This window comes from Arenimonas soli (genome assembly GCF_014643775.1).
Lineage (GTDB): Bacteria > Pseudomonadota > Gammaproteobacteria > Xanthomonadales > Xanthomonadaceae > Arenimonas > Arenimonas soli.
This window is the reverse complement of the sequence record NZ_BMKC01000002.1, coordinates 112,833-168,367: the sequence shown is the minus strand read 5'-3', so window position 1 is coordinate 168,367 and position 55,535 is coordinate 112,833. Positions and strand designations below refer to the sequence as shown.

Annotated in this window: 52 protein-coding genes (2 of these 52 cut by a window edge); 22 read left to right on the top strand and 30 right to left on the bottom strand. The window is 69.2% G+C overall.

Annotated features, from left to right (window positions below):
* Nucleotides 1-193, top strand: the 3' portion of a protein-coding gene (locus IEX13_RS08910; RefSeq protein ID WP_188663344.1) for a DDE-type integrase/transposase/recombinase. It extends 680 nt beyond the left edge of the window; the window shows 193 of its 873 coding nt (coding positions 681-873); its start codon lies off the left edge, out of view; the stop codon is at nt 191-193.
* Nucleotides 194-402: 209 nt separating this feature from the next.
* On the opposite strand, the gene IEX13_RS08905 is transcribed toward IEX13_RS08910, so the two are convergent.
* The 7 genes from IEX13_RS08905 to IEX13_RS08875 form a co-directional block, all read right to left on the bottom strand.
* A complete protein-coding gene (locus IEX13_RS08905; protein ID WP_188663342.1) occupies nt 403-1,296 on the bottom strand; it encodes an SDH family Clp fold serine proteinase in 894 nt (297 codons plus the stop codon).
* Between the two features lie 237 nt (nt 1,297-1,533).
* Entirely contained in the window at nt 1,534-1,860 is a 327-nt protein-coding gene (locus IEX13_RS08900) for a lipid-A-disaccharide synthase N-terminal domain-containing protein (RefSeq protein WP_188663340.1), read from the bottom strand.
* Nucleotides 1,861-1,863: 3 nt separating this feature from the next.
* On the bottom strand, nt 1,864-2,589 hold the full coding sequence (locus IEX13_RS08895) for a glycosyltransferase family 2 protein (RefSeq protein ID WP_188663339.1): 726 nt from the start codon (nt 2,587-2,589) through the stop codon (nt 1,864-1,866).
* A gap of 71 nt (nt 2,590-2,660) precedes the next feature.
* Nucleotides 2,661-3,566 carry a ParB/RepB/Spo0J family partition protein gene (locus IEX13_RS08890; RefSeq protein WP_188663337.1) on the bottom strand — a complete coding sequence of 302 codons (906 nt, stop codon included), beginning with the start codon at nt 3,564-3,566 and terminating at the stop codon, nt 2,661-2,663.
* Nucleotides 3,563-4,345, bottom strand: coding sequence for a ParA family protein (locus IEX13_RS08885; RefSeq protein WP_188663334.1), 783 nt, complete (start codon nt 4,343-4,345; stop codon nt 3,563-3,565). The genes IEX13_RS08890 and IEX13_RS08885 overlap by 4 nt, the downstream gene beginning before the upstream one ends.
* 30 nt (nt 4,346-4,375) lie before the next feature.
* On the bottom strand, nt 4,376-5,023 hold the full coding sequence (rsmG, locus tag IEX13_RS08880) for a 16S rRNA (guanine(527)-N(7))-methyltransferase RsmG (protein WP_188663332.1): 648 nt from the start codon (nt 5,021-5,023) through the stop codon (nt 4,376-4,378).
* Nucleotides 5,024-5,050: 27 nt separating this feature from the next.
* Nucleotides 5,051-5,440: an SPFH domain-containing protein gene (locus IEX13_RS08875; protein ID WP_188663330.1), complete on the bottom strand. Its 390-nt coding sequence runs from the start codon at nt 5,438-5,440 to the stop codon at nt 5,051-5,053.
* Between the two features lie 169 nt (nt 5,441-5,609).
* Between IEX13_RS08875 and IEX13_RS08870 the strand changes: the two genes are divergently transcribed.
* Nucleotides 5,610-6,080, top strand: a complete 471-nt coding sequence (locus IEX13_RS08870; RefSeq protein WP_188663328.1) for a GNAT family N-acetyltransferase — start codon at nt 5,610-5,612, stop codon at nt 6,078-6,080.
* A gap of 28 nt (nt 6,081-6,108) precedes the next feature.
* Here the strand turns inward: IEX13_RS08870 and IEX13_RS08865 are convergent, their stop codons facing one another.
* The 6 genes from IEX13_RS08865 to IEX13_RS08840 all read right to left on the bottom strand — a co-directional run bounded on the left by IEX13_RS08865 (nt 6,109) and on the right by IEX13_RS08840 (nt 11,728).
* On the bottom strand, nt 6,109-6,825 hold the full coding sequence (locus IEX13_RS08865) for a CPBP family intramembrane glutamic endopeptidase (RefSeq protein ID WP_188663326.1): 717 nt from the start codon (nt 6,823-6,825) through the stop codon (nt 6,109-6,111).
* Nucleotides 6,826-7,027: 202 nt separating this feature from the next.
* Nucleotides 7,028-7,903, bottom strand: coding sequence for a hypothetical protein (locus IEX13_RS08860; protein WP_188663325.1), 876 nt, complete (start codon nt 7,901-7,903; stop codon nt 7,028-7,030).
* Between the two features lie 199 nt (nt 7,904-8,102).
* Nucleotides 8,103-8,414, bottom strand: coding sequence for a cupin domain-containing protein (locus IEX13_RS08855; RefSeq protein WP_188663323.1), 312 nt, complete (start codon nt 8,412-8,414; stop codon nt 8,103-8,105).
* Nucleotides 8,411-9,748 carry a pyridoxal phosphate-dependent decarboxylase family protein gene (locus IEX13_RS08850; protein WP_188663321.1) on the bottom strand — a complete coding sequence of 446 codons (1,338 nt, stop codon included), beginning with the start codon at nt 9,746-9,748 and terminating at the stop codon, nt 8,411-8,413. The genes IEX13_RS08855 and IEX13_RS08850 overlap by 4 nt, the downstream gene beginning before the upstream one ends.
* A gap of 16 nt (nt 9,749-9,764) precedes the next feature.
* Nucleotides 9,765-10,622 carry an ATP-grasp domain-containing protein gene (locus tag IEX13_RS08845; RefSeq protein ID WP_188663320.1) on the bottom strand — a complete coding sequence of 286 codons (858 nt, stop codon included), beginning with the start codon at nt 10,620-10,622 and terminating at the stop codon, nt 9,765-9,767.
* On the bottom strand, nt 10,619-11,728 hold the full coding sequence (locus IEX13_RS08840) for a zinc-dependent alcohol dehydrogenase family protein (RefSeq protein WP_188663318.1): 1,110 nt from the start codon (nt 11,726-11,728) through the stop codon (nt 10,619-10,621). The genes IEX13_RS08845 and IEX13_RS08840 overlap by 4 nt, the downstream gene beginning before the upstream one ends.
* Before the next feature lie 119 nt (nt 11,729-11,847).
* Here IEX13_RS08840 and IEX13_RS08835 point away from each other — a divergent pair, with 119 nt between their 5' ends.
* Nucleotides 11,848-12,744: a LysR family transcriptional regulator gene (locus IEX13_RS08835; protein ID WP_188663316.1), complete on the top strand. Its 897-nt coding sequence runs from the start codon at nt 11,848-11,850 to the stop codon at nt 12,742-12,744.
* A 156-nt stretch (nt 12,745-12,900) separates the two neighbouring features.
* Here the strand turns inward: IEX13_RS08835 and IEX13_RS08830 are convergent, their stop codons facing one another.
* Nucleotides 12,901-13,887, bottom strand: a complete 987-nt coding sequence (locus tag IEX13_RS08830) for a cyclase family protein (RefSeq protein ID WP_188663314.1) — start codon at nt 13,885-13,887, stop codon at nt 12,901-12,903.
* Between the two features lie 96 nt (nt 13,888-13,983).
* Between IEX13_RS08830 and IEX13_RS08825 the strand changes: the two genes are divergently transcribed.
* Nucleotides 13,984-14,925 carry a LysR family transcriptional regulator gene (locus IEX13_RS08825; RefSeq protein ID WP_188663312.1) on the top strand — a complete coding sequence of 314 codons (942 nt, stop codon included), beginning with the start codon at nt 13,984-13,986 and terminating at the stop codon, nt 14,923-14,925.
* Between the two features lie 18 nt (nt 14,926-14,943).
* On the opposite strand, the gene IEX13_RS08820 is transcribed toward IEX13_RS08825, so the two are convergent.
* Complete coding sequence (locus tag IEX13_RS08820) at nt 14,944-15,915, bottom strand: glutathione S-transferase family protein (protein ID WP_188663310.1); 972 nt, start codon at nt 15,913-15,915, stop codon at nt 14,944-14,946.
* A gap of 132 nt (nt 15,916-16,047) precedes the next feature.
* Between IEX13_RS08820 and IEX13_RS08815 the strand changes: the two genes are divergently transcribed.
* Nucleotides 16,048-17,040, top strand: coding sequence for an NAD-dependent epimerase/dehydratase family protein (locus tag IEX13_RS08815; protein ID WP_188663308.1), 993 nt, complete (start codon nt 16,048-16,050; stop codon nt 17,038-17,040).
* Here IEX13_RS08815 and IEX13_RS08810 read toward each other — a convergent pair.
* The 3 genes from IEX13_RS08810 to IEX13_RS08800 are packed head-to-tail and all read right to left on the bottom strand — an operon-like array spanning nt 17,019 to nt 22,031.
* Entirely contained in the window at nt 17,019-19,652 is a 2,634-nt protein-coding gene (locus tag IEX13_RS08810) for a bifunctional diguanylate cyclase/phosphodiesterase (protein WP_188663306.1), read from the bottom strand. The two genes, IEX13_RS08815 and IEX13_RS08810, sit on opposite strands and share 22 nt — an antisense overlap.
* A 37-nt stretch (nt 19,653-19,689) precedes the next feature.
* The gene (locus IEX13_RS08805) at nt 19,690-21,201 is read right to left on the bottom strand and encodes an ATP-binding cassette domain-containing protein (RefSeq protein WP_188663304.1); all 1,512 of its coding nucleotides are present in this window, start codon (nt 21,199-21,201) and stop codon (nt 19,690-19,692) included.
* A complete protein-coding gene (locus IEX13_RS08800; protein ID WP_188663302.1) occupies nt 21,198-22,031 on the bottom strand; it encodes an ABC transporter permease in 834 nt (277 codons plus the stop codon). Before IEX13_RS08800 ends, IEX13_RS08805 begins: the two co-directional genes overlap by 4 nt.
* 65 nt (nt 22,032-22,096) lie before the next feature.
* On the opposite strand from IEX13_RS08800, the gene hemB reads away from it, so the two are divergent.
* Nucleotides 22,097-23,086: a porphobilinogen synthase gene (hemB, locus tag IEX13_RS08795; RefSeq protein ID WP_188663301.1), complete on the top strand. Its 990-nt coding sequence runs from the start codon at nt 22,097-22,099 to the stop codon at nt 23,084-23,086.
* A gap of 1 nt (nt 23,087) precedes the next feature.
* Complete coding sequence (gene aroE / locus IEX13_RS08790; RefSeq protein WP_188663300.1) at nt 23,088-23,927, top strand: shikimate dehydrogenase; 840 nt, start codon at nt 23,088-23,090, stop codon at nt 23,925-23,927.
* Between the two features lie 16 nt (nt 23,928-23,943).
* On the opposite strand, the gene IEX13_RS08785 is transcribed toward aroE, so the two are convergent.
* Entirely contained in the window at nt 23,944-24,477 is a 534-nt protein-coding gene (locus tag IEX13_RS08785; RefSeq protein WP_188663299.1) for a gamma carbonic anhydrase family protein, read from the bottom strand.
* Nucleotides 24,478-24,515: 38 nt separating this feature from the next.
* On the opposite strand from IEX13_RS08785, the gene IEX13_RS08780 reads away from it, so the two are divergent.
* Both IEX13_RS08780 and IEX13_RS08775 read left to right on the top strand, forming a co-directional pair.
* Nucleotides 24,516-25,934 (top strand): coniferyl aldehyde dehydrogenase, encoded by a 1,419-nt coding sequence (locus IEX13_RS08780; protein WP_188663298.1) that lies wholly within the window; start codon nt 24,516-24,518, stop codon nt 25,932-25,934.
* A gap of 50 nt (nt 25,935-25,984) precedes the next feature.
* Nucleotides 25,985-28,030 carry a M3 family metallopeptidase gene (locus IEX13_RS08775; RefSeq protein WP_188663297.1) on the top strand — a complete coding sequence of 682 codons (2,046 nt, stop codon included), beginning with the start codon at nt 25,985-25,987 and terminating at the stop codon, nt 28,028-28,030.
* On the opposite strand, the gene IEX13_RS08770 is transcribed toward IEX13_RS08775, so the two are convergent.
* A complete protein-coding gene (locus tag IEX13_RS08770) occupies nt 28,031-28,984 on the bottom strand; it encodes a bifunctional helix-turn-helix transcriptional regulator/GNAT family N-acetyltransferase (RefSeq protein ID WP_188663296.1) in 954 nt (317 codons plus the stop codon).
* Between the two features lie 160 nt (nt 28,985-29,144).
* Here IEX13_RS08770 and IEX13_RS08765 point away from each other — a divergent pair, with 160 nt between their 5' ends.
* Complete coding sequence (locus tag IEX13_RS08765; protein WP_188663295.1) at nt 29,145-30,575, top strand: DHA2 family efflux MFS transporter permease subunit; 1,431 nt, start codon at nt 29,145-29,147, stop codon at nt 30,573-30,575.
* Here the strand turns inward: IEX13_RS08765 and ltaE are convergent.
* Both ltaE and IEX13_RS08755 read right to left on the bottom strand, forming a co-directional pair.
* Nucleotides 30,572-31,585 (bottom strand): low-specificity L-threonine aldolase, encoded by a 1,014-nt coding sequence (gene ltaE, locus IEX13_RS08760; RefSeq protein WP_188663293.1) that lies wholly within the window; start codon nt 31,583-31,585, stop codon nt 30,572-30,574. The genes IEX13_RS08765 and ltaE overlap by 4 nt on opposite strands.
* Before the next feature lie 16 nt (nt 31,586-31,601).
* Nucleotides 31,602-32,138: a cytochrome b gene (locus tag IEX13_RS08755; RefSeq protein ID WP_188663292.1), complete on the bottom strand. Its 537-nt coding sequence runs from the start codon at nt 32,136-32,138 to the stop codon at nt 31,602-31,604.
* Nucleotides 32,139-32,250: 112 nt separating this feature from the next.
* Here IEX13_RS08755 and xth point away from each other — a divergent pair, with 112 nt between their 5' ends.
* Nucleotides 32,251-33,033: an exodeoxyribonuclease III gene (gene xth / locus IEX13_RS08750; protein WP_188663290.1), complete on the top strand. Its 783-nt coding sequence runs from the start codon at nt 32,251-32,253 to the stop codon at nt 33,031-33,033.
* Here xth and IEX13_RS08745 read toward each other — a convergent pair.
* From IEX13_RS08745 to IEX13_RS08735, 3 genes are read right to left on the bottom strand one after another with little or no spacing between them, the layout of a single operon-like run.
* Nucleotides 33,030-35,282 (bottom strand): S9 family peptidase, encoded by a 2,253-nt coding sequence (locus IEX13_RS08745; RefSeq protein WP_188663289.1) that lies wholly within the window; start codon nt 35,280-35,282, stop codon nt 33,030-33,032. The genes xth and IEX13_RS08745 overlap by 4 nt on opposite strands.
* 4 nt (nt 35,283-35,286) lie before the next feature.
* Nucleotides 35,287-36,183 carry an MBL fold metallo-hydrolase gene (locus IEX13_RS08740; RefSeq protein WP_188663288.1) on the bottom strand — a complete coding sequence of 299 codons (897 nt, stop codon included), beginning with the start codon at nt 36,181-36,183 and terminating at the stop codon, nt 35,287-35,289.
* A gap of 17 nt (nt 36,184-36,200) precedes the next feature.
* The gene (locus IEX13_RS08735; protein ID WP_188663287.1) at nt 36,201-36,962 is read right to left on the bottom strand and encodes a glucose 1-dehydrogenase; all 762 of its coding nucleotides are present in this window, start codon (nt 36,960-36,962) and stop codon (nt 36,201-36,203) included.
* 95 nt (nt 36,963-37,057) lie between these two features.
* Between IEX13_RS08735 and IEX13_RS08730 the strand changes: the two genes are divergently transcribed.
* From IEX13_RS08730 to IEX13_RS08700, 7 genes are all read left to right on the top strand, one after another.
* The gene (locus IEX13_RS08730) at nt 37,058-37,852 is read left to right on the top strand and encodes an SDR family NAD(P)-dependent oxidoreductase (protein ID WP_188663286.1); all 795 of its coding nucleotides are present in this window, start codon (nt 37,058-37,060) and stop codon (nt 37,850-37,852) included.
* Nucleotides 37,853-37,856: 4 nt separating this feature from the next.
* The gene (locus tag IEX13_RS08725; protein WP_188663285.1) at nt 37,857-38,900 is read left to right on the top strand and encodes a saccharopine dehydrogenase family protein; all 1,044 of its coding nucleotides are present in this window, start codon (nt 37,857-37,859) and stop codon (nt 38,898-38,900) included.
* Nucleotides 38,901-38,976: 76 nt separating this feature from the next.
* The gene (locus tag IEX13_RS08720; protein WP_188663283.1) at nt 38,977-39,192 is read left to right on the top strand and encodes a hypothetical protein; all 216 of its coding nucleotides are present in this window, start codon (nt 38,977-38,979) and stop codon (nt 39,190-39,192) included.
* A gap of 13 nt (nt 39,193-39,205) precedes the next feature.
* Nucleotides 39,206-39,841 carry a TIGR00645 family protein gene (locus IEX13_RS08715; protein WP_188663281.1) on the top strand — a complete coding sequence of 212 codons (636 nt, stop codon included), beginning with the start codon at nt 39,206-39,208 and terminating at the stop codon, nt 39,839-39,841.
* Between the two features lie 51 nt (nt 39,842-39,892).
* Nucleotides 39,893-42,073 carry a DNA helicase II gene (gene uvrD, locus IEX13_RS08710; protein ID WP_188663279.1) on the top strand — a complete coding sequence of 727 codons (2,181 nt, stop codon included), beginning with the start codon at nt 39,893-39,895 and terminating at the stop codon, nt 42,071-42,073.
* Between the two features lie 392 nt (nt 42,074-42,465).
* Nucleotides 42,466-43,569: a TRAP transporter substrate-binding protein gene (locus tag IEX13_RS08705; RefSeq protein ID WP_188663277.1), complete on the top strand. Its 1,104-nt coding sequence runs from the start codon at nt 42,466-42,468 to the stop codon at nt 43,567-43,569.
* A gap of 137 nt (nt 43,570-43,706) precedes the next feature.
* On the top strand, nt 43,707-44,615 hold the full coding sequence (locus IEX13_RS08700; protein WP_188663275.1) for a c-type cytochrome: 909 nt from the start codon (nt 43,707-43,709) through the stop codon (nt 44,613-44,615).
* Nucleotides 44,616-44,627: 12 nt separating this feature from the next.
* Here IEX13_RS08700 and IEX13_RS08695 read toward each other — a convergent pair whose 3' ends face one another.
* From IEX13_RS08695 to IEX13_RS08685, 3 genes are read right to left on the bottom strand one after another with little or no spacing between them, the layout of a single operon-like run.
* Complete coding sequence (locus tag IEX13_RS08695) at nt 44,628-46,004, bottom strand: TRAP transporter large permease (RefSeq protein ID WP_229668506.1); 1,377 nt, start codon at nt 46,002-46,004, stop codon at nt 44,628-44,630.
* 2 nt (nt 46,005-46,006) lie between these two features.
* On the bottom strand, nt 46,007-46,522 hold the full coding sequence (locus IEX13_RS08690; RefSeq protein ID WP_229668505.1) for a TRAP transporter small permease subunit: 516 nt from the start codon (nt 46,520-46,522) through the stop codon (nt 46,007-46,009).
* Nucleotides 46,513-46,860 carry a DUF2782 domain-containing protein gene (locus tag IEX13_RS08685; protein WP_188663273.1) on the bottom strand — a complete coding sequence of 116 codons (348 nt, stop codon included), beginning with the start codon at nt 46,858-46,860 and terminating at the stop codon, nt 46,513-46,515. Before IEX13_RS08685 ends, IEX13_RS08690 begins: the two co-directional genes overlap by 10 nt.
* 108 nt (nt 46,861-46,968) lie before the next feature.
* Between IEX13_RS08685 and polA the strand changes: the two genes are divergently transcribed.
* Nucleotides 46,969-49,716: a DNA polymerase I gene (gene polA / locus IEX13_RS08680; protein WP_188663271.1), complete on the top strand. Its 2,748-nt coding sequence runs from the start codon at nt 46,969-46,971 to the stop codon at nt 49,714-49,716.
* Nucleotides 49,717-49,961: 245 nt separating this feature from the next.
* Here the strand turns inward: polA and hemF are convergent, their stop codons facing one another.
* Complete coding sequence (gene hemF / locus IEX13_RS08675) at nt 49,962-50,906, bottom strand: oxygen-dependent coproporphyrinogen oxidase (protein WP_188663269.1); 945 nt, start codon at nt 50,904-50,906, stop codon at nt 49,962-49,964.
* Between the two features lie 68 nt (nt 50,907-50,974).
* Here hemF and IEX13_RS08670 point away from each other — a divergent pair, with 68 nt between their 5' ends.
* A complete protein-coding gene (locus tag IEX13_RS08670; RefSeq protein ID WP_188663267.1) occupies nt 50,975-51,874 on the top strand; it encodes a chorismate transformation FkbO/Hyg5 family protein in 900 nt (299 codons plus the stop codon).
* 7 nt (nt 51,875-51,881) lie between these two features.
* Here the strand turns inward: IEX13_RS08670 and IEX13_RS08665 are convergent, their stop codons facing one another.
* The gene (locus IEX13_RS08665) at nt 51,882-54,227 is read right to left on the bottom strand and encodes a S9 family peptidase (RefSeq protein WP_229668504.1); all 2,346 of its coding nucleotides are present in this window, start codon (nt 54,225-54,227) and stop codon (nt 51,882-51,884) included.
* A gap of 120 nt (nt 54,228-54,347) precedes the next feature.
* On the opposite strand from IEX13_RS08665, the gene IEX13_RS08660 reads away from it, so the two are divergent.
* Nucleotides 54,348-54,602 carry a YcgL domain-containing protein gene (locus IEX13_RS08660; RefSeq protein WP_188663265.1) on the top strand — a complete coding sequence of 85 codons (255 nt, stop codon included), beginning with the start codon at nt 54,348-54,350 and terminating at the stop codon, nt 54,600-54,602.
* Nucleotides 54,595-55,535 carry the start of an ankyrin repeat domain-containing protein gene (locus IEX13_RS08655; RefSeq protein ID WP_188663264.1) on the top strand. It continues 2,362 nt past the right edge of the window, so only the first 941 of its 3,303 coding nucleotides appear in the window; it begins with the start codon at nt 54,595-54,597; its stop codon lies off the right edge, out of view. The genes IEX13_RS08660 and IEX13_RS08655 overlap by 8 nt, the downstream gene beginning before the upstream one ends.

The following is a 55,535-nucleotide window of genomic DNA, read 5'->3' as shown; positions in this document are numbered from 1 at the left end:
AGAGAACCACGCTCACGCGGTGGCGTTGCACTTCATGTACTACAACTTCGGCCGCATCCATAAGACGCTGCGCGTCACGCCGGCCATGGAAGCGGGCGTAGCGTCACATGTCTGGAGACTGGAGGAAATCGCGGCGCTGGTGCCGGAGCCGGTCGCCAAGAAGCGCGGCCCGTACAAGAAAAAGCCCCGCTAGGCGGGGCTTTTTCTATTCAGTGGCCTAGCCCTTCCAAGGCTCGCCTAGAAATTCTGGCTTGCTTGAGTACGGAAGCTTACTCAACCAGTCCTGTTGAGAAGCGGACCGAACTTCTTCACGCGCTGGACGAGTGGACCGAATCTCTTTTAGGACTTCAAGGTCGCACTCGTTTCTTGTTTTCAGCCTTTCAATGTCGACTTGATATGCATTCATGACATTCCTCCAAAACCGAGGCGTGTATGTACTGCGCTCGTCCACGATCTCTTACCCATATAGTCACCCAACATGCCGTGATAGTTCCGTATGTCTCGCTTCAAATCGGTATTTGAGCCGTAATTGTTAATCTTCAGTTTAATGTTCTCACTGGTCAGGTCATCGCACGTGATTCCCCGGCCATGAGAATGCCACTTCTCCGCATTGCCCAAAGCCTCAGCAATATCGTTAGCTCGCTTCTGCTTGTCTGCGCCAGTAACGGCATCGCCAGAGGACTCGCGATGAGTCCAATTTTTGAATTTGTAGCGAGGCAGCCAGTCTTTCAAAAGCGTTTTCGAGTGCTCGATTGCCTGCTCTATGTTGAACAACTTTGCTGGGTCGAATTTCTCTACAAGAAAAGAGATTTCAGCACGAACTTTTGAAGCATCGTCCGCGCTGTTGATGACCTTCATCAGTTCCTTGTATTTAGCCAAGTAGCCCATGCCAGGAACAAAGTCCCCGCCAGGCATTGGGAACTGTGGGTCGATTGGGCCCAACACGGAGTGATAGTCCATCAGTATATCGTCGCCTGACAGAGCAAGAATCGTACCCGCGCTGTACGCATAGTTAGGAACTATGAAATCCACTTCCTCGTAATGCGTACGCATGACACGAACCATTCGCTCAACAGATTCGATGTAACCGCCAGATGTCTCTAGGACTACAATCAACTTCTTCTGAGCGCCACCGTTTGAAGCTATTTTTTCAATGGCAACGCGAAGGGCGTCATCCCAAGGCGGCATCATCGGGCAGCAAAGGAATATTGCCTCGCCGCCGAGGCGCTTAGCGAGCGCATCATTGAACTGACCGAGCACACTGTCGATTACTTCATCGACTCTAGGCGCTTGCACTGAATGCTCCTACTTTTGGCAGCAACGCGGGCATCATTCAGGATTCCTTATCTATTCGCATAGAGAGATATGTTCCGCTGGCTGGCTGCGGAAGGGTAGCAAGAACAGGGGGGCGGCGCATGTGCCCTGCTGCCTGCTTGACCAACTTCTAGGCGAACGTGGATGGGGCCTCCTGAGGGCCACCGCCAAGGGTCGCGTCTGTCTAATTTCAAACTGAGACACCACCCACAGGGGGGGCTAGTGCCCGGCGCGGTCGCGGTGCCAGCCGCGGTGCCGGATGTCCAGGTACAGACTGTAGGCGGCCGTGAAGGTGGGAAAGAGGTTCTGCAGCACGCCCACCGAGTCCTGCTTGGCCGAAAACAGGAAATAGCTCAGGGTCATCGCGGCCCCGACCAGGCTCATGTACCAGAAGACCCGCGGGATGACCGGCTTGCCGGCCCGGCGCGAGGCGAAGAACTGGACCACCCAGCGGCCGCCGAACATCAGCGCGCCCAGGTAGCCGATCAGCTTCCACGGGGTGACGTGCAGGCCGGACCAGTCCAGCCACATGATTTCCTGGTTCATCGATTACTCCAGTTCGCGCACCGCGGTGCGCCGGCTACGCGTGATCAGCCAGGCCACGCCCATCAGGTCGCGGATGCCGACCAGGGCGCGGCCCAGGTTGGTGTACTTGGAAACCCCGGCGCCGCGCGGGCGGTGGTTCACCGGCACGCTGAGCGTCTTCCAGCCGGCCCGCTGCATCAGCGCCGGCAGGTAGCGGTGCATGTGGTCGAAATAGGGCAGGTCGAGGAAGGCGGCCCGTTCGAACAGCTTGGTGCCGCAGCCGGTGTCGGGCGTGGCGTCGCGCAGCAGGCGCGAGCGGATGCCGTTGGCCCACTTCGAGGCCCACTTCTTGCTGCCGCTGTCCTGGCGGTTGACCCGCCAGCCGGCGTAGAGCTTCACGTCGGCCGGGCCGGCATCGCGGGCGGCCACGAGCCCTGGCAGGTCGGCCGGGTCGTTCTGGCCGTCGCCGTCGAGCGTGGCGACCCAGGGGGCGCGGGCGGCCTTCACCCCGTTGCGGATGGCGGTGCTCTGGCCCGACTGCACCTCGTGCGCCAGCACGCGGAGCTCCGGCGTCGTCGCCAGCGCACCCTGCAGCAGCGCCAGGGTGCCGTCGCGGCTGTGGTCGTCGACGAAGACCACTTCGAAGTCCAGCACGCCGCGCAGGGCGGCCACGGTTTCGGCCAGCAGCGCCAGCACGTTGCCTTCTTCGTTGAAGGCGGGGATGACCACAGAAAGCTGCGGCGCGGGCATGAAGCGGGGCGACCTGTGCGGGAGAGGTGGCGGATTCTCGCAGGCGGCCCGTTAAAACTTGGCTACGCGGATTAGCCGCGCAGGCGCTCGAGAATGCCTTCCAGGCTGTCCAGGCCGTGGTAGCTGATCACCAGCTTGCCGCGGCCACCGCGACCGTGCTGCACGGCGACCTTGGCCCCCAGCTTTTCCGACAGCTCGCGCTCGAGGGCGGCGATGTCGGCGTCGGACTTCTTTTCCGGCCCCTTGGTGGGCTTCTTGCCGGGGATCTGGCCCTTGGCCATCAGCTGGGCGCGGCGCTCGACCTCGCGCACCGACCAGCCTTCGGCCACGGCTTCGCGGGCCAGGGCCAGCGCCGCCTGCGGCGCCAGGGTGAGCAGGGCGCGGGCGTGGCCCATTTCCAGCTGCCGGTCTTCGAGCAGCTTGCGGATGCCTTCGGGCAGTTCGAGCAGGCGCAGCAGGTTCGACACCGAGGCGCGCGAGCGGCCCACGGCTTCGGCGGCCTGCTGGTGGGTGAGCGAAAACTCGTCGATCAGCCGGCTCAGGGCCAGGGCTTCTTCGAGCGGGTTGAGGTCTTCGCGCTGGATGTTCTCGATCAGCGCCATCGCGATCGAGGCGCGGTCGTCGACCTCGCGCAGCACCACCGGTACGTCGGACAGGCCGGCCTGGGTGGCGGCGCGCCAGCGGCGTTCGCCGGCGATGATTTCGTAACGCACCACGCCGGCCTTGTCCTTGCCGATGCTGCGCACGACGATCGGCTGGATCAGGCCCTGGGCCTTGATCGACTCGGCCAGCTCGGTGAGCTTGTCCGGGTCCATGCCGCTGCGCGGCTGGTACTTGCCGGGCTGGAGCTGGTCGATGGGCAGCGTGTGCAGGCCCTCGCCGCCGGACGCGTCGTCGCCCGCAGGCGCAGCGCCCTTGTTGCCGGTGCCCAGCAGGGCGTCGAGGCCGCGGCCAAGGCCGCGCTTCTTGCTGCTCATGCCATCTCCTTGTGCATCTTCTTCTCGCGCCGAACGATCTCGCCGGCCAGGCCCAGGTAGGCGATGCCGCCCCGGCTGCCGCGGTCGTAGCCGACGATGGACTGGCCGTGGCTGGGCGCTTCGGCCAGGCGCACGTTGCGCGGGATGATCGAGCGGAACACCTTGTCGCCGAAGTGCCGGGTGAGTTCGCCCGACACGGCGTTGGCCAGGTTGTTGCGCACGTCGAACATGGTGCGCACGATGCCTTCGATCTCCAGCTTCGGGTTCAACTTGCCCTTGAGCGCGTTGATGGTGTCCACCAGCGAGCTCAGGCCCTCGAGCGCGAAGTATTCGCACTGCATCGGCACGATCACGCCGTCGGCCGCGGCCAGGGCGTTGAGCGTCAGCAGCGACAGCGAGGGCGGGCAGTCGATGATCAGGTAGTCGTAGCGGTCGCGCAGCGGGGCCAGCGCGGTCTTGAGGCGCTGTTCGCGGGCCGCTTCGTCCATCAGGCGGATTTCGGCGGCGGTCAGGTCGATGTTGCCGGGCAGCAGGTCGAAACCTTCCGGCGACTTCACCACCACCGATTCGGCCGTGCATTCGCCCAGCAGCACTTCGCAGGCGGAGTTGGCGAGCTCGCGCTTGTCCACGCCCGAAGCCATGGTGGCGTTGCCCTGCGGGTCCATGTCCACCAGCAGCACACGCCGGGGCGTCTGCGCCAGCGCGGCGGCCAGGTTCACGGCGGTGGTGGTCTTGCCGACCCCGCCCTTCTGGTTGGCGATGGCGATGATGCGACCCATGCGATCTCCTTGCGCGGCCTGGACCGGGGATTATGCCGGCTTGGCCGGGTCACGGGTGATCGTGACCAGGTGGCGGTCGCCTTCCAGGCCCGGAACCACCAGGGTTTCAAGGGCTTCCACCCGCCAGCCGGGCGGCAGGGCGGCGATTTCGGCGTCGGGGCGCTGGCCCTTCATGGCCAGCAGGCGGCCTTCCGGCGCCAGCAGGTGGCCGCCGACGGCGAGGATGCCGGCCAGGGTGTCCATGGCGCGGGCGGTGACCTGGTCGAAGGCGCCGGGCTCGGCCACGGCTTCGGCCCGGGCTTCAAGCACGCGCACGTTGTCCAGGCCGAGCTGGCGCACGACTTCGCGCAGGAAACGGGTCTTCTTGGCGATGCTTTCGACCAGGGTGACCTGCAGGCCGGGCACGGCCAGGGCCAGCGGGATGCCGGGCAGGCCCGGGCCGGTGCCCAGGTCGGCCAGCGTGCCGGGCCTGAGGTGGCGCCACATCGACAGCGAGTCGAGCAGGTGCTTGCCCACCATCTCGCGTGGGTCGCGCACGGCGGTGAGGTTGTAGGTGCGGTTCCAGCGGTCGAGCAGGGCCAGGTAGTCCAGCAGACGGCCGGCCAGCGGCTGCGGCGCCAGGCCGAGCGCGACCAGCCCGGCTTCAAGCTCGGGCCCGAGGTGGGAAAGCGGGTTCATGCCGCCATTATGGCGACAACCCGGATTTCAGGCGACGCGGCAGCGTATGACGCGCAGGCCCTTGGGCCCCAGCTGCTGGTTCATGCCGACCTTCAGCGCCTCCGCGCCGATGGGCCCTTCCAGCAGGGGCAAGGCCTCGCGGATGACCAGCGCATCGATGTCGTCCAGATCCTCCCCGGCCAGGGCCGGGTCGAGGATCTGGTAATAAAGCTCGGCCTGGATGCCCTGGCCGCCGACCACCGACAGGTGGTGCCCGATCAGGCAGACCGGCTGGCCCAGCTGGTCCAGCCCCGGCAGGGTCCAGCGCCAGCCCGGCCCCAGGGCCCGGATGAAGCGGCCGAAGCGGTGCACCGTCACCACGCTGTTGTCCGGTACCCGGCGGAAACCCGTGAGCCAGGCCAGGGGCGCAAGGGGCATCGGCAGGGGCAAAAGTGGGGACATGAATGTCATGGGTGCCAGTAACTTAGCCGGGGTTCCTGAAGCATAGTCTAGTTAACGTGACTGTTACCGGAATTCGGCCAAAGTCCGGCTGGCGCCCCAGGCGGGCCGCGACGGGTCTACGCTGCCGGCAAGGAGGGAAACACCCATGAGTACGATCGAGATCCGGCCCGTGCGCCGGCAGGAGCTGGTGGCCGTCGTGAACCTGCTTGCCGACGACGCCCTGGGCCAGGGCCGCGAGCGGGCCGACGGCGACCTGCATCCGGACTACCTCGCCGCCTTCGAGGCCATTGAAAACGACCCGGCGCACGAGGTGCTGGTGGCGGTCGCGAACGACGAGGTGCTGGGCTGCCTGCAGCTGAGTTTCCTGCCCGGCCTGTCGCGGCGCGGCATGTGGCGCGGACAGATCGAAGGCGTGCGCGTCGCGCGTTCCGCACGCGGGCAAGGCCTCGGCCGGCAACTCGTGCAATGGGCGATCGACGCGTGCCGCCAACGCGGCTGCGGGCTGGTGCAGCTGACCAGCGACACCCGCCGAACCGAGGCGGCCCGCTTCTACGAATCGATGGGCTTCACTGCCTCGCACGTGGGATTCAAACTCGACCTGCCGCAGGCCCGGTGACTCCGGCGTTGCGCCGGACCACGGGGCGTCAGTAAAGAAGGACCAGGCAGCCCACCGCGATGGCGTTCCAGCCTGCATGCGCCGCGATGGCTGCGGTGATGCGTCCGCCGCGCCACAGGCACAGCAGCGACAGCGTCAACCCCCCGTACAGGGCGGTGTCCACGACCCCCGCCCAGCCCTGGTAGCCGTGCACGGCGCCGAACAATACCGTCACCAGCACGACCGCCACGGTCCATGCGGTCCGCGTGCGGCCCAGCAGGGCGGCGATGCCGTGCAGCAGCAGGCCGCGGAACAGCAGCTCTTCCGCGATCGCGCCGAGCACGCTAAGCGTCGCCAGCCCGAACACGGCCCCCGCGCCGCCGTGCAACTGCTCCAGGTTGGCCACGACGTCGCTGCGCTGCGCGCCGCCGGTCAAGGGGATGATCAGCCCGAACTGCAGCAGTGCGAAGCCCGCGGCCACCGCCAATCCGACAAGAACGTCCGTCCGCCAGGACGCCCGGGTGGCGCCGATGTCCGGCCAGCGCAGGCCGGCGGCCCGGCAGGCAAGGTAGATCGCGCCTGCGCCCAGCAGCAGCTGAAATACGCCGGAAACGGCATGGGTGGCACCGCCGAATCGCAACCCCAGCAGCGTTTGCGGAAGCACGAAGGACGCACCCAGCGCCAGCGCCCAAAGCACGGTTCCCAGCAGAACGGCCAGCAGCCAGCGCATGCGCGAAGGCGATTGCGCGACAGGGATATCGGTCATGCGCATCCTTTGTTCGTTGCAGTCCCGCGAAACCTGCCATTGTTTCCAAGGGCGCGCATGCGTCATCCGTCACTGTGGGCAGGCCCGGCGACTGCGGCAGGGCGGCGAGGAACCCGAGTTCAAGCGCGTCGCCGGGTAATCCGCCTGAAACAGGAAGCCCCGCGCAAGGCGGGGCTTCCTGGTTGACGCAAGGTGCCAGCAATCAGTTGCGAACCCGCCGCAGGTTCACCACGGTGCTCGCGTCGTCCGTGGCGTACGCGCCATAGGTCGGATCGTAGGCCTCGGCCGTGGCATCAACCTGCGCCTGGCCCTGGTTGAAGGGTGTGCCCGACCCCGATGCGAACGACGCCGTCCAGGGGGTGGGGGTGGGCGAGCAGCTCACCGTGGCGTAGAAGCTGCCCTGCGCCAGCTTGAAACGGTTGGCGCGCTGGGAAACCGTGCCGCCGATCTGGGCCACGGTGTCATCGGAGCAGATCACGCTTCCCGATACGGTGACCCGGCCATCGTGGTGCCGCACCGTGGCCTGGGTGTGGATGGTGATGTCCACGCTCAGCGCCGGCGGAGGCGGCGGATTGGAGATGCTCACCTCGCCCCACAGGGCCGGCGCACCACCCTCGCAATGCTGCTCGTAGTTGGCAGCGAAGCGGATGATCGAGCCGAACGGACCGTACTCGGCCTCGGTGACTTCGAATCGGCCGGTCAGGGTGTTGCAGCCGCGACCGTCTCCCGAGTGACTCAGCCCGGGCTGGGCATCGTCCTGGAACGGATAGCGCACCGCCCCTTCGTACACGCCCGGAACCAGCTGCTGGCCCGCCGGCGCGGCGAAATAAACGTTCCACCAGGTGTCCGTGTAGACGGACACGGAAACGACGCGGCCGTCGGCGCTTGCGGACGCCTCGACGCCTTCGGTGTAGCTCCAGGCCTGGCCCTGGCTGATGTAGTCGCCCTGGTCGCCAGTGAACTCCAGGATGCCCATCGGCTCCTGCGCGAACACGGTGGAGGGGAGTGTCATGGCAGCGGCAAGGATCAGGGCGCCGAACAGGGTGTTGCGGGAGTTGCGCAGTTGCGGAAACGGCATGGTGCTTTCCTTCTTTGGTGGGCAGTCCGTTGGGGGAAAACGATGATAAGACCCGGATGTCTCACCGGATCAGACTGCACCACGGACTTTCCCGTCCCTTCCGGACAACGGGCCTACCCCGCACGCGGGCTTCAAGCTTGGGCGGGCGCGCGGCCAACAGGGCGCCGGCTGCAATGGCGGGCTTGGCCCGTTTCCGTCGCTATTGGCTGCTTTGGGCTTCCACGACAAGGACCCGGGCATTGCCGATGGGGTGGGCAACATGCGCGGTACCGGGCGAAGCATAAAAGACATCGCCCGTTTCAAGGACGACGGACTTGTCCTCGCCGGCATCGCGATAGCGCATCTCGACGCGCCCATCGAGCACGGCGAATACTTCCTGGCCGTCGTTGACGTGCCAGCGATAGGGTTGGTCGGTCCAGTGCAGGCGCGTGGTAATGCCGCCCATGTTGGCGATTTCCAAGGCGCCCCAGGCCCGGGACGCCGTGAATTCCCGGCTGCGGATTATTTTCATGGTGCCTGCCCCGGTCCGGCCATGCTTCCCGCAACGGCCGCGACGATCCGATCAAGGTCCCGATCGTCCGTCGCCCAGTTCGAGAAGGCAGCCCGGACCGTGGGACGCCCGAACAGCTGCCCCGGCGTCATGAAGGTCTCGCCGCTGGCATTGAGCCGCTGCACGAACGAGTCACGTTCGGCCGCACCGCCGTCGGTGAGCGCGAAGCTGACAATGTTGAGCGGGACGCCTCCCAAAACCTCGAACCGCCCGGTCGCCCCGATCGACTGCGCGAATTCACGGGCAAGCCGACAATTCGTCCTGACCCATTCGCCGATGCCCCTGCGGCCACGCGTTGCAAGCACCATCCAGGCGGGAAAGGCCCGGAAGCGCCGCGAGTTTTCCGGGGTGAAATGCAAAGGGTCCGGGTCATCGCCCAGATAGGCGGAACTGGCCGAGAACACCTCGCGCTGCAGATCGGGGCGCGAGGTATACGCGATTGCGCTGTCGTAAGGCACGTTGAGCCACTTGTGCAGGTCTACGGTGACCGAATCGGCATGCCCGATGCCGGCGATCCGCCCGTGCAGATCGGCATCAAAAGCCGCAAACAGCCCGAATGCACCGTCGACGTGCAGCCAGGCCCCGAATCGCCTGCAAAGCTCGGCGACCCGCACGAGGTCGTCGAAATCGCCGGTATTGACCTCGCCGGCGCTGGCCACCACCACGGCGGGTCCTGTCGTGTGTGCCGAAAGCGCCTGCTCGAGCGCGACAGGGTCCACCGCCGTGCGTCCCGGCAGCGTGGCCACGGCCTGCAGACGGGAGCGGCCGATGCCGGTGATCGACATTGCCTTGAGGACGCTCGAATGCGCCGACCCGGCAAACACGGTAGGCGGCAACGGCGACTGCCTGGCCGCCCACTCCCTGGCGGTCGCGATGCAAACCAGGTTCGCGGCCGTGGCGCCGCTGACGAACTGGCCGTGCATCGAATCCGCCAAGCCAAACACATCGCGAAACGCGTCGACCGTCTGCTTTTCGACGTCGGCAGCGATCGACCCCGCCGCGTTGGACACGTTCTGATCCCAGGCCGACACCAACCAATCGGCGGCGACAGCCTCAGGGGTCGCCCCACCCGTGACGTAGCCCAGGTAGCGGGGCCCCGGGGACGCGGAAAGCCAGGGGACGATGCGTTCAGCCACCAGGGCCATCGCCGCATCGAAGCCGATGCCGTCCGGCGGCCGGGGTGCCTGAGGCAGCCGCAGGTGGGCAACAGGCTGGGCACGGAGGCCGTCAAGATGGCCGGCCGCCAGCCGGTGCGCCACGGCCAGGGCGGTCTGGTGGTCAACGTGTTCGTTCATGCGTACTCCGGAAACCTCAGGCGCAGAGCGCATCGCAGAACCGGGAAACCGCGCCGGAATCAGTGGACAAGAACAGTACCGGGTCGATCACCTCGAGTTCCATCAGTACGAGGCCGCCGTCGACGGGCACCGCATCGACCCGCGCATACGTGGTGTCGTCGGCGAATCCGTCCAGCAGCCGCGCCGCCTGGTCGATCAGGCACTTGTCCGGCAGGTGAGCGACGTGCGAGCCGCCAAAGTCTGCCTGGACGCGGAAGTCGCCGGCCCGGGGAGTCTTGCGCACGGCGTGCGAATACAGCCCTCCGAGGAAGACGAAGGAGATTTCGCCTTCTTCTTCGATCTGCGGGAGGTATCGCTGGACCAGCAGGTCCTGTTGCCGCACCTGCCCGGCGAAACGCGCCCGTGCCTGCGGCCGGCCGAGCGACGCCACGCGCCAGGTGCCATGCGCCGACAGCGAAACGGCTGGCTTGACGACCAGGTCCGCCGAGCCCAGTTGTTCGATCAGTTCATCCAGGTCCGCTGCGTCGTCCTGTCCCACCAGCCGGGTGGGGGCAATGCGCGCAAGGCTCTCGGCCTCGAGTTCCAGCAGGTAGCGCTTGTGCAGGGTCCGCCGGAGCCTTTCGTGCCCGTTGGCGATCCGCACACCGCGTCCCGTCAGCTGGTCAAGCCATGCCAGGAAGGCCTCCGTGTGCAGGTGGTAGTCCCAGCAGGACCGGACGACGACGAGGTCACCGGCCCGCACTCGCCGATTGTCCTCTTCGCTGCGCCAGCGAAGTACTTGCGTCGGCACGCCGCGCTGGGCCAGTTGCTCGGGAACCCGGCGGTCGTCGGCCGTCAGCCCGGGATGCTCGAAAGAGGTTGCGAAGTGGATCACGGCGCCCTGCCAGCTTCGCCGGGCCCGCGATCGCCGCCGACGTCGATGACGATCTTGCCAAGGTGCCGCGCGGTGGCCAAATGGCGATAGGCCTCCTGCACCTGGTGGAAACCGAAGACCTGGTCGACCACCGGATGCAGGTTGGCGCGTTCGACGAAGCGAGCCAGCGCCACGGCCATCTCACGGCTGCCGACCATCAGGCCAACCAGCCGCTTGCTGCCCAGGAACAGGTCGGCTGGGTTGAACCGGGCGGGCGAGGCACCGCTCATGCGGCCGATCACAGCGACGGTGCCACCCGTGCGAAGCGCGGCGATCGATTCGGTGATGGTTTCCGGTCCGCCGACGTCGAGTACGCGGTCGACGCCCTGGCCGTCGTTGAGTCGGCGCAGTTCGGTCCCCCACTGCGGCACGCTCCGGTAATTGAGCGTCACGTCGGCGCCCAGCTCGCGCGCCCGGAGCAGTTTGGCATCGTCCGACGAGGTGATCATCACGCGATATCCCGCGGCCTTGGCAAGTTGCAGCGCCCAGATCGAGACGCCGCCGGTGCCCAGCAAGGCCACGGTCGAATTCGGCGGCAAGGGCTCGATGCCAAACAGCGCATGCCAGGCGGTCACGCCGGCGCAGCTGAGCGTGGCGGCCTCGATGTCGTTCAAGTGCCCCGGCGCCGGTACCCAGGCCATTTCCGGCAACACGACCTGCTCGGCCAGAACGCCATCGACCGTGCCACCCAGCGCACGCGCGATGCCCGAATCGGTCGCCGGCCCGGAAAGCCAGTCCGGGAAAAAGCTGCTGACCACGCGGTCGCCGACCGCCAGGGAGGTGACGTCGGGGCCGACCGCAAGCACCGTGCCCGCGGCGTCGGAAGCCAGCACGGTCGGGGGGCCACCGGTGCCGGAGCGGCCGTCGGCGAACATCAGGTCCCGGTGGTTGAGCGCGACCGCGCCGATGCGCACCAGCACGTCCTTGCCCCGGGGGGGAGCGACCTCGCGCTCGATGCGCCCGATGCCGTCGATCCCGCCTCCGCGGCGAACGGCGTATGCCGCACCGCGCGTGGCGACGCGCGGGGACGAGGGTGGCGAGGTCGGGTCGGCGGCCGAAGGTGTCATCGAGGGCTCCTGGTGGGTCTGGGCGGGGTTCGGGGTGGCCAGACTATGGAATGCGCAAACGCATAAAAACTGGCAAATTGCGCATAACCGATATGCGCAGACGCATAGGATTCCCGCCCATGGAAAGCCGCGTGCAGTGGAACGACCTGCAGTTTTTCGTGGCCGTTTGCGAATACGGATCCATTGGCGCCGCCGCCCAGGCGCTGGGGGTGAATCATTCGACGGTGTTGCGACGACTGGGCAGCCTTGAACAAGCCCTCGACGTCCGTCTTTTCGACCGCCTGCCGGGCGGCTACGCCTTGACCGTACAGGGCCACGAGCTGGCTTCCGGCATTGCCGGGGTGTCCGAACAACTCGAAGCCGCCGGGCGGCGGGTCACCGGCAACGACCTCGCGCTCAGGGGAAGCATTCGACTTACCGCGCCCGACACCCTGATGCAGGCCTTGTTGATGTCGCGGCTTGCGGCATTCAGCGCCGAGCACCCGCAGCTGCAGCTCGACCTGGTGGTCAACGACAGCATGCTCAACCTCACGCGGCGGGAAGCGGACGTTGCCGTGCGTGGCTCGAATCGGCCGCCCGGGAACCTCGTCGGCCGCCGGGTCGGCACGATCGAAACCGCGCTGTATGCCTCCGCCGCATACATCGAAACGCTGGGCCCGGCGCCCGGGGAATCCGCCTACCGGTGGATCGGCCACGCGGAGCCACTTTCCCACCTGGCGTCGGCCAGGTGGCTGCGTGAAAACGTCGCGCCGGAAAAGGTGGTGCTGCGCGTGGACAGCCTGATCAGCCTGGCCGACGCCGTCGCCGCCGGGTTTGGCGTTGGCTGGCTTCTTTGCCCGCTTGCCGAGGTGCGGCCGGGCCTGGTCCAGCTAAGACCACCACCGCGCGAACTGGACACGCAGGTCTGGGTGCTCACCCACCCGGACCTGCGTCGCGTCGCCCGCGTCAGGGCATTGACCGAATTCCTCTACGAAACGCTGTCGGCGGACCCGCGGCTCCGGCACGACCGCGGCTGAGATCCGGGGCGCCGGTCAGGCGCTCACCCCGGGCCGGTTTCGCGCTGGCGGAACTCGTCGCTCAGCATGCCGGCGAATCCCCAGTTCTGCGGATCGACCTCGTCGAGGACGATATGGGTGTGCTCGGGCCTCGTGCTCCTGTGTGGGTCGGGCTGATCAGGGCGCCGGATCCAGCGGCAGGGCAATGGGCCGCATCGGCGCCCCGCTCGCACCGCGCAGCTTCAATCCGGCGCCGATGAATGCGAACTCATGCACGCGATCACGCGCAAGCGCTTCCAGGTCCACGACCTCCATGATCGCCACGCCCTGTTCCGCCTCAAGGTAGGTGTGCACGGGGACCCAGTTGTCCGGGGTTTCCACCGGGAAGCTCTCGAGGCTGAGGTTGTCGCTGCCGATCAGCATCGCGCCGTGGGTTTCCACCAGCCAGCGGGCGGCGTCCAGGCCGATGCCGGGCGGGTTGTCCATGTAGCGCTGCTTGTCGTCGATGACCCGCATCCGGCCGGTGCGGATGAACACCGCGTCGCCCGCCTGCAGGCGTACGCCCTGGCGGGAAAGCGCGCCCTCGAGGTCGGCGGGCATGATCCGGTAGCTGTCGGGAAGCATGTCCACGCCCTTGTAGGCGGGCACGTCGATAAGCACGCCGCGGGCGATGATCGGCGGCAGGTTTTCCGCGCCGCCCTTGTGCCAGCCCAGGTCGCCCTGGTGGCTGTCGTGGTGGAAGCCGTTCCAGATGCGGCCGTTGAGCCCGAAGTGCGACAGCGCGTCGATGTGGGTGCCGGTGTGGGTGTACATCAGCACCGCGTCACCGGAGTAGGAAACATGTTCGTGCATGGCGCGGCCGAGGCCCAGCACGTTGTCGACCGCGGTTCCCCGTGGCGTATGGGTCATCCATATCTGGTAGGTCGGGTCGCCCAGCAGCGACCAGCTGGGCATGCCCTTGTGGTATTCGACGCCGAGGTCGTAAACGGTGCCGCCACGGATGCGCGACAGCACCGCGGCGCGTGAGGCGTCCGTCATCAGGTTGAGGCGACCGATCTGGTCGTCGGGCCCCCACGGGCTGGTGGCGGCGCCCGGGCGGGCGCCCATGGCCAGGGGCGAGGCAAGCAGGGCGCAGAGGGCGAGCGAGAGCGGAATGGCTTTCATGGGGTGGCTCCGGGTCGGGGCGGGTGGTTGACGCCGGTATCGTGAATGGTGCGGAATCCGCTGATAATCCCGGCCAATGTGGAAACACTGTTCGCCATGTCGAACAAAAACCCTCCCCCGGCCCATTCCCTGGACGACCTGCTCGTCTTCGCGGCGGTCGCCGAATCCGAAGGTTTTTCCGCGGCGGCCCGGCGCCTGGGCGTCTCGAAATCGATGGTCAGCAGTGCGGTCTCGCGACTTGAGGCCCGGCTGGGTGTACGCCTGCTGCAGAGAACGACACGGCGGTTGTCCCTGACCGAAGCCGGGTACGCGGCATTGCCCCATGCCCGCCAGGCACGCAGTGCCGCCCATGACGCCGAAGAAGCGGCGGTGTCGCTGCTGGCCTCGCCGCGGGGCCTGCTTCGGGTCAACGCTCCGATGTCCTTCGGCGTGCTGCACCTGGCGCCGGCGCTGGGTGCCTTCGCAAACCAGTACCCCGAGGTGGAGGTCGAGCTGGTGCTCGACGATCGCGTGGTCGACCTGGTCGGCGGGGATTTCGACCTCGCCATCCGCATCGGAACGCTGGCGGATTCTTCCCTGGTGGCCAGCTTGCTCGGTCGCAGCTCCGACGTGTTGGTGGCGCACGCCGACTACCTGGCGCGCGCCGGCCTGCCCGGCGAGCCCGCCGACCTCGCCGGGCATGCGGCACTGGTCTATTCGCTGGCGGCGACCGGACCTGGATGGACGTTCACGCGCGACGGGCGCAGCGAAACCGTGAAGGTCCGCGGGCCGCTGAAGGCCAACAGCAGCATGGCCCTGCGGGAGGCGGCGCTGCAGGGCCTGGGCATCGCGCGCCTGCCCTTGTTCGTGGCCGGCCCCGACCTGGCGGTGAACCGGTTGCAGCGGGTCTTGCCCGGTTGGGCCCTGCCCGAACACGGCATCCACCTGGTCACGTCCGCACGCGGGCACCAGCCCCGCAAGGTCACCGCCTTCGCCGATTTCCTGCGCGGCCGGATCGGGTCGCCCCCCTACTGGGAGTCAGGGAAGGCAGCGCCCTGAGCGCGGCACCCGCCGGCTTCAGCCCCGCCCGTGCGGCGCCTCCAGGTCCAGCACCGGTCCCATGGGCACGATGCCGGTCGGATTGATCATGTCGTGGCTCTGGTAGTAGTGGCCCTTGATGTGCCGGAAATCCACCGTTCCGGCCACGCCGGGCACCTGGTACAGGTCGCGCAGGAAACCCGACAGGTTCGGGTAGTCGGCGATGCGGCGAAGGTTGCACTTGAAGTGCCCCACGTACACGGCGTCGAAGCGGATGAGCGTGGTGAACAGGCGCCAGTCGGCCTCGGTCAGCGTGTCGCCGCAGGTGTAGCGGGTTTTCGCCAGCCGGCCTTCCAGCCAGTCCAGCGATTCGAACAGCGGCGCCAGCGCTTCTTCGTAGGCTTCCTGCGTGGTGGCGAAGCCGGCCTTGTACACGCCGTTGTTGACCGTGTCGTAGACGCGCTGGTTGACCCTGTCGATCTCGGCGCGCCTCAGCGCAGGGTAGAAATCGCCCGGCGCCGCGCCGACGCCGTCGAAGGCGCTGTTGAACATGCGGATGATGTCGGCCGATTCGTTGCTGACCACGGTGGCGCGCTCGCGATCCCAGAGCACCGGCACGGTGACGCGGCCGGAATAGTCCGGGTCGGCCTTGAGGTAGACCTCGTACAGGCGACGGGCGCCGAAGACCGGGTCGGGCACCACCCCGGGGCCGGGTTCGAAGGTCCAGCCTTGCTTGCCCATCAGCCAGTTCACCACCGACACGTCGATCATCTTCTCCAGCCCCTTCAGGCGCCGGAATATCAGGGTGCGGTGGGCCCAGGGGCAGGCCAGGGAAACGTACAGGTGGTAGCGCCCCGGTTCGGCCTTGAATCCGCCTTCGCCGTCGGGTCCGGGCGCGCCGTCGGCGGTGACCCAGTTGCGGAACTTCGCCTTCGACCGCTCGAAGCGCCCACCGCTCTTGTCGGTGTCGTACCAGGTGTCCTGCCACTTGCCATTCACCAGCAGACCCATGCCTTGCTCCCGTTGCGTGAACATTCGCCACGACCATAACGCGGCCTGGTAGAACGCAACGTGATCGAGGTCATCACCTGCCATCGCGCCGGCGGCGTTAGCATCGGCAGGACCGAACACGCGAGTCCCGCCATGCCTACCGTCCTCGTCACCGGCGCCACCGGCTTCTTGGGCCAGCACCTGCTGCGCGAACTGCGCGCGGCCGGGGTCGAGGTGCGCGGGCTGTCGCGTTCGCCGGCCGGCGACGTCGCCGTGGCTGCCGCGGGCGCGCAGCCGGTGCGCGGCCACCTGGGCGACGCGGCGTCGCTGGCCGCCGCCGTGGCCGGCGTCGAGGCGGTTTTCCACACGGCGTCCGACACCAACAACTGGGGCCCCGGCGACGCCGCCCAGACCGCCACCAACGTGGGCGGTACGCGGCAGCTGCTCGATGCCGCGCGCGACGCCGGCGTGCGCTGCTTCGTCTACACCTCCAGCATTTCGGCCTATTCCCACCTGGCGCCGGGGCCGCTGCGCGAGGACACGCCGCAGCAGGGCGCGCGCTCGTGGATCAACTACGAGCGAAGCAAACACGCCGCCGAACGCCTGGTGCGCGAATCCGGCCTGCCGTTCCTGGTCCTGCAGCCCTCGCACATCCTGGGCCCGGGCGATCGCAACAACTGGTCGAACCTGATCCGCATGGCCGACGCCGGCCAGTTGCCCGGGGCACCTCCCGGCTCCGGCGCCTTCGCCGACGTGCGTGAGGTCGCGCGGGCGCACGTGCGCGCCTGGCAGGGCCCAGCCCGCGACGAGGCCTGGCTGCTGGGCGGTGAGCACGCCAGCTTCCTCGGCCTGGTGGCGGAAATCGGCCGCCAGCTGGGCAAGCCGGTGCCCACGCGCGCGCTGCCGGCACCCGTGCTGCGCGCTTATGCGCGCACGCTGGACCTGGTCTCGCGCATCACCCGCAAGCCGCCGAAGCTGACCCCCGCGGCGGTGTGTTTCACCTGCCACCACCTGCAGGTGGACAGCGGCAAGGCCGAACGCGAGCTGGGCTACCGCGCCACGCCGCTTCCCGTGCTGCTGGCCGACACCATCGCCTGGCTGCGGGCCGAAGGCCTGCTGGCGACTCAGTCCACCGACAGCCCGTAACGTTCCAGGATCTCGTCGGCCGAAGCGGGTTTCGAGAACAGGTAACCCTGGCCCAGGCTCAGGCCGAGCAGGCGCAGCTGGTAGCGCTGTTCTTCGGACTCGATGCCTTCGGCGATCACTTCCAGGCCCAGCGAATCGGCCAGCAGGCGGATCGCGCGCACGATGGCGGTGCTGCCGCCGCTTTCGCCGCTGCGCAGTTCGTGCACGAAGCTGCGGTCGATCTTCAGGCCGTGCAGCGGGAAGCGGTGCAGGTAGCTCAGCGACGAATAACCGGTGCCGAAGTCGTCGAGCAGGGTCAGCACGCCGGCGTCGCGCAGCCGGCCCAGGCAGGCCTGCACTTCCTCGGGCTGTTCGAGCAGCGCGCCTTCGGTGACTTCCAGCCGCAGGTTGGCCGGGCGCACGCCGTAGCGGGTCATCAGTTCGAGCAGGCGCTCGTCGAAATCGGGCGCGCGCAGGTGCCTGGGCGACACGTTGAGCGTGGTGTAGGCACGGCCGACCGACAGCCGGCGGATGTCCTTGCAGACCAGGTCGTAGAGCTGCCAGTCCATGTGTTCGAGGCTGCCGGTTTCTTCGGCCGTGCCCAGGAAGTCGCCGGGCACGCACAGGCCGCGCACCGGGTGGTGCCAGCGCATCAGCGCCTCGAAACCCACCAGGCGGCCGTCTGCCAGGCTCAGGATGGGCTGGTAGTGCGGCACGAACTCCTGGCGGTGCAGGGCGCGGCGCAGGTCGCCTTCGAGTTCAAGCAGCTTCAGCGCCGCTTCGTGCAGGTGTTCGTCGAAGATGGCGAAGCGCTGGCGGCCGGTGGCCTTGGCGCGGTACATGGCCACGTCGGCGTCGCGCAGCAGTTCTTCCGGGCTGCGGTAGCGCGGGTCCACCAGGGCGATGCCGATGCTGGCCGAGGTGTAGAGCTCCTTGCCGGCGATGCGCATCGGCTCGGCCAGCGAGGTGATGACCCGTTCGGCCACCGCCACCGCGTCTTCGACGGTGTGGATGAAATCGAGCACGATCGCGAATTCGTCGCCGCCCAGGCGCGCCACCATGTCCGGGTCGCGCACGCAGCTGCTGATGCGGCGGGCGGCTTCCTTCAGCAGTTCGTCGCCGACCAGGTGGCCGACCGAGTCGTTGACCACCTTGAACCGGTCCAGGTCGAGAAACAGCACCGCGAACAGCTGCTTGCGGTCGTAGCGGTAGCGCGACAGCGCCAGGCCCATGCGCCCGAGCAGGTGGCTGCGGTTGGGCAGGCCGGTCAGGGTGTCGTGCATGGCCTCGTGCTTGAGCTTGTGCTCCATGCGTTCGCGCACCGATATCTGGTCGAGCAGCTCGCGGTTGGCGTCGGCCAGTTCGCTGGTGCGCGCGGCCACGCGCTGTTCGAGTTCGGCGTAGGCCTCGCGCAGTGATTCATGCGCCTGGCGGCGTTCCAGCGCCTGGGCGATGTGGAAGGACACGAAGCTAAGCAGTTCCTGGTCGCGCTTGGTGTACAGGTAGTCGGGCGTGTAGCTCTGCACGGCGATGACGCCCGCGACGGCGCCCTCGATCTGCAGCGGCACGCCCAGCCAGCACACCGACGGCGTGCCGAAGGACTGCACCTTGCCCTCGGCGACCAGGCTGTGGATGCCGTTGCGGTCGGTGAGCAGCGGTTCGCCGGAGGCCAGCACGAACTCGGTGAGGCCGCGGGCCAGCTTGCGGCGCGGGCGCGCCTGGTCGCGTTCGTCCACCGAATAAGGGAAGTCCAGCTCCTGGCCGTCGGGCGTGAGCAGGGCGATGAAGAAGTTGCGGGCGTCGAGCAGGGCGCTGACGATGCCGTGCACCTCGGCGTAGAAGACCTCGATGCTTTCGCTGCGCCCGGCCTGTTCGGCGATGCGGAACAGTGCCGCCTGCAGGCGTTCGCTGCGTTCGCGTTCGGCGACCTGCTGGCGCAGTTCGCTGGTGCGTTCGTCGACGCGCCGTTCCAGTTCTTCCTGGGCGTCGCGGCGGGCCAGCGCGGTCAGGATGTGCTGGGCCACGTAGCCGAGCAGGGCGCGGTCGTCTTCGCTGTAGCGTGTGTTCGGGTCGTAGCTCTGCACGACCACGGCGCCGCGCACCACCCCTTCGTCCACCATCGGCACGCCCAGCCAGTCTTCGCTGTCCGGGCCCAGGGTTTCATCGCGGCCGACGCCCAGTTCGATGCGCACGTCCACCGAGGGGCCAAGCACCGGCTTGCCGTGGCGGATCAGCGCCAGGGTGAGGCTGTTGCCCATTTCCGAGGCCGGGATTTCTTCGTCCGGGTCCGGACAGATGGGATCCTGGCTGTCGGCGAAATAGATGAAGCGCATCGTGTCGGTTTCGGGCGCGTACCGGACGATGTAGAAATTCTCGGCGTACATCAGCCGGCCGACGATCTCGTGCAGGCCGCGCATCACCGTGGCGGTGTCCTCGCCGGAGCTGGCCAGGTCGGAAATCGCGAACAGGGCGCGCTGCAGCCGCTCGGCCCGGCCCAGGCGTTCGACGTCCACCCGCAGCCGCTGGACTTCGGCGGCCAGTTCGGCCGGGTCCTCGGCGCGCAGCCGCACCGGCCCGGCGGGCGGCGGCGTGGCGGTGGCGACGTTGGACGAGAGCGGGCTGCGAGGCTTCAAACGGTGAACCCTTCACCTCAAGGTCGGCCCGACTATATCAGCCCGCCGCGCGGCCGCCGGCCAGCACTTCGGCGGTCGGGCCCAGGGCCACCAGCCGGCCGTCGGCGAGCACCGCGCTGCGTTCCGCCAGCGCCCGGGCGGCCTGCCAGTCGTGGGTGATGAACAGCAGGGCCAGGCCGCGTTCGCGCTTGAGCCGGGCCAGCAGGGCCAGCACGCCGGCGCGGTGCTGGGCATCAAGCGCCGACACCGCTTCGTCGCAGACCAGCAGGTCCGGGTCGGTGGCCAGGGCCCGGGCGATGGCCACGCGCTGGCGCTGGCCGCCGGAAAGCTGGTGCGGGAAGCGCGCGGCGAGCTCCGGCGCCAGGCCCACCGATTCCAGCAGGCCGGCGACACGTGCCGCCCGTCCCTGCGCCGGCGTGATGCCGTGGATGCGCAGCGGTTCGGCGACCAGGTCACGCACCCGCATGCGCGGATCGAGCGAGGCGTAGGGGTCCTGGAAAACCACGCCGATACGCCGACGCAGCGCGCGCAGCCGGCCACGACCGGCGGCCAGCAGGTCTTCGCCGTCGAAGAGGATGTGGCCCCCAACCCCCTGGCGCAGCAGCCGCAGCAGCGCGCGACCAAGGCTGGACTTGCCGCTGCCGCTTTCGCCGACCAGGGCCAGGCATTCGCCGCGGTGCAGGGCCAGGCTGATGCCGGTCACGGCCGGGCGCGCCTGGCCCGGGTAGGCCACCTGCACGGCGTCCAGGCGCAGCAGCTCGGTGCCGGGAGCCGGGGCATCCGGGGCCGGCAGCCGGTCGGCGGCCAGCAGTTCGCGGGTGTAAGGATGACGCGGGGCGGCGAAGATCGCGGCGCTGGAACCCTGCTCCACCACTTCGCCCTGGCGCAGGATCGCCAGTTGGCCGGCATGGCGGGCGACCAGGGGCAGGTCGTGGCTGACCAACAGCACCGACACGCCCAGGTCGGTGCGCAGCGTGTCGAGCATCGCCAGGGCCTCGCGCGCCAGGCGCGGGTCCAGGGCCGAGGTGGGTTCGTCGGCCAGCAGCACGCGCGGATGGCCGGCCAGGGCCAGGGCCAACAGCACACGCTGGCGCTGGCCGCCGGACAGCTGGTGCGGGTAGCGGCGCAGCATCTGCGCGGGCGCCGGCAGCTGCAGGCGTTCGAACAGTGCCATTGCCTCCCGGCGGGCGCCGGCGCGGTCGAGCCCGCGCAGCAGGCGCAGCGATTCTTCCAGCTGCGCGCCGAGCGTGCGCAGCGGGTGCAGCGCCGCCTGCGGGTCCTGCGGCACCCAGGCCAGCACGCGGCCGGGCAGCATGGCGTGGCGGGCACCGTCCAAGGGGAAGCGTTCGCCATCAAGTTCGATGTCGCCGCGGGCCCGCAGGCCGGGCGGCAGCAGGCCCAGCAGGGCGGCGATGGTCAGGCTCTTGCCGCTGCCGCTTTCGCCGACCAGGCCCAGGCACTCCCCCGCGGGCAGGACCAGGCTGACCGGCCCCAGCAGCCGACGTTCGCCGGCATGCACCTGAAGGCCGTGCAGCGAGAGTTGGCTCATGAAGCTTCCCCGCGCACGTCCAGCCAGTCGCGCAGGCCGTCGCCCAGGAACTGGAAGGCGGCCAGCGTCGCCACCAGGAAACCGGCCGGGAACAGCAGCGACCACGGCGCGACGTCCAGCTCCTGGGTGCCTTCGCCCAGCAGGCCGCCCCAGCTGGCGGCGGGTTCGTCCACGCCCAGGCCCAGGAAGCCCAGGAAACTTTCCACCAGGATCGCCTGCGGCAGGATCAGGCCCAGGTACACCAGGCCCAGCGGCAGCAGGTTGGGCAGCAGGTGCCAGCGCAGCACCTGGTCGAAGCGGGCGCCGGCGGCGCGGGCGGCCAGCACGAAGGGCATGTCACGCAGGCGCGCGGCTTCGGCGCGCACGACGCGGGCCAGGTCGATCCAGACGTAGCCGCCGATCGCCGCCAGCAGCAGCCACAGCGAACGCCCGAACAGCGCCAGCAGCAGGATCACGATCAGCAGGAAGGGCAGCGCCGACAGCACGTCCAGCCCGCGCACCATCGCGCGTTCGGTGCGGCCACCGGCGTAGCCGGCAATGGCGCCGTAGGCCAGGCCGATGACCAGCGCGACCGCGGTGGCCAGGGCGCCGATGGTCAGCGAAAGGCGGCCGCCGGCCAGCGTGCGCGCCAGGATGTCGCGGCCGATCGCATCGGTGCCGAACCAGTGCCCGTTCGAAAGCGATGGCGGCGCCGAGAGCGCGCTCCAGTCCGGACGATGCGGGTCCGGCAGGCCAAGCAGCCACGGTCCGGCCCAGCAGGCAAGCACCAGCGCCGCGATCACCCACAGGCAGGCACGGGCGGATCGGGGCAGGGGGCGGGGGCCGGACATGCCGGGAATCTTAGCGGTCGCGCGGGCGGCGTATCATGGGCCGGTCAAATCCACGGATCCACGGCATGGCTTTTCCCTATACCCGTCCCCGCCGGCTTCGCCGCGACGACTTCTCGCGCCGGCTGGTGCGCGAAAGCCGCCTGAGCGCCGACGACCTGATCCTGCCCGTGTTCATCCACGAGCCCGACGGCCGCGCCCCGGTGGCCTCGATGCCGGGCGTTGAACGCCAGTCGGTGGACGAGCTGCTGCGCACGGCCGCCGACGCCGTGGCGCTGGGCATCCCGGCCATCGTGCTGTTCCCGGTGACCGCGCCCGAGGCCAAGTCGCTCGACGCCGCAGCGGCCTGGGCCGACGACGGCCTGGCCCAGCGCGCCATCCGCGCCCTGAAGCGCGAGTTCCCCCAGCTCGGGGTGATCACCGACGTCGCGCTCGACCCCTACACCTCGCACGGCCAGGACGGCCTGGTGGACGGCGACGGCTACGTGGCCAACGACGACACCGTCGAAGCCTTGGTAAAACAGGCCCTGTCGCACGCCGACGCCGGCGCCGACGTGGTGGCGCCCAGCGACATGATGGACGGCCGCATCGGTGCCATCCGCGAAGCGCTGGAAGAGTCCGGGCACGTCAACACCCGCATCCTGGCCTATTCGGCCAAGTACGCCTCGGCTTTCTACGGCCCCTTCCGTGATGCCGTCGGCAGCGCCGGCGCCCTGGGCAAGGGCGACAAGACCACCTACCAGATGGACCCGGGCAATTCCGACGAAGCCCTGCGCGAGGTCGGCCTGGACCTCGACGAAGGCGCCGACATGGTGATGGTCAAACCCGGCCTGCCCTACCTGGACATCGTGCGGCGGGTGAAGGACCACTTCGGCGTGCCCACGTTCGCCTACCAGGTGAGCGGCGAATACGCGATGCTCAAGGCGGCCGCCATGAACGGCTGGCTGGACGAACGCGCCTGCGTGCTCGAGGCGCTGCTGGGCTTCAAGCGTGCCGGCGCTGACGGCGTGCTCACCTATTTCGCGCTGGACGCGGCGCGCTGGCTCAAGGAGGACTGACATGACTGCCCGTTACGCCGTGTTCGGACACCCCGTGGTGCACTCGCTGTCGCCGCGCATCCACGCCGCCTTCGGCACCCAGCTGGGCATTGCGATGCAGTACGCCGCCATCGACGCCTCGCCGGAAGACTTCGCCAACGCCCTGGCCGCCTTCGCCGCGGGCGGCGGCCTGGGCGCCAACATCACGCTGCCGCACAAGGAACGCGCCCTGGCCCTGTGCACCGAAGCCAGCGACCGCGCGCGCCGCGCCGGCGCCGCCAACACCCTGAGCCGGCGCAACGGCCAGTGGCACGGCGACAACACCGACGGCATCGGCCTGGTGCACGACCTCACCGAACGCCGCCGCCTGGACCTGCGCGGCCGCCGGGTGCTGATGCTGGGCGCCGGTGGCGCTGCCCGCGGCGTGTCCCCGTCCCTGCTCGATGCCGGCATCGGCGAACTGTGGGTGGTCAACCGCACCGCCGAACGCGCCGACGCCCTGGCTGACGCGCTGGGCGAACCGGGCCGCGTGCATACCCGCTACTGGTCGGACCTGGGCAACCTGGGTGCCTTCGACATGGTCGTCAACGCCACGTCGGCCGGGCGCAGCGGCGGCATCGAACTGCCGTTTTCGCTGACCACCTCGCGCACGCTGGCCGTGGACCTGAGCTACGGCGAAGCCGCGGTGTCCTTCCTGGCCTGGGCCCGGGCCGCGGGCTGCGAACACGCCTTCGACGGCATCGGCATGCTGGTGGAACAGGCGGCCGAGAGTTTCGCGATCTGGCACGGCAAGCGCCCGGACACCGACCCGGTGTTCGCCTCGCTCACCGCGCGCGCGGACGCGCTGCAGACCGCGGACTGAGTCGCGGCGGCCGGGCTCAGGGCGCCAGGTAGGCGTCCTTGAGCTTCACGTAGTGTTTGGCGCTGTAATAGAGCTGCTCGATTTCCTTGTCGCTGAGCTTGCGCACCGGCTTGGCCGGGTTGCCCAGCCAGAGCTCGCCGCTGAGCACCTTCTTGCCCGGCGGCACCACGGCGCCGGCGCCGACGAAGCCGTGGTCCATCACCTCGGCGCCGTCGAGCACCGTCGCGCCCATGCCGATGAGCACCGCGTTGCCGATCGTGCAGGCATGCACGATGGCGCCGTGGCCGATGGTGACGTCGTCGCCGATGATCGTCGGGAAGCCGCCCGGCCGGGTGAACGGGCCTTCGTGGGTGACGTGGATGATGGTCCCGTCCTGGATGTTGGTGCGGGCGCCGATGCGGATGTGGTTGACGTCGCCGCGCACCACGCAGCCCGGCCAGACCGAGCTGTCTTCGCCCAGGTGCACGTCGCCGATGACGGTGGCGGCCGGGTCCACGTAGGCCCGGGCGCCGAGGGTGGGCACGATGCCCTTGAAGGGACGTATGTTCATGCCGCGATTCTAACGGGTGGCGGCGGTAGACTGCCCGCATGGACACTGCCCCGCACCCCGACCAGGACCTGCGCCCGCTGCTGGCCCACCTGCGCGCCGCCCACCAGCGCCAGGTGCCCGGCTACCGGCAGCGCATGGACGACCTCCAGCGGCTGGGCGAAGCCGTGCGCCGCCACCGCGACGAGCTGGTGAAGACGGTGTCGGCCGATTTCGGCCGCCGGTCGCGCCACGAGACCCTGGCGGCCGACGTCATGGTCACCCTGGATGAAATCAGCCACCTGCGCCGCCACCTGCGCCGCTGGATGCGGCCCGAGCGGCGCGGCGTCAACCTGGCCTTCCTGCCGGCGCGGGCCGAAATCCGCCGCCAGCCGCTGGGCGTGGTCGGCATCGTGGCGCCCTGGAACTACCCGATCCAGCTGGCCCTGATTCCGCTGGCCGACGCCATCGCCGCCGGCAACCACGTCATGCTCAAGCCGTCCGAGCACACGCCGCGCACCTCGCAGCTGCTGGCGCGGCTGCTGGCCGAAGTCTTCCCGGCCGAACGCGTGGCCGTGGTGCAGGGCGACGCCGCGATCGGCGCGGCCTTCAGCCGGCTGCCCTTCGACCACCTGCTGTTCACCGGCTCGACCACGGTCGGGCGGGCGGTGATGGCCGCCGCGGCGCCCAACCTGGTGCCGGTGACCCTGGAGCTGGGAGGCAAGTCGCCGGCCCTGGTGGCGCCGGACTACCCGATCGAACAGGCGGCCGACCGCATCGCCGCCGGCAAGTGTTTCAACAGCGGCCAGACCTGCGTGGCGCCGGACTACGTGCTGGTGCCGCGCGACCAGCGCGACGCCTTCGTGCGCGCCTACATGGCCTCGGTGCGCCGGCGTTACCCGAACCTGGCCAGCAATCCCGACTACACCGCCATCGTCAATCCGGGCCAGGCCGAACGCCTGCGCAGCTGGCTCGACGATGCCCGCGAACGCGGCGTCGGCGTCGTGCAGCACCGCCCCGACGGCGACCCGCCGCCGCCGGGCGTGGAAGTGATCCCGCCGACCGTGCTGCTCGACCCGCCGGACGAGGCGCGGGTGATGCAGGAGGAAATCTTCGGCCCGCTGCTGCCGGTGAAGTCCTACGACAGCCACGACAAGGCCATCGAATACATCCTGGGCCGCGACCGGCCGCTGGCGTTCTACCCTTTCGACAACCAGCGCCAGCGCCTGCGCCATACGCTTGACCGCGTGGTGGCCGGCAGCGTCTGCGTCAACGACACCCTGGTGCAGTTCGGCCAGCATTCGCTGCCGGTGGGCGGCGTCGGACCCAGCGGCATGGGCCAGTACCATGGCGAAGCCGGTTTCCTGACCTTCACCAAGCCGATGCCGGTGATGTACCAGTCGCGCCTGAACGGCATGAAGATATTCGACCCGCCGTTCGGCAAGCTGGCCGACTTCGTGGTCAAGCTGCTTACCCGCTGATCCCGGCCGCGCGGGTTGAATCGCGGCCGTCCCGACGCCATGTGACTGCCATGACCCAGAATCCGAACCCCCTGCTCGCCGACGCCGAACTGCCGGCGTTTTCCGCCATCACGCCCGCCCACGTGAATCCCGCCATCGACGAGGTCCTGGCCGGCTTCCGCGCCGAGGTCGAACGCCTGGCCGCCGACCCGGCGGCGCGCGACTTCAGCACGCTGATGGCGCCGCTCGAGCGCTGGGAGGAAACCCTGGGCCGCACCTTCTCGCCGGTGTCGCACCTGCACGGGGTGAAGGATTCGCCCGAACTGCGCGAGGCCTATTCGGCGGCGCTGGAAAAGCTGACCGAACATTCCACCGAACTCGGCCAGCACCGCGGCCTCTATGCCGCCGTGAAGGCGCTGCGCGAATCGCCGGCTTTCGACACGCTCGACCGGGCCCGCAAGACGCTCGTCGAAGACAGCCTGCGCGGCTTCAAACTCAGCGGCGTGGCCTTGGAAGAGCCGGCGCGTTCGCGCTTCAAGGCCATCCAGAATGAACTGAGCAAGCTCGAGACCGCCTTCGAGGAAGCCGTGCTCGACGCCACCGACGCCTGGACCCGCCCGGTCGGCGAAGCCGAACTCGCCGGCCTGCCCGCGTCCGCCCGCGACATGCTGCGCGCGATGGCGAAGGAGAAGGACGCCGAAGACTGGCTGGCCACGCTCAAGGGTCCGGTGGTGCAGGCCGTGCTGACCTTCGCCGACAGCCGCGCGCTGCGCGAGGAAATCTACACCGCCACCAGCACCCGCGCCTCCGACCAGGGGCCGCATGCCGGCCAGTACGACAACAGCGAACGCATCGGCCAGATCCTGGCCCTGCGCCATGAAGCCGCGCAGCTGCTGGGTTTCGCCTCGGCCGCGCACGAATCCCTGGACGACAAGATGGCCGGCACGCCCGAACGCGTGCTGGGCTTCCTGCGCGAACTCGCCGCCAAGGCGCGGCCGGTGGCGCAGCGCGAGTACCAGGAGCTGCGCGCCTTCGCCGCGGAGAAACTCGGCATCGCCGACCTGCAGCCCTGGGACGTTGCCTACGCCTCGGAAAAACTGCGCGAGTCGCGTTTTGCCTTCAGCGAAGAAGACCTCAAGCCTTACTTCCCGCTGCCGGCGGTGATGCAGGGCCTGTTCACCGTCGCCGAACGTGTGTTTGGCGTGCGCCTGGCCGAACGCCAGGGCGTGGACGCCTGGCACAAGGACGTGCACTTCTTCGACGTGGTGGACAAGGACGGCAGCGTGCGCGCCGGCGTTTACCTCGACCACTACGCCCGCGCCGGCAAGCGCGGCGGCGCCTGGATGGACGTGTGCCGCGCGCGCCTCAACGACGGCGTCAGCGCGCACAAGCCGGTGGCCTACCTCACGTGCAACTTCCCTCCCCCGAATGACGACACGCCGGCCCTGCTGACCCACGACGACGTGGTTACGCTGTTCCACGAGTTCGGCCATGGCCTGCACCACCTGCTGACCGAAGTGGACTGGCCCAGTGTCGGCGGCATCAGCGGCGTGGAGTGGGACGCGGTGGAGCTGCCCAGCCAGTTCATGGAGAACTTCGCCTGGCAGCGCGAGGCCCTGGACATGTTCGCGAAGCACTACCAGACCGGCGAACGCCTGCCCGACGCGCTGTACGCCAAGATGCTCGAGGCCAGGCACTTCCACGCCGGCCTGTTCCTGGTGCGGCAGCTGGAGTTCGCGCTGTTCGATTTCCGCATGCACCTGGAATTCGACCCGGCGCACGGCCCGCGCACGCTGGCGCTGCTGGACGAAGTGCGCGACGAAGTCGCGGTCATCCGGCCGCCGGCCTTCAACCGCTTCCCGCACGCATTCACCCACATCTTCGCCGGCGGCTATTCGGCCGGCTACTACAGCTACCTGTGGGCGGAAGTGCTGAGCGCCGACGCGTTTTCGGCTTTCGAACAGGCCGGCGTCTTCGACGCCGACACCGGCGCCCGCTACCGCCGCGAAATCCTCGCCGTCGGCGGCTCGCGCCCGGCCCTGGAGAGTTTCGTCGCCTTCCGCGGCCGCGAACCCGACCCGGACGCCTTGCTGCGCAGCTACGGCCTGGCGGCCTGATCAGCCGCCGCGCCAGATCATGTACACGTCGGCGCGCTGGTAGTGGCTGCCGGGTTTGATGGCGGGCTGGCGCTCGAAGCCGACGCTTTCGTAGAGCCTGAGCGCGGGCTGCAGGCGGGTCTGGGATTCCAGGAATAGTTCCTTGCCGCCAAGGCGCTGGAACTCGGCGATGGCGGCTTCCATCAGCTTGCGACCGATGCCCAGGCCCTGGTGGCCGGGGGTGACGGCCATCTTGGTCAGTTCGTACACGCCGGGCGTGTCGACCATGAGCGCGCAGGTGCCGACCACGTCCTCGCCGACCATCGCGAACAGGATGCTGCCGCCGGGCTCGAGGATGTGCTTTTCCGGTTCCGACATCACCGCGTGGTCTATCGGTTCGATCTGGAAGTACCGGGCCAGCCATTCGGCATTGAGCCGGTAGAAATGTTCACGCAGCCCGGGTGAAAAGGGTTCGATGCGCACCGTATCGGCCTGCAGCAGCTTCATCCGCCGCGCCACGTCGGCGGGCAGCGGCTGTTCGTCCAGGCTGGCTTCGTACTGCGTCAGCGCGCCCAGCAGGTCGACGCCGGTGTCCATGATCCGCCGCTCCACGCTGGCCCGCATCGCCTGCCACAGCGGCCGGGCGGCGCGCAGTTCCTGCTGGCAGCGGTCGCTCAGGGCCAGCACGCGCTGGCGGCGGTCGCCGTCGCCGGGCACGCGCTGCAGCCAGCCGCCCTTGATCAGCTTGGTGGCCAGCTGGCTGATGGCCGAATGGGTGAGGCCGATCTCGCGGGCGATTTCGCCGACGCTCAGCGGACCGCGCTGTTCAAGCAGCCGCAGCACCGGGAACCAGCGCGCCTGCAGGCCGATGCCATGTTCGCGGTAGACCTGGTCGACCAGGTCGTAGCTGCGTTCGCTGAGCACCTTCAGGCGGCTGGCCAGGGCCAGGGTGCCCTGCACGGACAGGAAGCTCATGCGAACTCCGACAGTAGTTGTGTAAGCGCTAACGTAATACCTGAGGAGGGGCCGCGCAAGTCCCCCGCGTCGTGGGCGCGGACGCCGGGTTGCGGCCCCCGGCCCGCATCGGCGAGGCTGCCCGGATGCCCCCGTCCCCCGCCACAGGCCCGGCCCGCGGATGAACCCCGGCCGCCGCCTCTCGCTGATCGTCGCGACCACCCTGTTCATCGAAACCATGGACTCGACGGCGATCGCGACTTCGCTGCCGGTCATCGCCGAAGACCTGGGCACCGAGCCGATCGCGCTGAAGCTGGCGCTGACCGCCTACCTGCTGGCGCTGGCGGTATTCATTCCGGTCAGCGGCTGGGTGGCCGACCGCTTCGGCGCCAAGCGCACCTTCATGCTGGCCATCGGCGTGTTCCTGCTGGGCTCGCTGGCCTGCGCGGCCAGCGCCAGCCTCGAGCAGCTGGTTGCCGCGCGCTTCCTGCAGGGCATGGGCGGCGCGCTGATGGTGCCGGTGGGTCGGCTGGTGCTGCTGCGCACCGTGCCCAAGAACGAACTGGTGCAGGCCCTGAGCTGGCTGACCATCCCGGCGCTGGTGGCGCCGATCCTGGGCCCGCCCATCGGCGGCTTCATCGCCACCTACAGCGACTGGCGCTGGATCTTCCTGATCAACATCCCGATGGGCCTGGTCGGCATGGTGCTGGCCTGGCGTTTCGTGCCCGACCTGCGCGAGCCGGTGAAGCCGTTGGACTGGACCGGCTTCGCGCTGTCGGGCCTGGGCCTGGCGCTGGCCTTGTTCGGTTTTTCGACGCTGGGCCGGCACCTGGTGTCGACGCCGGTGGCCGTGGCCACGCTGGTCGTGGGCGTGGCCGCCATGGTGGCCTACGTCTGGCATGCGCGCCGGCATCCGCACCCGCTGATCGACCTGGGCCTGCTGCGGCTGCCCACGTTCCGCGCCGGCGTGGTGGGCGGCATGCTGTTCCGCATCGGCATCGGCGCCACGCCATTCCTGCTGCCGCTGATGCTGCAGCTGGGTTTCGGCCTGACGCCACTGCAGTCGGGCCTGCTGACCTTCGTGTCCGCCGTGGGCGCGATCTTCATGAAGACGATGGCGGCGGCGGTGCTGCGGCGCTTCGGCTTCCGGCGGGTGCTGTGGGTCAACGCCCTGCTGGCTTCGGCCATGCTGGCGGGTTTCGGCCTGTTCCGGGCCGACACCGCGCACTGGGTAATCATGGCGGTGTTGCTGGTGTCGGGCTGCTTCCGCTCGCTGCAGTTCACCAGCCTCAATGCCATCAGCTACGCCGAAGTCGACCAGGCCCGCATGGGCCAGGCCAGCAGCCTGTCGGGCATGCTGCAGCAGTTTTCGCTGGCGCTGGGCGTGGCCATCGGCGGCTACGCGCTGCAGGTGGCCGGCAGCTTCACCGGCCAGGACTACGCCGACCCGGCCAACTTCGGCTGGGCCTTCCTGACGGTGGGCGTCATCTCGGCGCTGTCGGCCTGGATGATGTACCGCCTGCCGCACGACGCCGGCGCCGAGATGGCCGGCCGCGCGGAAGTGGGCAAGGAACTGTCGGAACAAAAAGCCGAACAGCGCTCCGCGACCTAGGCGAAGAACTCGCGGAAGCCGGCGATGGCACGTTCCAGCCCGGCGTCGTCGATATCCAGGTGCGTCACCAGCCGAACCCGCGCGCCGCGGCCGGCGGAGATGCGCACGCCGCGGGCTTCGAGCGCCTTGGCCAGTTCCGCCAGGCGGCCGTCGGGCACGGTGACGAACAGGATGTTGGTGAACGCACCGTCCACCGCCAGGCCGAGTGAGCGCAGTGCGTCGGCGAGTTCACTCGCGCGGCGGTGGTCATCGGCCAGCCGGGCCACGTGGTGGTCGAGCGCGTGGTGCGCCATCGCCGCCATGATGCCGGCCTGGCGCCAGCCGCCGCCCAGCACCTTGCGCCAGCGCCGGGCCTTGTCCACCAGTGCCCGCGAGCCGGCCAGCACCGAACCCACCGGCGCGCCCAGGCCCTTGGACAAACACACCGACACCGAATCGAAATGCCCGGCGATCTGCGCCGCCGGCACGCCGCAAGCCACGGCGGCGTTGTAAAGACGCGCGCCGTCGAGATGGAAGGCCAGCCCGCGTTCGCGCGCGAACGCGCCGGCCTGCGCCAGGTAATCAAGCGGCAGCGGCCGGCCGTGCCAGGTGTTTTCAAGCGCCAGCAGGCGGGTGCGGGCGAAATGCGGGTCGCCCAGTGGTTTCACCGCAGCATCCAGGGCCTCGATCGGCAGCGTGCCGTCGGCCGCATGCACGATGGGCTGCGGCTGGATCGAACCCAACACCGCCGCGCCACCGCCCTCGTACTTGTAGGTGTGCGCGTCCATGCCCACCAGGTATTCGTCGCCGCGTTCGCAGTGGCCCATGAGGGCCAGCAGGTTGGACTGGGTGCCGCTGGGCACGTACAGCGCGGCCTCGAAACCCAGCTCGCGCGCGACCCGGTCCTGCAGCGCGTTGACGCTGGGGTCGTCGCCCATCACGTCGTCGCCGACCGCGGCCGAAAGGCCGGCCTGGCGCATCGCCGGGGTGGGCTGGGTGACGGTGTCGCTGCGCAGGTCCGCCCACTTCATGCTTTCACGCCTCCGGTCAGGTCATGCGCCGCAGGGCATCGTCGCGGCGAACGAAGTGATGGTACAGCGCCGCCACCACGTGCAGGCCAACCACCCAGTAGAACGCGGTGCCGACCAGTTCGTGCAGGTCCTCGAACCGGTGGGCCAGGCCTTCGTCGGGCGACACCAGGGCCGGCACGACGATCTGGGTGAAGGGCAGCAGCAGTTCCTTGCCGTCGGTCCAGGCAGTCAGCAGGCCCAGCACCGGCTGCGCCACCAGCATGGCGTACAGCAGAACGTGGATGGCCCGGGCGGGCACGGCCTGCCACGCGGGCAAGGGCGGCTTCACGGCCGGCGCCGGGCGCGAGAACACCAGCAGCAGGCGCGGCAGCATCAGTGCCAGGATCGCGATGCCGATCCAGAAATGCGCCTGCAACATCGCCAGGCGGGCGTCGGAACCACGCTCGAAGTTTTCGCGGCCCAGGATGAACACATAGGCCAGCACCATCAGCAGGGCGATGCCCCAGTGCAGCGCGCGGCGCGACGGGGCATAGCGGGGCGTTCGGAAGGCCATGGGTGTTCTCCGGGCGCAAGGATCCGCTTCTAGGGTGCGCCGATTCGAACCGCCCGCCTTGATTCCGGTCAAGCCTTCGCCGCGGGGCGCGCGAACGGTTAGCATTCGCGCCATGGAAACCACCACCCTCGCCAGCTGGAACGTCAATTCCCTCAACGTGCGCCTGCCGCACCTCGAGGAGTGGCTGAAACTTCGCCAGCCCGACATCGTCGGCCTGCAGGAAACCAAGCTCGAGGATCCGCGCTTCCCGGATTCGGTGCTGGCGGGCCTGGGCTACCGCAGCGTGTTCTGCGGCCAGAAGACCTACAACGGCGTGGCCATCCTGTCGCGCCGGCCGATCGACGAAATCAGCTGCGTGATGGGCATCCCGGGCTTCGAGGACGAACAAAAGCGCGTCATCGCCGCCACCGTCGGCGACCTGCGCATCGTCAACCTGTACGTGGTCAACGGCCAGGACGTCGGCACGGAAAAGTATGACTACAAGCTGCGCTGGCTCGACGCCGTCCACGACTGGCTGGCCGAGGAGCTCAAGTCCCACCCAAAGATGGTGGTGATGGGCGATTTCAACATCGCCCCCGACGATCGCGACGTGCATGACCCGGCGGTGTGGAATGAAAACCACATCCTCACGTCCACCGCCGAACGCGCGGCGCTGCGCCGGCTGATGGACCTGGGCCTGCACGACAGCTTCCGCCTGCACAACGAAGAAGGCGGCGTCTTCAGCTGGTGGGACTACCGGGCCGCCGGCTTCCGCCGCAACCTGGGCCTGCGCATCGACCTGTGCCTGGTGTCCGACGCCCTGCGCGAGCACTGCACCGCCGCGGAAATCGACCGCGAGCCGCGCACCTGGGAACGCCCCAGCGACCACACGCCGGCGATGGTGACGCTCGGCTAACGCAGGCAGCGCGAGAAGAAGTCCCCCGCCATGCGATAGCGATGCAGGGCGTCCGCACCCTGCAGGCCGTGCTTGGCGCCCGGGTAGGTCATCAGTTCGAAGGGCGTGCCGCGCTTTTGCAGCTCGGACATCAGCTTGGTCGAATTGGTGAACAGCACGTTGTCGTCGGCCATGCCGTGCACCAGCAGCAGCTTCGAGCGCAGGCCGTCGAGGTGGGTGAACACGGAAGAGACGCGGTAGCCGTCCGGATTGCTGGCCGGGTGGTCCATGTAGCGTTCGGTGTAATGGGTGTCGTACAGCGCCCAGTCGGTGACCGGCGCGCCGGCGACACCGCAGGCGTAATGGTCGCTGGCCTGGGCGAGCAGCATCAGCGTCATGTAGCCGCCGTTGGACCAGCCGTGCACGCCGATGCGCGCCGGGTCCACCCAGGGCTGCTTGCGCAGGAATTCGACGCCGGCCACCTGGTCCTGCACCTCCACCGTGCCCTGGCGGCCATACAGGGCGCCGCCGAACTTCGCGCCGCGCCTGGGCGTGCCGCGGTTGTCCAGCGAAAACACCACGTAGCCGTTCTGGGCCAGGTACTGGTTGAACAGGTGGTCGGTGCGTCCCGGCCACGCCCGCGTCACCGTTTGCGCCGCGGGACCGCCGTAGACGTACACGACCACCGGGTATTTGCGGGCCGGGTCGAAGTCCGCGGGTTTGACCAGGCTGTAGTGCAGTTCGCTGCCGTCGGCCGCGGCGAAGCTGCCGAACTCGACCGGCCGGTGCGCGCCGCGGTAGGGCGCGTACGGATGGGCCGGGTCGGAAAGGTCGTTCGCGACCAGGGTCGCCAGCAGGCTGCCGTCGGCCTTGAACAGCTGGGTCTGCGGCGGCGTCGTCGGGTTCGACCACAGGTCCACGAACACGGCCGCGTTGGCGCTGAAGCTGGCCTCGTGCATGCCGGGTTGCACGCTGAGGCGGCGCGTTTCACCGCCGGCCAGGGGCACGGCGTAGACGTGTTTTTCCAGCGCCGAATCCTTGGTGCCGGCGATGTAGGCCAGGCCGGTCGCCTCGTCCACGCCCAGCAGCGCATCCACCACCCAGTCGCCGGAGGTCAGCACGCGTTCGAGCGCGCCGTCGGCGGCATGCAGCTGCAGGTGTTCGAAACCGCTGCGCTCGGAAATCCAGAGCAAACGACCGTCGGCCAGGAAACGCAGGCCGTTGTGCAGCGGCACCCAGGTTTCGCTGGTTTCGGTCACCAGCACGCGCTGCCTGCCGGTCGCCAGCGAGGTCTCGACCAGTTCCAGGGTGCGCTGGTCGCGCGACTGCCGCTGGAAGGTCAGCACGCCGGGTGCACGCCACTGAACCCGCGGCAGGTAGATGTCGGCTTCCTGGCCCAGGTCCACGTCGGTCACTGAAAGCTTCGCCGGGCGGTCCACGCCGGCCTTGCCCGCGCGCATCGTCGCCAGGTTGGCCACGTGCAGGCCGATGCGCACGTTCGGGTCGCCGGCGGCCGGGTAGCGCTGCTGCACGACCTCGGTGCGGTCGGCGTACATTTCGTAGCGCTTTTGCACCGGCACCGGCGATTCGTCGATGCGGGTGAAGGCCACGGCCGAATCGTCCGGCGCGAACCAGTAGCCGGTGTGCCGGTCCATTTCTTCGTCGGCCACGAACTCGGCCACGCCGTTGCCGATGGTTTCGCTGCCGTCCCCGGTGAGCTGGATCTCGCGGCCGGTGGCCAGGTCGATCAGCCACAGGTTGCGCTCGCGCACGAAGCCCACGTACTTGCCGCCCGGCGACACCTTCGGGTCGGTGGCGAAGCCGGTGCCCGAGGTCAGCTTGCGCACCGGGTCGGCGACGTCGTCGCCCAGGTCGTACAGGTAAAGTTCGCCGCCCAGCGGGAACAGCAGCGCCTGCGAGGACGGCGCCCACTGGTAATCCACGATGCCGCTGAAGGCCGCGATGCGCTGGCGCTCGCGCCGCGCCTTTTCTTCGTCCGACAGGGTTTCCTCGCCCGGCAGCACGAGCTTGGAATCCACCAGGCGCCGGGTTTCGCCGCTGGCGATGTCGTATTCCCAAAGGTCCAGCTGGAAGCGGTCGTCGTCCTTGCCGCGCAGGAAGGTGACGCGTTTGCCGTCGGGAGAGATCGCCGGCTTCATCAGGCTGGGGCCGGACAGTGGCTTGTCGCCGGTGATGGCTTCCAGCGTCAGGGTCTGGGCGGAGGCGGCAGCGGAAAGGGTCATCAGGGCGGCAATCAGGAAGGTCTTCATGGGGTCAGTCGGCGGTCATGCCCTGGTAGTTGATCTCGATCCAGCGCTCGGGCTTCATGAATCCTTGGCCCCAGTCGGCGTCGAAGTCGGCGGTGGGCCTGGTGGCCAGCACCTGTTCGAGGCTCTTGCCTTCGGCGATCAGCGTTTCCAGCCGGTCGTGCACCGTGCGCAGCATGTCCAGGTAGTCCTCGAGCTGCTTGCGGCCGACCACGGCCGGGCCGTGCCCGGGGATGAAACGGGTATCGGGCCCGGCCATCGCCAGCAGTCGTTCGGTGGCCGCCGCCATGCCCGCCAGGCTGCCGCCGCTGCTGTAGTCCACCACCGGGTAGACGCCGTAAAAGACGATGTCGCCGGTATGGATGATGTCCGCTTCGACCAGGTGCACGACGGCGTCGCCGTCGGTGTGCGCGGACGGGATGTGGATGGCGTGCACCGTGTGCCCGCCCATGTGGAAGCTGGTGCGGTCGTTGAAGGTGACCACGGGCAGCGCCGGCCCGGGCGAGGCCGGCACCTCGCGGTTGAAGGCGGCCACGAACTGGTCGGTGGACATGCGCTTGCGCACGTTGTCGTGCGCCACCACCAGGCTGCCGCCGGCCGCGAAGGCTTCATTGCCGCCGGTGTGGTCGCCGTGCCAGTGGGTGTTGAGCACGAAACGCACCGGCTGGTCGGTCACCCCGCTCACGGCCGCCTGGATCTTCGGCGCCAGCGGTGCGTACTGGTCGTCGATGAGGAAGGCGCCGTCGCGCCCCACCACCAGGCCGACGTTGCCACCGGCGCCCTGGATCGAATACACGCCGTCGGCCACCGGGGTGGCGCTTACTTCCACCTTGGAAAAATCCTGCGCGGCCAGTGGGGCCGACGGCAGGGACAGGACAAGCAGGGTCAGCAGTCGGCGCGGCATCGGCAGGCTCCGGTGGGTCAGGCGAGGTAGCCGCCGTCGACCGGCAGCGCGGCGCCGGTCAGGTAGGACGCGGCGGGGGAGGCGAGGAACAGCACGGCGGGCGCGATCTCGCCCGGCTGCGCCATGCGCGCCAGCGGGATCAGGCGCAGCATCATGTCCATGATCTTGGGATTGCCGGTTAGTGCCGAAGCGAACTTCGTATCCGTCAGGCCCGGCAGCACGGCGTTCACGCGCACGCCCAGCGGCGCCAGTTCCTTGGCGAAGCCTTCGGTCATGTTGACGATGCCGGCCTTGGTCATCGAGTACACCAGCTGGCCGGGCGCCGCGCGCCGGGCGTTGACCGAAGCGACGTTGACGATGGCGCCGCCGTGGCCCTTCATGCGCCGGGCCGCCTGCACCGTCGTCCAGAAGTAGCCGCGCAGGTTCACTTCCACGGTTTTTTCGTAGGCGTCGAGCGTCATGTCCACGGCCGGCCCGAAGTAGGGGTTGGCGGCGGCGTTGTTGACCAGGATGTCCACGCGCCGGCCGGCGGCGTCGAGTGTTTCAAACAGTGCGTCGATCGCCGCCGTGTCGCCCACGTGCACCGCATGGGCCTCGGCGGAGCCCCCGGCGTCGCGGATGGCGCCGGCCACGGCCTCGCAGCCTTCGATCTTGCGGCTGGTGCAAATCACGTGCGCGCCGTGCCCGGCCAGAAGGTGGGCGATGGCTTCGCCGATGCCGCGCGAGGCACCGCTTACCAGGGCGGTTTTCCCGCCCAGGTTGAACAGGGGGTCGGTCACGAAAGGCTCCGGGGACAAGGGGTTAACGGCAGGATTGTTATGCTCGGGAATCTAGCACAGGCCCCACCCGGGGCCCGGCACACCGGAGCAACACGATGGGGCAGCGGCGGGTCTTGATCACGGGGGCGGGTAGTGGCCTGGGCCAGGCGCTGGCGCATCGGTACGCGCGGGCCGGCGACAAGGTCGCCTGCGTCGACCTCGACGCCGCGCGCGCCGAACTCACGCGCGCCGCGCTGGCCGGCGACGGCCACCTGGCCATGGCCGCCAACGTCGCCAGTGACGAGGCCATGGAACAGGTGCACGAACGCATCGCCGGCGAATGGGGCGGCCTGGACGTGCTGGTCAACAACGCCGGCATCGCCACCGGCGGTGCCATGGTCGACACCACGCCGGCCGAATGGCGCAACGCGCTGGACGTGAACCTGATGGGCGTGGTGCGCGGCTGCCGGCTGTTCCTGCCCGGCATGATCGCCGCCGGTCGTGGCCAGGTCATCAACACCGCCAGCTTCGCCGGCCTGGCCGGCGCGCCCAGCATCATGAGCTACGGCGTGTCCAAGGCGGCCGTGGTGGCGCTGAGCGAACAGCTGCGCGCCGAGCTGCACGACAAGGGCATCCGGGTCAGCGTGCTGTGCCCGGCGTTTTTCCAGACCAACCTGCTCGAGAGCTGGCAGGGCGACCCGCGCCTGAAGGCCTTCGCAGGGCGCATGATGGAAACCTCGCCCGATACGCTCGACGGCGTCGCCGACCGCTGTTTCGCCGCGGTCGAACGCGGCGAGTTCCTGGTGCTGCCGACCCGGCGCGAGCCGATGCGCTGGCGCCTGAAGCGCTGGTTCCCCGAAACCTACTTCAATCAGCTCCTGAAGCTGGCCAAGGCCAGGAGCGCGGGATAACGACATGGACTGGATGATCTACGGCGCCAACGGCTATACCGGCAAGATGGTGGTGGAAGAAGCCGTGCGGCGCGGGCTGCGGCCGGTGCTGGCGGGGCGCAATGCCGCCGCGCTCGAACCGCTGGCGCAGCAGCACGGCCTGCCGGTGCGCGCGTTCACGCTCGACAACCCCACGGCGCTTCGCACGGGCCTCAACGGCATCGGCCTGGTGCTGCACTGCGCCGGCCCGTTCTCCGCCACCAGCGCACCGATGCTCGATGCCTGCCTGGACGTGGGCGCGCACTACCTGGACATCACCGGCGAAATCGACGTTTTCGCGCATTGCCATTCGCGCGACGCACAGGCCCGCCAGAAGGGCATCGTGGTGCTGCCGGGCGCGGGCTTCGACGTGGTGCCCACCGACTGCCTGGCCGCCATGCTCAAGCGCGACCTGCCCTCGGCCACCTCCCTGGTGCTGGCTTTCGAGGCCGGTGGCGGGCCCAGCCCCGGCACGGCCAAGACCAGCGTCGAAGGCCTGGGCAAGGGCGGGCGCGCGCGCATCGGCGGTGAACTCAGGCGCGTGCCGCTGGCATGGAAGACCCGCACCTTCGAACGCGACGGCGAACAGCGCTTCGCGATGACCATCCCCTGGGGCGATGTCTACACTGCCTACCTGTCCACCGGCATCCCCGATGTCGAGGTCTACATGGGCGTGCCGCCTTCCACGGCCATCAAGCTGCGCCGCCTGCGCCTGCTCGGCCCGCTGCTGGGCCTGGGGCCGGTGCAGTCCCTGCTCAAGCGCCAGGTGGAGAAGAAGGTGCGTGGGCCCTCGGACAGCACCCGCGGCAAGACCGGCTGCGTGGTCTGGGGCGAGGTGCGCGACGACCAGGGCGGCGAACTGGCGCGCCAGCTGCGCACGCCCAACGGCTACGAACTCACCGTGACCGCATCGCTGGGCATCGTGCAGCGGCTGCTGGTCGAACCGGCGCCGACGCCGGGCTTCCATACGCCTTCGCAACTGATGGGTGCCGACTACGTGCTGTCGCTTCCCGGCGTGCGCCTGGCCTGAAGATGGCGCTTGGCAGGGCCGGTCCTTGCCACTACGCTTGCCGGGCCCGGTCCCGGGCGCCTTTCTGGAGTTCACCATGCGCATGCCTGCCATCATCATCGGCGTCATCCTGCTTGTCGTCGGCGGGCTTATCACTGCCGGCGTGTTCAAGTACGACAGCAAGGAAACCGCCGAACTCGGCCCCATCGAACTCAGCGTCACCAAGGAAAAGTCGCCGCCGATCAACCTCGGCTGGATCCTCCTGGGCGTCGGCGCGGTCGCCGTCGTGATCGGCGCGGCCAGCAAGAAATAATCCAAGGAAACCCATGTCCAACCCCGCTCCCACCGCCACGCCGAAGCTCGGCCCGCTGTCCACGCTGATCTTCGCGTCGCGCTGGCTGCAGCTGCCGCTTTACCTGGGGCTGATCCTGGCCCAGTGCGTCTACGTGTTCCTGTTCATGAAGGAACTGACGCACCTGATCACCGACGCCAACATCCTCACCGAGATGGGGATCATGCTGCTGGTGCTGGGCCTGATCGACGTGGTCATGATCTCCAACCTGCTGGTGATGGTGATCGTGGGCGGCTACGAAACCTTCGTTTCGCGCCTGAACCTGCAGGGCCACCCCGACCAGCCCGAGTGGCTCAGCCACGTCAACGCTTCGGTGCTGAAGGTGAAGCTGGCGATGGCGATCATCGGCATCTCCTCGATCCACCTGCTCAAGACCTTCATCGAGGCCGGCGCGCTGGGCGGCGTGCCGCTGTGCAGCAGCCAGGAAGGCATCGAAGCCGTGCGGCTGATGGCCGAGATCGGCTCGAAGGACAAGGGCTGCACCTCGGTGACGTCGGTGGGCGTGATGTGGCAGACCATCATCCACATGGCCTTCATCATCTCGGCGATTGGCATTGCCTGGACCGACAAGCTGATGTCGCAGTCCACGGCGGCAAGCAAGAAGCACTGAGGCCGGCAAAAACACCCGGCCTGGGACCCATGGCGCCGGTACAATGGCGCCATGGATGTTTCCCACCTGCTTGACGACCTCAATCCCGCCCAGCGCGAAGCCGTTTCGGCCCCGCCGGGCCACCTGCTGGTGCTCGCCGGCGCCGGCTCGGGCAAGACCCGCGTCCTGACCCACCGCATCGGCTGGCTGAACGAGGTCGTGGGCGTGCCCGCGCACGGCGTGCTGGCCGTCACCTTCACCAACAAGGCCGCCGCCGAGATGCGTGGCCGCGTGGAAGCCCTGCTGCGCCACGGCAGCCGCGGCATGTGGGTCGGCACCTTCCACGGCCTGGCCCACCGCCTGCTGCGTCTGCACTGGCAGGAAGCGAACCTGCCCGAATCCTTCCAGGTGCTCGACCAGGACGACCAGGTGCGCCTGCTCAAGCGCATCGGCGCCGACCTCGACCTCGACGACGGCCGCTTCCCGCCGCGGCAGATGGCCTGGTGGATCAATGCCCAGAAGGACGAAGGCCGGCGTCCGAAGCACATCCAGCCGGCCGGCGGCGACTTCTACGGCCAGACCATGCAGCGCGTGTACGAGGCCTACGAAGAACGCTGCCAGCGCGCCGGCCTGGTGGACTTCGCCGAACTGCTGCTGCGCGCGCACGAACTGTGGCTGCAGCACCCGGCGCTGCTGCATCACTACCAGCAGCGGTTCCGGCACATCCTGGTCGATGAATTCCAGGACACCAATGCCATCCAGTACGCCTTCGTGCGCGTGCTGGCCGGCGATACCGGCGAAGTGTTCGTGGTTGGCGACGACGACCAGGCCATCTACGGCTGGCGCGGCGCCAAGGTCGAAAACGTGCAGCGTTTCCTGCGCGACTACCCGGGCGCGCGCACCATCAAGCTCGAGCAGAACTATCGTTCGTCGGGCAATATCCTGGCCGCCGCCAACGCCGTGATCGCCCACAACCCCGAACGCGTCGGCAAGCAGCTGTGGACCGCCGACGGCGAAGGCGAACCGATCGACCTGTTCGCCGCCTACAACGAGGTGGACGAGGCGCGCTTCGTCGTCGAACGCATCCAGGCCTGGATCCGCGACGGCGGCAGCGCCGGCGACAGCGCCGTGCTGTACCGCTCGAACGCGCAGTCGCGGGCGATGGAAGAACAGCTCGTGCAGGCCGGCCTGCCCTACCGCGTGTATGGCGGCCAACGCTTCTTCGACCGCATGGAAATCAAGGACGCCCTGGCCTACCTGCGCCTGGTCGCCAACCGCGGCGACGATGCCGCCTTCGAGCGCGCGGTGAACACGCCGCCGCGCGGCATCGGCGGCAAGACCCTGGACGAAGTGCGCCGGCACGCGCGCGAAAAGGCCGTGCCGCTGTTCGCCGCCGCCGAAGCCATGTCCGGCGACGGCAGCGGCCTGGCCGGCCGCGCCCGCAACGCCCTGCGCGGCTTCATCGACCTGATGGCCGGCCTGGAGGCCGACATCCAGGACTCGCCGCTGCACGAACAGTTCGACCACGTCATCACCACCTCCGGCCTGCGCGTTCACTACGCCAACGAATCGCGGGGCCAGCTCGATTCGCGCGTGGACAACCTCGACGAACTGGTGTCGGTGGCCAGCCGCTTCGAACGGCCCGACGACGAAGAACTGGCCGGCATGTCCGACCTGGTCGCCTTCCTGGGCTATGCCGCGCTGGAGGCCGGCGAAGGCCAGGCCGAGGCCGGCGAGGACGGCGTGCAGCTGATGACCCTGCACAGCGCCAAGGGCCTGGAGTTCCCGCACGTGTTCCTGGTGGGCATGGAAGAGGGCCTGTTCCCCAGCGGCCGTTCGCTCGAGGAAAGCGGCCGCCTGGAAGAAGAACGCCGCTTGGCCTACGTCGGCCTGACCCGCGCCCGCCAGAAGCTGGTGCTGTGTTACGCCGAATCGCGCCGCCTGCACGGCATGGAAATGCTGGGCACGCCCTCGCGTTTCCTGCGCGAAATTCCCCAGGGCCTGCTGCGCGAGGTCCGCCCGAAGGTGCAGGTCAGCCGCCCCACCGGCTTCGGCCCGCCGCGTGCGGCGGCCCTGGCCTCCCAGTCCGGGCCCGCGCTGCGCCTGGGCCAGCGCGTGGTGCACCCCAGCTTCGGCATCGGCGTGGTGATGGACGCCGAGGGCAGCGGCTCGCACGCCCGCATCCAGGTCAACTTCGAGGACGGCGGCGCCAAGTGGCTGGTGCTCGGCTACGCCAACCTCCAGCCGGCGTAGCGGAACCGCGACACCTCCTAAACGTTACGTCGTGGCCGATGGGAAAGCAGCTTCCCGGCGAATCGGGGCGATGGCCAGCGTTTGCGGCGCAAGCGCGCGTTGCGCTCTTGATCTTCTGTCGGCCCCGACGTCCATTCCAGGAGGTAGCGTGCAGTCGCCCTGGCCGACCTTCGGAGACATGGATGTCGACGAAGAGCCTACACGGACGTACTTGCGGCGTGTCGGCCAGGGCGACTGCACGCTGCCTCCACCCGCGCAAGGAACTCGTACCGGCGCTTTGCTTGGCCGAACGCCAAGGGCAGGAGATTCGCGCCTGAAGGTGCTCCTACAAGTGACCGGGGGAAGTCGGCATACTTCGCGGTGAACACATCGCAGCAACCCGGGGAATGCGAATGAAACGACGTGAACTCCTGCGTGGCGCCGGCCTGGCCGCCGTGGCGACCGGCCTGGCGGCCTGTGGCGCCCGCCCCGAAGGCGCGGCCGACGGGGGTCCCACGGCGTCCACCGAGCGCCTGCAGTGGAAGATGGTGACCTCCTGGCCCACCAACTTCCCGGGACTGGGCACCGGCGCGGCCAAGCTGGCCGCGATGATCACCGCCGCCAGTGGTGGCCGGCTCACGGTCAAGGTCTATGGTGCTGGCGAACTGGTGCCGGCCTTCGAAGTCTTCGACGCCGTCGGCCGCGGCACCGCCGAAATGGGCCACTCCGCCAGCTATTACTGGAAGGGCAAGGCCGCCGCGGCGCCGTTTTTCTGCGCCGTGCCCTTCGGGCTCAACGCCCAGGAGATGAACGGCTGGCTCTACGAGGGCGGTGGCCTGGAAATCTGGCGCGAACTCTACGCGCACTTCGGCCTGGTGCCGTTCCCGGCCGGCAACACCGGCGTGCAGATGGCCGGCTGGTTCCGCAAGCCGGTGGAGTCGCTGGCCGACCTGCAGGGCCTGAAGATGCGCATCCCCGGCCTGGGCGGGGAAGTGATGGCGCGCGTGGGCGCGACGCCGGTGAACCTGCCCGGCGCCGAGATCTTCAGCTCGCTGCAGACCGGCGCGATCGATGCCGCCGAATGGGTGGGGCCGTACAACGACCTGGCGTTCGGCCTGCACCGCGCCGCCAAGTATTGCTACTACCCGGGCTGGCAGGAGCCGGGCCCCACGCTCGAGTGCATGGTCAACAAGGCCGCCTTCGACGCCCTGCCGCAGGACCTGCGCGACATCGTCGATGCCTGCTGCCGCGCGGTGAACGACGCGATGCTGGCCGAATACACCGCCCGCAACCAGCAGGCGCTCGACCGCCTGGTGCGCGAACACGACGTCGAACTGCGGCAACTGCCCGACGACGTGCTGCTGGCCCTGCGCCGCGCCTCGGACAAGGTGCTCGAGGAAACCGCGGCCGCCGACCCGATGGCCCGGCGTGCGCTCGATTCCATGCGTGCCTTCCAGGCCCAGGCCAAGGCCTGGCACGCGGTGTCGGAAGAGGCCTACTACGCCACCCGCGGTTGACTGCGCCGGAAGTCATGCCCGGGCGGCGCCAGGCAAACCGCGCCTGAACGCTGCGGCACCCCAGTGACTTCAGGGACGGCCGCCGGTCCCGCCAACTTGCGTACTTTCACATCACGATCACAAATTCGAGATGTGTCATGCGCAGTTGGGTTTACCGCGCAGCCTGGGTGGCTGCTTCCCTGTTCGTCGTCGTTGGCGCGGTTTTCGCCATCGCCTGGCTCAAGACCGAGGCCGACCTGGCCCGCGTCTACGAGGTCGCCGATCCGCCGCTGCCCATGACCAGCGCCCCCGAGGCCCTGGCCCGCGGCGAACACCTGTACACCGTCACCGGCTGCGTGGAATGCCACGGCGAAGCCGGCCGCGGCAAGGTCTTCATCGATGCCGGCCCGGTGGCCTTCGTCGTCGCACCCAACCTCACGCCCGCGGCCATGGGCGAACGCTACGATGCCGACGCCCTGGGCGTGGCCATCCGCCACGGCGTGGGTCCCGACGGGCGCCCGCTGCGGGTGATGCCCTCCACCGATTTCATGAACCTGTCCGACGAGGACACGGCCGCTCTGGTCGCCTACCTGCAGGCCTTGCCGGCCTCGGGCAACCAGCCCGGCACGACCGATATCCGGCCGCTGGGACGGGTGATGGCGCTGTTCGGAAAGCTGCACCTGGTGCCCGCGGCCGACATCGACCACGCGCCGCGCACGCGCACCGCGCCGCCGGCCGGCGCCACCGCCGAATACGGCGCCTACCTCGCCCAGGTCTGCACCGGCTGCCATGGCATGGCCTGGACCGGCCAGCGCGTGCCGGGCACGCCGCCCGAGCTGCCGCCCGCGCCCAACCTCACCGCCCACGCCACCGGCCTGCAGGGCTGGACCGAAGCCGACTTCCTGCGCGTGTTCCGCGAAGGCAAGCGCCCCGACGGCGGCGACGTGCATCCGTTCATGCCCTGGCGCAGCTATGGCCAGATGAGCGACGTGGAAATGCAGGCGATATGGAAACACCTCTCGGCCCTGCCGCCGACCGAAGGCCTGCCGCGCCGGGCGCCGGGCTGAGTCCCGGCCGGATCAGCCGTAGAGGTAATCGGGCAGCGCGGTGGCCAGCCACGGAAAGGTCGCCACCGCCGCCAGCATCAGCAGCTGCAGGCCGATGAAGGGCAGCACGCCGCGGTAGACGTCGCTGGTGCGCAGCCCCGGCGGCGCCACGCCGCGAAGGTAGAACAGCGCGAAGCCGAAGGGCGGGGTCAGGAAGCTGGTCTGCAGGTTGATCGCCATCATCACGCCCAGCCAGACCGGGTCCACGCCCAGCGCCAGCAGCACCGGTCCGACGATGGGAACGACCACGAACACGATTTCGATGAAGTCGAGCACGAAACCCAGCACGAACATCAGCAGCATCACCGCCACGATAGCGCCCCAGGTGCCGCCGGGCAGGCCGGTCAGCGCGGCGTGCACCAGCTCGTCGCCGCCGTAGCCGCGGAACACCAGCGAAAACAGCGCCGCGCCCACCAGGATGGCGAACACCATCGCCGTCACCTTCACGGTTTCGCGCGCCACTTCCACCAGGCGTGCGAAACCCAGGCGGCCATAGCGCGCCGCGAACGCCGTCGCCCCGACGGCGCCAACCGCCGCGGCTTCGGTGGGCGTGGCGAACCCGCCCAGGATGGCGCCCAGCACCAGGCCGATCAGGGCCAGCGGCGGCACGATGGCCTTCACCAGCTGCCACCACGAACGCGGCGCCAGGTCGCGCAGCGCCGGCGCGCGCTCGGGCTGGCGCCAGGCCACCCACAGCGCATAGGCCAGGTACAGGCCGACCAGGCCGAGCCCGGGCAGCAGTGCACCGGCGAACAGGTCGCCTACCGATACCGTTTCGGGCGCGAACACGCCCTGCTGCAGCTGCGCCTGCTGGTAGGCATTGCCCAGCTGGTCGCCCAGCAGCACCAGCACGATCGAGGGCGGGATGATCTGGCCCAGGGTGCCGGAGGCGCAGATGGCGCCGCTGGCCAGGCGCGGGCAATACCCGTGGCGCAGCATGGTCGGCAGCGAGATCAGGCCCATCGCCACGACGGTGGCACCAACGATGCCGGTGGACGCGGCCAGCACCGCGCCGACCAGCAGCACCGCCACCACCAGGCCGCCGCGCTTGCGCCCGAACAGCGAGGCCACGGCTTCAAGCAATGACTCGGCGATGCGTGATCGTTCCAGCATCACGCCCATGAACACGAACAGCGGCACCGCGACCAGGGTTTCGTTGGTCATCACGCCGAACATGCGGTTCGGGAAGGCCTGCAGGAAACTCGGGTCGAACAGCCCCAGCACGATGCCGGCCGCCGCCGACAGCAGCGCCACGCCGCCCAGCACGAAGGCCACCGGATAGCCGCTGGCCAGGCCCGCGAACAGGCCCAGCAGCAGCACGAGCAGCATCCACGCCTGGGGTTCGAACACGGTCAGGGATCCTGGCGCGAGGTGGCGCGACCCAGCGCGCGCGAAGTTTCGGCCAGGCCCTGCAGCAGCAGCAGCGCCGCCGACACCGGCACCAGTGCCTTGAGCAGGTACCAGCCGGGCAGGCCGCCGGGATCGCGCGAACCTTCCCGCGCCGCCCAGCTGGCGGCGACGTAGTCCCAGCTCATCGCCACGATGAACACGCACAGCGGCAACAACAGCAGCACGCCGGCGCCGACCTCGACCCAGGCGCGGGTGCGCGGCGACCAGCGCTGGGAAAACACGTCCACGCGCACGTGCGCGCCGTGCCGCAGCGCGTAGGCCAGGCCCAGCAGGAAGATGGCCGCGTGCAGCCACAGCACCGCTTCCTGCGCCGCCACCGAGCCGATGCCAAGCCCGTAGCGCGCGACCACCAGGCCAAACACCAGCGCGACCAGCGCAAGCGCCATCAGCGCCGCCAGCCGGCCCGCCAGTTCACTCAGCGCATCGGCCCAGGCCCGGGCCGCGGCGGTCAATCCCACTCGTAGATCGTCCAGTACACCGGCGATACCGTCTTGACTCCGTCGTCGCGGTTGAGCTTGCCGTTGCCGTCGGTGTCCATCAGGTAGTAGGGCACGCCGCGTTCGGGCGTGACCTTCACCATGTACAGCACGCCGTTCTGGCGGTATTCCTCGACCCTGTCGCCGTTCTTTTCGGTACGGATGCTCACGGCAGGCAGTTCGTCGCCTTCGGCGGTGGCCTGCACCTTCTCGGGGATCGGTGCTTCTTCGCGTGCGGCCGGTTCGCTGGCCGCGGGTTCCGCGGGCGGTCCGCCATCCTGGGCGGCCAGGGCGAGAAGCAGGGGGATCAGGGCGTTCATGGCGGGCTCCTGCACGCGGGAGGATCAGCATGGCAAAAGCGCCCGGGGTGCTCAAGCGGAACCGCCTGGACGCGTAGAATCGACCGCCTGCCGAACCGGACCCCCGCCATGTCCCGCCTCGTCCTCATCGACGGATCGTCCTACCTCTACCGCGCCTTCCATGCCCTGCCGCCGCTGACCGCGCCCGACGGCTCGCCCACCGGCGCCCTGTTCGGCATCGTCAACATGCTGCGCGCCACGCTGAAGGAAAACCCGGATTTCGCCGCCTTCGTGGTGGACGCCTCGGGCCCGACCTTCCGCGACCGGATGTACGCCGAGTACAAGGCCAACCGCCCGCCCATGCCCGACGAGCTGCGCGCCCAGGTCGAGCCGATGATGCAGATCGTCGAGGCCCTGGGGTTTCCCATCCTGCGCGTCTCCGGCGTCGAGGCCGACGACGTCATCGGCACCCTGGCCCTGCAGGCCCAGGCCGACGGCATCCCGGTCACCATTTCCACCAGCGACAAGGACTTCGCCCAGCTGGTGCGCCCGGGCATCACGCTCACCAACACCATGACCGGCAGCGTCACCGACGAGGCCCGGGTGAAGGAAAAGTTCGGCGTGCGCCCCGACCAGATCATCGACCTGCTGGCGCTGATGGGCGACAGCGTCGACAACGTGCCGGGCATCGACAAGTGCGGGCCCAAGACCGCCGCCAAGTGGCTGGCCCAGTACGACAGCCTGGACGGCGTGATGGCCAACGCCGCCGAGGTCAAGGGCAAGATCGGCGACAACCTGCGCGCCGCGCTCGGCCGTCTGCCGCTCAACCGCGACCTGGTGACCATCAAGACCGACGTGCCGCTCGACCAGGGTCCGCGCGAGCTCAAGCTGCGCGGCCGCGACGTCGACGCCCTGCGCGAGCTTTACACCCGCTACGGTTTCACCGCCGCCCTGCGCGAACTCGACGGCGGCAAGACCGACCCGGCCACGCGCCCGGCCCAGGCCACCCTCGCCGCCGCCCAGGCCAGCGCCGATGCCGAGGCCGCGCCCGACCCGGCGCTGGCCGCCAAGGGCGAATACGAATGCATCACCGATCAAGCCGCGCTGGCGACGTGGGTTGAGCGACTTCGCAAGGCGCCACTGGTCTCCTTCGACACCGAAACCGATTCGCTCGATCCCATGCGCGCCAACCTGGTCGGCCTGAGCTTCGCGGTCGAACCGGGCAAGGCCTGCTACATCCCGGTTGGCCACGATTACCCGGGCGCCCCGGCGCAGCTGCCGCGCGACCAGGTGCTCGACGCGCTGCGCCCGGTGCTTGAAGACGCCGGCAAACCCAAGCTCGGCCAGCACGGCAAGTACGACCTGCACGTGCTGCGTCGCCACGGCCTGGACGTGCGCGGCTATGCCGAGGACACCATGCTGGAAAGTTTCGTCTGCAATGCCGGCGGCCTGCGCCATGACATGGACAGCCTGGCGCGCAGGTACCTAGGCTACGAAACCATCAAGTACGAACAGGTGGCCGGCAAGGGCGCCAAGCAGATCCTGTTCTCGGCGGTGGCCCTGGACGACGCCACCAATTACGCCGCCGAAGACGCCGACGTCACCCTGCGCCTGCACGGCGTGCTGTCGGAAAAGCTCGCCGCCGAACCCAGCCTGCAGGCCGTCTACCGCGACATCGAAATGCCGCTGGTGCCGGTGCTTGCACGCATGGAGGCCACCGGCGTGCTGGTGGACGCCGCCGAACTGCGCCGCCAGAGTTCGGACCTGTCGCAGCGCATGATGGCCGCGCAGCAGCGCGCGCATGAAATCGCCGGCCGCGCCTTCAACCTCGATTCGCCCAAGCAGCTCGGCGCACTGTTGTTCGACGAACTCAAGCTGCCGGTGGTGGTGAAGACCCCGGGCGGCGCGCCGTCCACCAACGAAGAAGCCCTGGAGGCGATCGCCGATCAGCATGAACTGCCGAAGCTGGTGCTCGAGTACCGCGGCCTGGCCAAGCTGCGCAACACCTACACCGACAAGCTGCCCGAGATGATCAACCCCGACACCGGCCGCGTGCACACCAGCTACCACCAGGCCGGCGCCGCCACCGGCCGGCTGAGTTCGAACGACCCGAACCTGCAGAACATCCCGATCCGCACCCCCGACGGCCGCCGGATCCGCACCGCCTTCATCGCCCCGAAGGGCCGCAAGATCGTCGCCTGCGACTACTCGCAGATCGAGCTGCGGATCATGGCGCACCTTTCCGGCGACGAAGGGCTGCTGCGCGCTTTCGAATCGGGCCAGGACGTGCACAAGGCCACCGCCGCCGAAGTCTTCGGCGTTTCGCTCCCTGACGTGAGCGGCGACCAGCGCCGCGCCGCCAAGGCGATCAACTTCGGCCTGATGTACGGCATGAGCGCCTGGGGCCTGGCGCGCCAGCTGGGCATCGGCCGCGGCGAGGCGCAGGACTACATCGCGCTCTACTTCAGCCGCTACCCCGGCGTGCGCGACTACATGGAGCGCGTGCGCCAGCAGGCGCGCGAACAGGGTTACGTCGAAACCGTGTTCGGCCGTCGCCTGCAGCTCAACGAAATCCACTCGCGCAACCAGGCCCAGCGCGCCGGCGCCGAACGCGCGGCGATCAACGCGCCGATGCAGGGCACGGCGGCCGACATCATCAAGCGGGCCATGGTCACCGTGGACCAGTGGCTCGACGGCCACCGCGACCAGGCGGCGATGCTGATGCAGGTGCACGACGAACTGGTGTTCGAGGCCGAGGGCGGTTTCGTGGATACCCTGGTGGCCGAAGTCCGCCAGCGCATGGTGGCCGCGGCGGACCTGAAGGTGGCGCTGGTGGTGGACGTCGGGGTGGGCGAAAACTGGGACCAGGCGCACTGACCGGGGTCCGGGAATACGCTTAGATATCAACCGCTTGCGGTCAGGTGAACGCGTCCTGAATCGAACAATGTTTTAACGCGCCTGTTCACGAACTTCTCATGCGCGGGGGGGTCTACTAGGCGCGTCGGATGCAAGGTCCGGCGCCGGATCACTCCCTCCCCTGAGTGGATCCAATCGGAGCAGGGTTCTCCCCAACCTGCGCTCCAACCCCTGACCCCGCGGGCTTCCCCTGGCCCGCGGGGTTTTTATTTGCCCGCCGGCAGCTCGGACAGCCAGTCGCGGGGCCGCAGGTAGTCGGCCAGGCGGGCTTCGGGGCTGCCCGGGGCGGGGCGGAAGTCGTATTCGAAGCGGACCCGGGGCGGCAGGCTCATCAGGATCGATTCGGTGCGGCCGCCGCTTTGCAGGCCGAACAGCGTGCCCCGGTCCCAGACCAGGTTGAACTCCACGTAGCGGCCGCGCCGGTAAAGCTGGAACTCCCGCTCGCGGTCCCCGTAGGGCGCGTCCTTGCGGCGTTCCACGATAGGCAGGTAGGCGTCCAGGAAGCCCGCACCCACCGCCCTGGTGTAGTCGAAACAGGCCTCGAACCCGTCCGCATGCAGGTCGTCGTAGAACAGCCCGCCCACCCCGCGGGTTTCATCCCGGTGCTTGAGGTGGAAATACCGGTCGCACCAGGCCTTGTGCTCGGCGTAGCGCTGGTCGCCGAAGGGGGCGCACAGGTCGCTGGCCACCTGGTGCCAGTGCCGTACGTCTTCGTCCACCGGGTAGAACGGCGTCAGGTCGAATCCGCCGCCGAACCACCAGATCGGTTCGCGCCCTTCCGGCCGGGCCTCGAAGAAGCGCACGTTCGCGTGCGAGGTGGGCACGTGCGGGTTGCGCGGGTGGATCACCAGCGACACCCCCGCCGCCCGCCAGGGCGCACCCGCCAGCTCGGGCCGGTGTGCGCTGGCCGAGCCCGGCAGCGAGGGGCCGGACACGTCGGAGAAGTTCACCCCGGCCTGCTCGAACACCGCGCCTTCCTTCAAGACCCGGGTACGACCACCGCCCGCCATGGAGGGCCCCTTGCTGGGATCGGCGCGTTCGCGCGTCCACGCGTCCTGCTCGAAGCGGCCACCGTCCACCGACTCCAGCCCCGCGCAAATGCGGTCCTGCAGGTCGCGGAGAAAGGCGTGCACGGCGTTGAAATCGGTCATGGCGGTGTCGGTTCGTGGCTGGTGGCCATGATAGCCGCCCGCGCCGGCCGCTATAATCGCCGCCAGCAATGAACTCCCCCATTCCCCCGCGCCTGCGCGTCACGGCCGACACCGGAACCGACGCCCTGGTCGCCTTCATCTTCGGAACCGCCGCCGCCGTGCCCAGCGCGGTCGACTGCGGCCTGCTGGCCGGCCCGCCGGTCGAGGCCTGGTGCGGCAACGGCCACTACCTCGTGCGCCTGATAGAGCAGCCCGAAACCGGCGGCGACATCGAAACCGCCACGGCCCAGGCCTATGCCCGGCTGCTGGCCGAAGTGCGGCCGTCCACGCACCCCTACCTGATCCGCATCTGGAACTACTTCGCCGCCATCAACGAAGGCGAAGGCGACCAGGAGCGCTACCGGCGGTTCTGCGTCGGCCGCGCCGGCGCCGTGGACGGCATGTTCAACCAGCCGCCGCCGGCAGCCACGGCGATCGGCAGCGACGGCCTGCCGGGCCGGCTGCAGGTGGTGGCGCTGTGTTCGAAGACGCCGGCCATCGCACTGGAAAACCCCCGGCAGACGCCCGCCTGGCGCTACCCGCGCGAACACGGGCCGGTCTCGCCCGGTTTCTCGCGCGGCGCGGTGCTCGATGCCGACACGGTGAAGCCGCGGCTGCTGGCCTCGGGCACGGCCAGCATCGTCGGCCATGTGTCGCAGCACGTCGGCGACTTCGCCGCCCAGCTGCGCGAAAGCCTGGACAACCTGGCCACGCTGCTCGACCAGGGCCACCAGGCCACCGGCCGCGAGTTCCCGCTGGCCCAGTGCGAAGCGCTGCGCGTGTACCTGCGACACCCCGCCGACCTGGCCGCCGCCCAGGCCATCCTGGCCACGGCCGGCCTGCCGGGCGAACGCATCAGCTACCTGCGCGGCGACGTCTGCCGCCGCGACCTCGACGTCGAACTCGAAGGCGTGTTCGTGGCGGCCTGAGGCCGCCTTATTTCAGGTTGTCGTCGAACAGTTCGTAGATGCGCCGGTACTGGTCGTACCAGCTTTCCGGGTGCTGGTAGGCGTGGCGTTCCAGCGGGTAGCTGGCCATGTTCCAGTTGCCTTTCCTTAGCTCGATCAGGCGCTGCGCCAGCCGCACCGAATCCTGGTAGAAGACGTTGTCGTCGATCATGCCGTGGCTGATCAGCAGGTGCCCGCGCAGGTTTTGTGCGTACTCGATCGGCGAGCTGCGCTTGTAGGCCTCCGGGTCCAGGTCGGGCGTATTGAGGATGTTGGACGTGTATTCGTGGTTGTAGCTGGTCCAGTCGGTCACCGGCCGCAGCGCGGCGCCGGCCTTGAACACGTCGGGCGCGCGGAACAGGCCCATGAAGGCCATGAACCCGCCATAGCTGCCGCCGTAGATGCCCACGTTCTCCGCATCGCCCTGGTGCTCGGTGACCATGTACTTCACGCCGTCCAGGTAGTCCTCCAGCTCCGGGTGGCCCATGCGGCGGTAGATCGCCGTGCGCCAGTCGCGGCCGTAGCCTTCCGAGGCGCGGTAGTCCATGTCCAGCACGATGAAGCCGTTCTCCACCAGCAGCTGGTGGAACATCTGCTCGCGGAAATACACCGGCCAGCGGGCGTGCACGTTCTGCAGGTAGCCGGCGCCGTGCACGAACATCACCACCGGGTACTTGCGGCCTTCCTCGAGGGTTTCAGGCCGGTAGAGCTTGGCCCAGACGTTGCCGGCGCCGTGGCTGGACGGCACCTGCACGATTTCGGGGGCGAGCCACTCGCGCGCGGCGAATTCGGCGCTGCGGGTGTCGGTGAGCTTGCGCGCTTCGTCGCCGGCCACCGGCTGCACCGCCAGCTGCGGCGGCACGTGCGACTGCGACCAGCGCAGCAGCAGCTGCGAGCCGTCCGGCGACAGGGTGAAATCCTCGACGCCGTCGAGCGCGGTCACTTCGCGCACCTCGCCGCCGGTGCTGGGCACCGCGCAGACCTCGTAGTCACCCGGCCATTCGCGGTTGCACACGAAGTAGGCGGTGGCGCCATCGGGCGACCACTGCGGCGCGGAAGCTTCCCAGCGACCGGTGGTCAGGCGGTTGGCGCGCTGGCCCGGCACCACGGTGTAGAGATGCGAGAAGCCGGACTCTTCGCTAAGGAACCACAGCGTGCGGCCTCCGGGCAGCCAGCCGAAGTCGTTGAAACCCCAGTTGATCCAGGCCGGGTCGGTCAGCCGGTGCGCGGGCACCAGCTTGCCGCCGGCCAGGTCGACGGTGGCGATCCAGCGGTCCTTGTTGTCCACCGCGCGCGCCATCAGCGCCACGCCGGCGCCGTTGTCGCTCCACAGCAGGCTGTCGATGCGCACCGGGCGGTCGCCCTTGAGCGGGTCCTGGCCCGCGGCCTTGCGCAGTTCCGCCAGCGGGTCGCGGCCGATGCCGGGCAGGGCGGAAAGCGCCAGCCCGCGATGGCTGCCGTCGGCCAGGTCCACCAGCACCAGCTGCTGGCCCTGCGGCGGGTTGCGGCCGACGCGCACGCGCACGTCCTCGGCTTCCTCGTAACCGGTCTCGGTGACGTACTTGGGCATCTTGCCGGCGCGGCCGGATTCGTGGTCCTTGGCTTCGGTGACCACCAGCAGCCAGCGGCCGTCGGGGGACATCGCGCTGTCGGTAATTTCGATCTTGTCGCCCAGGTACACCGGCGCCGCGGCGCGGCTGGGGTCGGCTTCGCGCAGGGCTTCGGCATTCTCACGCTGGGCTTCGCGGAAGGCCTTTTCGCGCGCCAGCTGTTCGCTCAGCCGCAGCTGGTGTTCGCGCAGCGCGTCCTTTTCCGGCTCGGCGGCCGGGTCCTTCTCCGCGCGCGGCAGCGCGGCCGGCTGCACCAGGCGGGTCGCCGAATCCCAGCGGAACCAGTCGTTGCCCACGCGCCAGACGACGCTGCGGCCATCGGCGCCGAAGCGCGGGTCGGCCTCGGCCTCGGTGCTGCGGGTCAGCTGCACCAGCGGACCGCCCAGCAAGCGCAGGAACACGTCGCCATTGCGGATGAAAACCGCCTGCCGGCGGGTCGGGTCGAACACCGGGCGTGCGGCGTCGAGTTCGGCCAGGGCGGCGCCTTCGACCTTCACCGGTTCACCGCCGGCCACCGGCACCGTCCAGGTATCGCGCACCGGGCTGCCTTCCCGCTTCAGCGTGTAAAGCGCGCGCTGGCCGTCCAGCGACCACCAGGCCGATTCAACCGGCGGGCCGATCCAGTCCGGATGGGCCATGGCCTGGTCGAGCGTGAGCGGCGCCTGGGCCTGCGCCGGCAGGGCGCAGGCGGAAACCAGGGCAAGGACGGCAAGGCGAAGTCGCATGGGGGCTCCGGGAGTCAAAACTGGCCGGCAAGCCTAACAAAGCCGGCGCGGCCGGCGCGTGTGCGGCTTTTCCCACCCGGCGTTTGCGGCGACAATCGCCCAACCCAGCGCGGCGATGCCATGCAAGCCTACGTTTACAAATCCCTGCGCAAGCCCGACACCTACCTCTACCTGCGCAAACAGGACGATTTCTCGGTACTGCCGCCGGCGGTGCGCGAACCGCTGGGCGAACTGGTGTTCGTGCTTGAGTTCGCCCTGACCGAAAGCCGGCGCCTGGCCCGCGCCGATCCGGCGGTGGTGCGCGCCAACCTGCAGGCGCACGGCTTCCACCTGCAGTTCCCGCCCACCGTGCTGGACCCGATGGTCGATGGCTGACGCGTCCCGCGCCTGGCAGCCCTGGGCCTGGCTGGCGCTGGGTGTGGGCCTGTCCGCGGCCCTCTTGCTGGGACAGGCCTGGACCGCGCTGGCGGGGCTGCTGGCCCAGCCGGCGTTCACGCTGGGCCTGGCGCGTCTGCGCGGGCTGCGCGCCGAGCTGCCGGCCCCGGTGCAGCGCCGCGACGCCGGCGCCCTGGCCATGCTGTGGGCCCTGGGCCTGGTCGGGCTGTGCCTGGCGGTCGCCTGGCCACTGCAGGCCCTGATTGAAACCGGCACCCTGGCCGCGGCGCTGGGCCTGGGCACGCTGGGCGGCCTGGCGCTGCTGGGCCTGTGGCGGGCCTGGCCGGCCTTTGGCCTGGCCGGGCGTGGCGGCGGGGCGCTACCGGCGCTGGCCGCCCAGGTCGGCACGGGTGGCCCGGCCGACGCGGGCCGCGGTTTCGTGGTGGCCCTGGCGGTGTTCGTGGTCCTGGCGGCCATCCTCGGGCTGTCCTGGCCCGGCCTGCTGCCGGAAACCTTGCGACCAATGGCGGTCGGGGGTTTCGTGGTCCTGTCCCTGGCCGCGCAGACCCTGGTGCAGTCCTTTGGCAAGCCGCCCGAAACCACGGGCAATCGCCTTCCGGCCAACCTGCCGATCGTCGGCGACGACGACGACGCGCCGCCCGCGCCGGCCGAAGAGGGCCAGGACCCGGACCCGGACCAACGCCTGCTCGCCGCCACCCGCGCCGGGCGCATCGAAGCCGCGCTGGCGGCCCTGGCCGATGGCGCCGACCCGGAATCCCTGCCCGACCCCGAGGACCGCGACCAGCGCAGCCTGCCGATGCTGGCCGCCCTGCTGGGCGACCTGCGCCTGCTGCGCGACCTGATCGCCCGCGGCGTTGACCTCAATGCCGAACATGCCGGCCTGACCCCGCTGCTGGCGGCCACCCGCGACAG

Bases quoted from the DNA above. Each gene is read 5' to 3' on its own strand.
- IEX13_RS08780 (WP_188663298.1), top strand. From the start codon at position 24,516: ATGGACACTGCCCCGCACCCCGACCAGGACCTGCGCCCGCTGCTGGCC.
- IEX13_RS08720 (WP_188663283.1), top strand. From the start codon at position 38,977: ATGCGCATGCCTGCCATCATCATCGGCGTCATCCTGCTTGTCGTCGGC.
- IEX13_RS08830 (WP_188663314.1), bottom strand. From the start codon at position 13,887: ATGAAAGCCATTCCGCTCTCGCTCGCCCTCTGCGCCCTGCTTGCCTCG.
- xth (WP_188663290.1), top strand. From the start codon at position 32,251: ATGGAAACCACCACCCTCGCCAGCTGGAACGTCAATTCCCTCAACGTG.
- IEX13_RS08700 (WP_188663275.1), top strand. From the start codon at position 43,707: ATGCGCAGTTGGGTTTACCGCGCAGCCTGGGTGGCTGCTTCCCTGTTC.
- IEX13_RS08670 (WP_188663267.1), top strand. From the start codon at position 50,975: ATGAACTCCCCCATTCCCCCGCGCCTGCGCGTCACGGCCGACACCGGA.
- IEX13_RS08835 (WP_188663316.1), top strand. From the start codon at position 11,848: ATGGAAAGCCGCGTGCAGTGGAACGACCTGCAGTTTTTCGTGGCCGTT.
- IEX13_RS08715 (WP_188663281.1), top strand. From the start codon at position 39,206: ATGTCCAACCCCGCTCCCACCGCCACGCCGAAGCTCGGCCCGCTGTCC.
- IEX13_RS08870 (WP_188663328.1), top strand. From the start codon at position 5,610: ATGAGTACGATCGAGATCCGGCCCGTGCGCCGGCAGGAGCTGGTGGCC.
- IEX13_RS08850 (WP_188663321.1), bottom strand. From the start codon at position 9,748: ATGAACGAACACGTTGACCACCAGACCGCCCTGGCCGTGGCGCACCGG.
- IEX13_RS08840 (WP_188663318.1), bottom strand. From the start codon at position 11,728: ATGACACCTTCGGCCGCCGACCCGACCTCGCCACCCTCGTCCCCGCGC.
- IEX13_RS08895 (WP_188663339.1), bottom strand. From the start codon at position 2,589: ATGCCCGCGCCGCAGCTTTCTGTGGTCATCCCCGCCTTCAACGAAGAA.
- IEX13_RS08755 (WP_188663292.1), bottom strand. From the start codon at position 32,138: ATGGCCTTCCGAACGCCCCGCTATGCCCCGTCGCGCCGCGCGCTGCAC.
- IEX13_RS08890 (WP_188663337.1), bottom strand. From the start codon at position 3,566: ATGAGCAGCAAGAAGCGCGGCCTTGGCCGCGGCCTCGACGCCCTGCTG.
- IEX13_RS08805 (WP_188663304.1), bottom strand. From the start codon at position 21,201: ATGAGCCAACTCTCGCTGCACGGCCTTCAGGTGCATGCCGGCGAACGT.
- IEX13_RS08825 (WP_188663312.1), top strand. From the start codon at position 13,984: ATGTCGAACAAAAACCCTCCCCCGGCCCATTCCCTGGACGACCTGCTC.
- rsmG (WP_188663332.1), bottom strand. From the start codon at position 5,023: ATGAACCCGCTTTCCCACCTCGGGCCCGAGCTTGAAGCCGGGCTGGTC.
- IEX13_RS08725 (WP_188663285.1), top strand. From the start codon at position 37,857: ATGGACTGGATGATCTACGGCGCCAACGGCTATACCGGCAAGATGGTG.
- aroE (WP_188663300.1), top strand. From the start codon at position 23,088: ATGACTGCCCGTTACGCCGTGTTCGGACACCCCGTGGTGCACTCGCTG.
- hemF (WP_188663269.1), bottom strand. From the start codon at position 50,906: ATGACCGATTTCAACGCCGTGCACGCCTTTCTCCGCGACCTGCAGGAC.
- IEX13_RS08885 (WP_188663334.1), bottom strand. From the start codon at position 4,345: ATGGGTCGCATCATCGCCATCGCCAACCAGAAGGGCGGGGTCGGCAAG.
- IEX13_RS08770 (WP_188663296.1), bottom strand. From the start codon at position 28,984: ATGAGCTTCCTGTCCGTGCAGGGCACCCTGGCCCTGGCCAGCCGCCTG.
- hemB (WP_188663301.1), top strand. From the start codon at position 22,097: ATGGCTTTTCCCTATACCCGTCCCCGCCGGCTTCGCCGCGACGACTTC.
- uvrD (WP_188663279.1), top strand. From the start codon at position 39,893: ATGGATGTTTCCCACCTGCTTGACGACCTCAATCCCGCCCAGCGCGAA.
- IEX13_RS08660 (WP_188663265.1), top strand. From the start codon at position 54,348: ATGCAAGCCTACGTTTACAAATCCCTGCGCAAGCCCGACACCTACCTC.
- IEX13_RS08765 (WP_188663295.1), top strand. From the start codon at position 29,145: ATGAACCCCGGCCGCCGCCTCTCGCTGATCGTCGCGACCACCCTGTTC.
- IEX13_RS08775 (WP_188663297.1), top strand. From the start codon at position 25,985: ATGACCCAGAATCCGAACCCCCTGCTCGCCGACGCCGAACTGCCGGCG.
- IEX13_RS08785 (WP_188663299.1), bottom strand. From the start codon at position 24,477: ATGAACATACGTCCCTTCAAGGGCATCGTGCCCACCCTCGGCGCCCGG.
- polA (WP_188663271.1), top strand. From the start codon at position 46,969: ATGTCCCGCCTCGTCCTCATCGACGGATCGTCCTACCTCTACCGCGCC.
- ltaE (WP_188663293.1), bottom strand. From the start codon at position 31,585: ATGAAGTGGGCGGACCTGCGCAGCGACACCGTCACCCAGCCCACCCCG.
- IEX13_RS08685 (WP_188663273.1), bottom strand. From the start codon at position 46,860: ATGAACGCCCTGATCCCCCTGCTTCTCGCCCTGGCCGCCCAGGATGGC.
- IEX13_RS08815 (WP_188663308.1), top strand. From the start codon at position 16,048: ATGCCTACCGTCCTCGTCACCGGCGCCACCGGCTTCTTGGGCCAGCAC.
- IEX13_RS08730 (WP_188663286.1), top strand. From the start codon at position 37,058: ATGGGGCAGCGGCGGGTCTTGATCACGGGGGCGGGTAGTGGCCTGGGC.
- IEX13_RS08745 (WP_188663289.1), bottom strand. From the start codon at position 35,282: ATGAAGACCTTCCTGATTGCCGCCCTGATGACCCTTTCCGCTGCCGCC.
- IEX13_RS08865 (WP_188663326.1), bottom strand. From the start codon at position 6,825: ATGACCGATATCCCTGTCGCGCAATCGCCTTCGCGCATGCGCTGGCTG.
- IEX13_RS08665 (WP_229668504.1), bottom strand. From the start codon at position 54,227: ATGCGACTTCGCCTTGCCGTCCTTGCCCTGGTTTCCGCCTGCGCCCTG.
- IEX13_RS08740 (WP_188663288.1), bottom strand. From the start codon at position 36,183: ATGCCGCGCCGACTGCTGACCCTGCTTGTCCTGTCCCTGCCGTCGGCC.
- IEX13_RS08875 (WP_188663330.1), bottom strand. From the start codon at position 5,440: ATGCCCCTTGCGCCCCTGGCCTGGCTCACGGGTTTCCGCCGGGTACCG.
- IEX13_RS08705 (WP_188663277.1), top strand. From the start codon at position 42,466: ATGAAACGACGTGAACTCCTGCGTGGCGCCGGCCTGGCCGCCGTGGCG.
- IEX13_RS08855 (WP_188663323.1), bottom strand. From the start codon at position 8,414: ATGAAAATAATCCGCAGCCGGGAATTCACGGCGTCCCGGGCCTGGGGC.
- IEX13_RS08800 (WP_188663302.1), bottom strand. From the start codon at position 22,031: ATGTCCGGCCCCCGCCCCCTGCCCCGATCCGCCCGTGCCTGCCTGTGG.
- IEX13_RS08860 (WP_188663325.1), bottom strand. From the start codon at position 7,903: ATGCCGTTTCCGCAACTGCGCAACTCCCGCAACACCCTGTTCGGCGCC.
- IEX13_RS08820 (WP_188663310.1), bottom strand. From the start codon at position 15,915: ATGGGTCTGCTGGTGAATGGCAAGTGGCAGGACACCTGGTACGACACC.
- IEX13_RS08900 (WP_188663340.1), bottom strand. From the start codon at position 1,860: ATGAACCAGGAAATCATGTGGCTGGACTGGTCCGGCCTGCACGTCACC.